The 57262-nt window shown below is 46.2% G+C and carries 61 protein-coding genes (2 of these 61 only partly in view); 11 read left to right on the top strand and 50 right to left on the bottom strand.

What is annotated here, in order from left to right; genetic code table 11:
- On the top strand, positions 1-916 hold the 3' portion of the coding sequence (gene ftsW / locus CRO25_RS00660; protein ID WP_063565585.1) for a putative lipid II flippase FtsW. 371 nt of this gene lie to the left of the window's left edge; 916 of the gene's 1287 nt are visible here — the last part of the coding sequence; the start codon falls outside the window, past its left edge; its stop codon occupies positions 914-916.
- 159 nt (positions 917-1075) lie between these two features.
- Here the strand turns inward: ftsW and CRO25_RS00655 are convergent, their stop codons facing one another.
- Positions 1076-1438, bottom strand: coding sequence for an Asp23/Gls24 family envelope stress response protein (locus CRO25_RS00655; protein ID WP_024631137.1), 363 nt, complete (start codon positions 1436-1438; stop codon positions 1076-1078).
- A gap of 183 nt (positions 1439-1621) precedes the next feature.
- On the opposite strand from CRO25_RS00655, the gene cax reads away from it, so the two are divergent.
- Positions 1622-2692, top strand: a complete 1071-nt coding sequence (cax, locus tag CRO25_RS00650; RefSeq protein ID WP_063565584.1) for a calcium/proton exchanger — start codon at positions 1622-1624, stop codon at positions 2690-2692.
- 191 nt (positions 2693-2883) lie between these two features.
- Here cax and CRO25_RS00645 read toward each other — a convergent pair whose 3' ends face one another.
- The 5 genes from CRO25_RS00645 to CRO25_RS00625 form a co-directional block, all read right to left on the bottom strand.
- Positions 2884-3177: a YlaN family protein gene (locus tag CRO25_RS00645; protein ID WP_024631139.1), complete on the bottom strand. Its 294-nt coding sequence runs from the start codon at positions 3175-3177 to the stop codon at positions 2884-2886.
- A 225-nt stretch (positions 3178-3402) separates the two neighbouring features.
- On the bottom strand, positions 3403-3648 hold the full coding sequence (locus CRO25_RS00640; RefSeq protein ID WP_024631140.1) for an HPr family phosphocarrier protein: 246 nt from the start codon (positions 3646-3648) through the stop codon (positions 3403-3405).
- A 96-nt stretch (positions 3649-3744) separates the two neighbouring features.
- Positions 3745-4860 (bottom strand): aminopeptidase, encoded by a 1116-nt coding sequence (locus CRO25_RS00635; RefSeq protein ID WP_063565583.1) that lies wholly within the window; start codon positions 4858-4860, stop codon positions 3745-3747.
- A 110-nt stretch (positions 4861-4970) separates the two neighbouring features.
- Positions 4971-5837, bottom strand: a complete 867-nt coding sequence (locus CRO25_RS00630) for a hypothetical protein (RefSeq protein WP_079694167.1) — start codon at positions 5835-5837, stop codon at positions 4971-4973.
- A gap of 132 nt (positions 5838-5969) precedes the next feature.
- Positions 5970-7949 carry a GGDEF domain-containing protein gene (locus tag CRO25_RS00625; RefSeq protein ID WP_079694168.1) on the bottom strand — a complete coding sequence of 660 codons (1980 nt, stop codon included), beginning with the start codon at positions 7947-7949 and terminating at the stop codon, positions 5970-5972.
- A 463-nt stretch (positions 7950-8412) separates the two neighbouring features.
- Here CRO25_RS00625 and rpsD point away from each other — a divergent pair, with 463 nt between their 5' ends.
- Both rpsD and CRO25_RS00615 read left to right on the top strand, forming a co-directional pair.
- Positions 8413-9012, top strand: coding sequence for a 30S ribosomal protein S4 (gene rpsD, locus CRO25_RS00620; protein ID WP_063565580.1), 600 nt, complete (start codon positions 8413-8415; stop codon positions 9010-9012).
- A gap of 358 nt (positions 9013-9370) precedes the next feature.
- A complete protein-coding gene (locus CRO25_RS00615) occupies positions 9371-12493 on the top strand; it encodes a transglycosylase domain-containing protein (RefSeq protein ID WP_079694169.1) in 3123 nt (1040 codons plus the stop codon).
- Between the two features lie 169 nt (positions 12494-12662).
- On the opposite strand, the gene acsA is transcribed toward CRO25_RS00615, so the two are convergent.
- Positions 12663-14387, bottom strand: a complete 1725-nt coding sequence (gene acsA, locus CRO25_RS00610) for an acetate--CoA ligase (RefSeq protein ID WP_079694170.1) — start codon at positions 14385-14387, stop codon at positions 12663-12665.
- A gap of 271 nt (positions 14388-14658) precedes the next feature.
- Between acsA and CRO25_RS00605 the strand changes: the two genes are divergently transcribed.
- Positions 14659-15291 carry a GNAT family N-acetyltransferase gene (locus tag CRO25_RS00605; protein WP_079694171.1) on the top strand — a complete coding sequence of 211 codons (633 nt, stop codon included), beginning with the start codon at positions 14659-14661 and terminating at the stop codon, positions 15289-15291.
- Between the two features lie 144 nt (positions 15292-15435).
- On the opposite strand, the gene CRO25_RS00600 is transcribed toward CRO25_RS00605, so the two are convergent.
- The 4 genes from CRO25_RS00600 to CRO25_RS00585 form a co-directional block, all read right to left on the bottom strand.
- Positions 15436-16131 carry a 5'-methylthioadenosine/adenosylhomocysteine nucleosidase gene (locus CRO25_RS00600; RefSeq protein WP_063565576.1) on the bottom strand — a complete coding sequence of 232 codons (696 nt, stop codon included), beginning with the start codon at positions 16129-16131 and terminating at the stop codon, positions 15436-15438.
- Between the two features lie 209 nt (positions 16132-16340).
- Entirely contained in the window at positions 16341-17354 is a 1014-nt protein-coding gene (gene ccpA, locus CRO25_RS00595) for a catabolite control protein A (protein WP_024631149.1), read from the bottom strand.
- Positions 17355-17446: 92 nt separating this feature from the next.
- Positions 17447-17794 carry a bacillithiol system redox-active protein YtxJ gene (gene ytxJ, locus CRO25_RS00590; protein WP_064636572.1) on the bottom strand — a complete coding sequence of 116 codons (348 nt, stop codon included), beginning with the start codon at positions 17792-17794 and terminating at the stop codon, positions 17447-17449.
- A 122-nt stretch (positions 17795-17916) separates the two neighbouring features.
- On the bottom strand, positions 17917-18366 hold the full coding sequence (locus CRO25_RS00585; RefSeq protein ID WP_161490602.1) for a hypothetical protein: 450 nt from the start codon (positions 18364-18366) through the stop codon (positions 17917-17919).
- Between the two features lie 235 nt (positions 18367-18601).
- Between CRO25_RS00585 and CRO25_RS00580 the strand changes: the two genes are divergently transcribed.
- The gene (locus CRO25_RS00580; RefSeq protein ID WP_079694172.1) at positions 18602-19129 is read left to right on the top strand and encodes a type 1 glutamine amidotransferase domain-containing protein; all 528 of its coding nucleotides are present in this window, start codon (positions 18602-18604) and stop codon (positions 19127-19129) included.
- A 112-nt stretch (positions 19130-19241) separates the two neighbouring features.
- On the opposite strand, the gene ptsP is transcribed toward CRO25_RS00580, so the two are convergent.
- The 4 genes from ptsP to aroA form a co-directional block, all read right to left on the bottom strand.
- Entirely contained in the window at positions 19242-21002 is a 1761-nt protein-coding gene (gene ptsP, locus CRO25_RS00575) for a phosphoenolpyruvate--protein phosphotransferase (protein WP_063565572.1), read from the bottom strand.
- Positions 20999-22879, bottom strand: coding sequence for a glucose PTS transporter subunit IIA (locus CRO25_RS00570; RefSeq protein WP_063565571.1), 1881 nt, complete (start codon positions 22877-22879; stop codon positions 20999-21001). Before CRO25_RS00570 ends, ptsP begins: the two co-directional genes overlap by 4 nt.
- Before the next feature lie 273 nt (positions 22880-23152).
- Positions 23153-23587, bottom strand: coding sequence for a CoA-binding protein (locus CRO25_RS00565; protein ID WP_064636566.1), 435 nt, complete (start codon positions 23585-23587; stop codon positions 23153-23155).
- A gap of 220 nt (positions 23588-23807) precedes the next feature.
- Complete coding sequence (aroA, locus tag CRO25_RS00560) at positions 23808-25103, bottom strand: 3-phosphoshikimate 1-carboxyvinyltransferase (protein WP_079694173.1); 1296 nt, start codon at positions 25101-25103, stop codon at positions 23808-23810.
- Between the two features lie 164 nt (positions 25104-25267).
- On the opposite strand from aroA, the gene CRO25_RS00555 reads away from it, so the two are divergent.
- Entirely contained in the window at positions 25268-25573 is a 306-nt protein-coding gene (locus tag CRO25_RS00555; RefSeq protein ID WP_063565569.1) for a rhodanese-like domain-containing protein, read from the top strand.
- A gap of 273 nt (positions 25574-25846) precedes the next feature.
- Here the strand turns inward: CRO25_RS00555 and CRO25_RS00550 are convergent, their stop codons facing one another.
- The 4 genes from CRO25_RS00550 to CRO25_RS00535 all read right to left on the bottom strand — a co-directional run bounded on the left by CRO25_RS00550 (position 25847) and on the right by CRO25_RS00535 (position 30890).
- The gene (locus CRO25_RS00550; RefSeq protein WP_231952443.1) at positions 25847-26356 is read right to left on the bottom strand and encodes a shikimate kinase; all 510 of its coding nucleotides are present in this window, start codon (positions 26354-26356) and stop codon (positions 25847-25849) included.
- Positions 26357-26876: 520 nt separating this feature from the next.
- A complete protein-coding gene (gndA, locus tag CRO25_RS00545) occupies positions 26877-28286 on the bottom strand; it encodes an NADP-dependent phosphogluconate dehydrogenase (protein WP_064636561.1) in 1410 nt (469 codons plus the stop codon).
- Between the two features lie 171 nt (positions 28287-28457).
- Positions 28458-29057 carry a hypothetical protein gene (locus CRO25_RS00540; RefSeq protein WP_063565568.1) on the bottom strand — a complete coding sequence of 200 codons (600 nt, stop codon included), beginning with the start codon at positions 29055-29057 and terminating at the stop codon, positions 28458-28460.
- A 540-nt stretch (positions 29058-29597) separates the two neighbouring features.
- Entirely contained in the window at positions 29598-30890 is a 1293-nt protein-coding gene (locus CRO25_RS00535; protein ID WP_079694174.1) for an MFS transporter, read from the bottom strand.
- 293 nt (positions 30891-31183) lie between these two features.
- Between CRO25_RS00535 and CRO25_RS00530 the strand changes: the two genes are divergently transcribed.
- Positions 31184-32659: an aminotransferase class I/II-fold pyridoxal phosphate-dependent enzyme gene (locus tag CRO25_RS00530; protein ID WP_063565751.1), complete on the top strand. Its 1476-nt coding sequence runs from the start codon at positions 31184-31186 to the stop codon at positions 32657-32659.
- Between the two features lie 240 nt (positions 32660-32899).
- Here CRO25_RS00530 and CRO25_RS00525 read toward each other — a convergent pair whose 3' ends face one another.
- The 7 genes from CRO25_RS00525 to CRO25_RS00495 all read right to left on the bottom strand — a co-directional run bounded on the left by CRO25_RS00525 (position 32900) and on the right by CRO25_RS00495 (position 36782).
- The gene (locus CRO25_RS00525) at positions 32900-33217 is read right to left on the bottom strand and encodes a DUF1292 domain-containing protein (protein WP_063565566.1); all 318 of its coding nucleotides are present in this window, start codon (positions 33215-33217) and stop codon (positions 32900-32902) included.
- Between the two features lie 97 nt (positions 33218-33314).
- Positions 33315-33869 (bottom strand): hypothetical protein, encoded by a 555-nt coding sequence (locus CRO25_RS00520; protein ID WP_063565565.1) that lies wholly within the window; start codon positions 33867-33869, stop codon positions 33315-33317.
- Positions 33870-34097: 228 nt separating this feature from the next.
- Positions 34098-34295: a hypothetical protein gene (locus CRO25_RS00515; protein ID WP_072735367.1), complete on the bottom strand. Its 198-nt coding sequence runs from the start codon at positions 34293-34295 to the stop codon at positions 34098-34100.
- 101 nt (positions 34296-34396) lie between these two features.
- Positions 34397-35137 carry an SDR family oxidoreductase gene (locus CRO25_RS00510; protein WP_063565564.1) on the bottom strand — a complete coding sequence of 247 codons (741 nt, stop codon included), beginning with the start codon at positions 35135-35137 and terminating at the stop codon, positions 34397-34399.
- Between the two features lie 6 nt (positions 35138-35143).
- Positions 35144-35758: a TetR/AcrR family transcriptional regulator gene (locus tag CRO25_RS00505; protein WP_079694175.1), complete on the bottom strand. Its 615-nt coding sequence runs from the start codon at positions 35756-35758 to the stop codon at positions 35144-35146.
- Between the two features lie 188 nt (positions 35759-35946).
- Positions 35947-36123, bottom strand: coding sequence for a hypothetical protein (locus tag CRO25_RS33155; RefSeq protein WP_170867937.1), 177 nt, complete (start codon positions 36121-36123; stop codon positions 35947-35949).
- A gap of 71 nt (positions 36124-36194) precedes the next feature.
- Positions 36195-36782 carry a TetR/AcrR family transcriptional regulator gene (locus CRO25_RS00495; protein WP_063565561.1) on the bottom strand — a complete coding sequence of 196 codons (588 nt, stop codon included), beginning with the start codon at positions 36780-36782 and terminating at the stop codon, positions 36195-36197.
- Between the two features lie 196 nt (positions 36783-36978).
- Between CRO25_RS00495 and CRO25_RS00490 the strand changes: the two genes are divergently transcribed.
- Complete coding sequence (locus CRO25_RS00490; protein WP_079694176.1) at positions 36979-37659, top strand: SDR family oxidoreductase; 681 nt, start codon at positions 36979-36981, stop codon at positions 37657-37659.
- 165 nt (positions 37660-37824) lie between these two features.
- Here the strand turns inward: CRO25_RS00490 and CRO25_RS00485 are convergent, their stop codons facing one another.
- From CRO25_RS00485 to CRO25_RS00475, 3 genes are all read right to left on the bottom strand, one after another.
- On the bottom strand, positions 37825-38385 hold the full coding sequence (locus tag CRO25_RS00485; protein WP_079694177.1) for a YdhK family protein: 561 nt from the start codon (positions 38383-38385) through the stop codon (positions 37825-37827).
- Between the two features lie 237 nt (positions 38386-38622).
- Positions 38623-39042, bottom strand: coding sequence for an organic hydroperoxide resistance protein (locus tag CRO25_RS00480; protein ID WP_064636540.1), 420 nt, complete (start codon positions 39040-39042; stop codon positions 38623-38625).
- 221 nt (positions 39043-39263) lie between these two features.
- Positions 39264-40460 carry an NADH-dependent flavin oxidoreductase gene (locus tag CRO25_RS00475; RefSeq protein WP_079694178.1) on the bottom strand — a complete coding sequence of 399 codons (1197 nt, stop codon included), beginning with the start codon at positions 40458-40460 and terminating at the stop codon, positions 39264-39266.
- 127 nt (positions 40461-40587) lie between these two features.
- Here CRO25_RS00475 and CRO25_RS00470 point away from each other — a divergent pair, with 127 nt between their 5' ends.
- Positions 40588-40923 carry a helix-turn-helix domain-containing protein gene (locus CRO25_RS00470; protein WP_063565556.1) on the top strand — a complete coding sequence of 112 codons (336 nt, stop codon included), beginning with the start codon at positions 40588-40590 and terminating at the stop codon, positions 40921-40923.
- 142 nt (positions 40924-41065) lie between these two features.
- Here CRO25_RS00470 and CRO25_RS00465 read toward each other — a convergent pair whose 3' ends face one another.
- Positions 41066-41329 (bottom strand): hypothetical protein, encoded by a 264-nt coding sequence (locus CRO25_RS00465; RefSeq protein WP_079694179.1) that lies wholly within the window; start codon positions 41327-41329, stop codon positions 41066-41068.
- Between the two features lie 964 nt (positions 41330-42293).
- Positions 42294-42548, bottom strand: coding sequence for a hypothetical protein (locus tag CRO25_RS00460; RefSeq protein ID WP_079694180.1), 255 nt, complete (start codon positions 42546-42548; stop codon positions 42294-42296).
- A gap of 654 nt (positions 42549-43202) precedes the next feature.
- Between CRO25_RS00460 and CRO25_RS00450 the strand changes: the two genes are divergently transcribed.
- Positions 43203-43466, top strand: coding sequence for a hypothetical protein (locus CRO25_RS00450; protein WP_079694182.1), 264 nt, complete (start codon positions 43203-43205; stop codon positions 43464-43466).
- A gap of 18 nt (positions 43467-43484) precedes the next feature.
- Here CRO25_RS00450 and CRO25_RS00445 read toward each other — a convergent pair whose 3' ends face one another.
- From CRO25_RS00445 to CRO25_RS00365, 19 genes are all read right to left on the bottom strand, one after another.
- Positions 43485-43712, bottom strand: a complete 228-nt coding sequence (locus CRO25_RS00445) for a helix-turn-helix domain-containing protein (RefSeq protein ID WP_079694183.1) — start codon at positions 43710-43712, stop codon at positions 43485-43487.
- Positions 43713-44279: 567 nt separating this feature from the next.
- Complete coding sequence (locus tag CRO25_RS00440; RefSeq protein ID WP_079694184.1) at positions 44280-45212, bottom strand: glycoside hydrolase family 25 protein; 933 nt, start codon at positions 45210-45212, stop codon at positions 44280-44282.
- Positions 45199-45477, bottom strand: coding sequence for a phage holin family protein (locus tag CRO25_RS00435; RefSeq protein ID WP_079694185.1), 279 nt, complete (start codon positions 45475-45477; stop codon positions 45199-45201). The genes CRO25_RS00440 and CRO25_RS00435 overlap by 14 nt, the downstream gene beginning before the upstream one ends.
- Before the next feature lies 1 nt (position 45478).
- Positions 45479-45874 carry a hypothetical protein gene (locus CRO25_RS00430; RefSeq protein ID WP_079694186.1) on the bottom strand — a complete coding sequence of 132 codons (396 nt, stop codon included), beginning with the start codon at positions 45872-45874 and terminating at the stop codon, positions 45479-45481.
- A gap of 89 nt (positions 45875-45963) precedes the next feature.
- On the bottom strand, positions 45964-46104 hold the full coding sequence (locus tag CRO25_RS33150) for a hypothetical protein (RefSeq protein WP_179132089.1): 141 nt from the start codon (positions 46102-46104) through the stop codon (positions 45964-45966).
- 2 nt (positions 46105-46106) lie between these two features.
- Positions 46107-46433 (bottom strand): hypothetical protein, encoded by a 327-nt coding sequence (locus CRO25_RS00425; protein WP_143806508.1) that lies wholly within the window; start codon positions 46431-46433, stop codon positions 46107-46109.
- Between the two features lie 5 nt (positions 46434-46438).
- On the bottom strand, positions 46439-48769 hold the full coding sequence (locus CRO25_RS00420) for a tail fiber protein (protein WP_079694188.1): 2331 nt from the start codon (positions 48767-48769) through the stop codon (positions 46439-46441).
- Positions 48723-48941 (bottom strand): hypothetical protein, encoded by a 219-nt coding sequence (locus tag CRO25_RS32970; RefSeq protein ID WP_143813173.1) that lies wholly within the window; start codon positions 48939-48941, stop codon positions 48723-48725. Before CRO25_RS32970 ends, CRO25_RS00420 begins: the two co-directional genes overlap by 47 nt.
- On the bottom strand, positions 48931-49131 hold the full coding sequence (locus CRO25_RS00415) for a hypothetical protein (protein WP_079694189.1): 201 nt from the start codon (positions 49129-49131) through the stop codon (positions 48931-48933). Before CRO25_RS00415 ends, CRO25_RS32970 begins: the two co-directional genes overlap by 11 nt.
- Positions 49132-49157: 26 nt before the next feature.
- Positions 49158-49730 carry a stalk domain-containing protein gene (locus CRO25_RS00410; RefSeq protein WP_179132090.1) on the bottom strand — a complete coding sequence of 191 codons (573 nt, stop codon included), beginning with the start codon at positions 49728-49730 and terminating at the stop codon, positions 49158-49160.
- Positions 49731-49771: 41 nt separating this feature from the next.
- A complete protein-coding gene (locus tag CRO25_RS00405; RefSeq protein ID WP_079694191.1) occupies positions 49772-51814 on the bottom strand; it encodes a hypothetical protein in 2043 nt (680 codons plus the stop codon).
- Between the two features lie 4 nt (positions 51815-51818).
- The gene (locus CRO25_RS00400; protein ID WP_079694192.1) at positions 51819-52178 is read right to left on the bottom strand and encodes a DUF6711 family protein; all 360 of its coding nucleotides are present in this window, start codon (positions 52176-52178) and stop codon (positions 51819-51821) included.
- Positions 52179-52190: 12 nt separating this feature from the next.
- Positions 52191-55208 carry a hypothetical protein gene (locus tag CRO25_RS00395; RefSeq protein WP_079694193.1) on the bottom strand — a complete coding sequence of 1006 codons (3018 nt, stop codon included), beginning with the start codon at positions 55206-55208 and terminating at the stop codon, positions 52191-52193.
- Positions 55209-55574, bottom strand: a complete 366-nt coding sequence (locus CRO25_RS00390) for a Gp15 family bacteriophage protein (RefSeq protein ID WP_256863575.1) — start codon at positions 55572-55574, stop codon at positions 55209-55211.
- Positions 55543-55854, bottom strand: coding sequence for a hypothetical protein (locus CRO25_RS00385; protein ID WP_079694195.1), 312 nt, complete (start codon positions 55852-55854; stop codon positions 55543-55545). Before CRO25_RS00385 ends, CRO25_RS00390 begins: the two co-directional genes overlap by 32 nt.
- A gap of 25 nt (positions 55855-55879) precedes the next feature.
- On the bottom strand, positions 55880-56332 hold the full coding sequence (locus tag CRO25_RS00380; RefSeq protein WP_079694196.1) for a phage tail tube protein: 453 nt from the start codon (positions 56330-56332) through the stop codon (positions 55880-55882).
- 9 nt (positions 56333-56341) lie between these two features.
- Complete coding sequence (locus tag CRO25_RS00375; protein ID WP_079694197.1) at positions 56342-56731, bottom strand: minor capsid protein; 390 nt, start codon at positions 56729-56731, stop codon at positions 56342-56344.
- Positions 56728-57114: a hypothetical protein gene (locus tag CRO25_RS00370; RefSeq protein WP_079694198.1), complete on the bottom strand. Its 387-nt coding sequence runs from the start codon at positions 57112-57114 to the stop codon at positions 56728-56730. The genes CRO25_RS00375 and CRO25_RS00370 overlap by 4 nt, the downstream gene beginning before the upstream one ends.
- 1 nt (position 57115) lies before the next feature.
- Positions 57116-57262, bottom strand: partial view of a hypothetical protein gene (locus CRO25_RS00365; protein ID WP_079694199.1) — the final stretch only. 180 nt of this gene lie beyond the right edge of the window; only the last 147 of its 327 coding nucleotides appear in the window; the start codon falls outside the window, past its right edge; its stop codon occupies positions 57116-57118.

The following is a 57262-nucleotide window of genomic DNA, read 5'->3' as shown; positions in this document are numbered from 1 at the left end:
ATTTGCCAAAATTGCCATTGTTTTGTACCTCGCTGCACTGATTACCAAAAAAGGGGAACGGTTCAGGGATCTTAGGACAGGATATATTCCCGTGCTGGTCATTGTCGGATTCATTGCAGGACTGATTATGTTGCAACCGGATTTTGGTACCTGCTTTATTCTGGTTACGACGTGCGGACTGGTCATTTATGCGGGTGGAGCAAGTATGAAACACATTATGGGTTCTATTTTGCTGGTAGTGTTGGGAGCAGCATTGGCGCTTGGAGCGAATGCCTTGTTTTCTTCCATGTCTTCTTCAGATACTGCAGATAGCACCACAACTACGGAAGCTACGCAGAACTATAAAATCGGCCGCATTCAGGCATTCCTTGATCCTTTATCCGACAAAACAGGCGGAAGCCTTAACCTCTATCGCTCCCTTGTCGCCATCGGGGATGGAGGCATTACTGGCTCCGGGATCGGACAAGGCACGATGAAGCTGCATTATTTGCCCAATGCCTATAACGACTTTATTTTCTCCGTAATTGGAGAAGAGCTCGGCTTTGTTGGAACTGCTCTGTTTCTGTTGGTCTACCTCTACTTCATCTGGCGAGGCATTATTGTCTCCCTTCGCTGTCCCGATCCATTTGGGACGCTGGTAGGTATCGGTATTATGGGATTAATTGCGATCCAGGCCTTTATCAACATTGGGGGCGTAACCCAGACCATTCCGGTGACAGGGGTTACCCTTCCGTTCATCAGTTATGGCGGTACCTCACTCTTTGTGATGATGGTGGCTATGGGTATACTGCTCAGCATCTCGCGTACCAATAATTTGGACGTCATCAAGGAAGAGAAAACGAAGTCGGTGACGGTTCAGACATCCCGTACCTCTCCCGCACTTCGTTCACGTGAATCCATTCGCCGAATTCGGTAATGCGAAGGAAACGTCATACGAATGGTTTCGGAACAAAATGTATTGAAAACAGAAAAAGACTTCGCATCGAATTTTGATGCGAAGTCTTTTTGGTGTTGTTTATCTAGATGAAGAACCAGGTCAATATACTGCTGTTCTTCCATCACGGATTGCTCAAGTTTACAGATCGTCGCCTCTGAAAGATACGCCTTCTACCTTTACATTGACTTCAACAACACGTAACCCGGTCATGGTCTCTACCGCTTCTCTTACATTCTGCTGGAGCATGCGGGAAACTTCATGAATAGGTGTCTCGTACAGGACGATGATGCGCAGATCAATGGCTGCTTCCAGCTGGCCGACCTCCACGCCCACGCCTTTCTGTACGTTTTTACCGCTCAGGCGCTTGGCCCAGCCCTCTGACAATCCTCCAGACATTGCGGCAATTCCGGGTGTCTCCATCGCAGCCATTCCGGCAATTTTCGCCACTACGTCATCGGCAATCCGGATGTTTCCGCCCTCTAGTTGAAGTTGTTCTGCCATGCCACATCCTCCTTCACTTCGTTACTCGTATTTTAAATCCTTTCGACCCCAAAAAGCAAATTAAACTCAAAAAGATGCGTTTACAACCTACCATGATTTGGTTATATTGAAATATGAAAATAATCTCATAAGTATTTAGTCATATCGTTTAAAACAAAATAATATGTTACCGAGGTGTTTGTTGTGAGAAACCGAATTTCATCCATTTTGCTGATTGCCACCTTTGCACTCAGCGCCGTCGCCCACTACTTGAAATGGGATTCGATTCTGCAATTCGTCATTTCAGCCATTTCGGTTATTTTTGTGGCCGGTTTTTTAGGCAAAGCCACCGAAAATGTAGCCCACTATGCCGGACAGCGGTTAGGCGGATTTTTGAATGCTACATTCGGCAATGCCGCCGAATTGATTATCGCCATTTTCCTCGTCAAAGAAGGATTGTTCGACATGGTTAAGGCCAGTTTGACAGGCTCCATTATCGGTAACCTGCTGCTGGTGCTTGGTCTAAGTATCTTTGCCGGAGGACTCAAGTTCAAAATTCAGAATTATAACGTATCCCTTGCCGGTCTAAACGGCTCCCTGATGATTGTAGCCATCATTGCTCTGTTTATTCCAGCCGTCTTCCTGAATACCCATTCCATCACACAGAAGGATACGAACACACTCAGTCTCATTGTCGCAGGCCTGCTGATCCTTGCCTACATAGCGTGGTTAGTGTTCTCCATGGTCACACACAAGAACTATCTCGCAGATGTCACTGTGGATGAAGATGAAGAATTGCCGCATGAACATGCGCCCGAGTGGTCTAAGAAAAAATCAATTCTCTATCTTGTTCTTGCAACCGTCATGGTTGCCTTCGTCAGTGAATGGCTCGTTGGCACCCTTGAGGTGTTTACTGAACAATTTGGACTCAGCGAACTGTTCGTCGGTGCGTTTCTCGTTGCCATTATCGGTAACGCCGCGGAACATAGTGCAGCCATCATGCTTGCCATGAAAAACAAAATCGGTGCCGCCGTTGAGATCGCAGTCGGCAGCAGTTTACAAATCGCACTCTTTGTAGCTCCTGTGCTCGTTTTTGTCAGCTACTTCACAGGCAGAACGATGGACATTGTGTTTACAACGATTGAGCTGGTCGCCATTGGCGTAGCCGTATTTATTGCCAAGTCCATCACCCAGGACGGTTCAACGAACTGGTACGAAGGTCTACTCCTAATGGTTGTATATGTTATTTTGGGTGTATCGTTCTTCCTGGTATAACAGTACTCCCATCATCCTAAATAATAGACAAAAAATTAGCGCATAAAAGGCAGCCTGGAAATCGCATTTCCAGGCTGTTTTTTCTTTTCTCCCTCGCCTAAACCACATCAGACGAGCTGTTTCAATTCAGGCGCACAAAAAAAGCATGCAAACACCTGCATGCCTTCTATTCTGACCCACGCTATTGCAGGCTATTGCTCATTCTTCTTGTTCAAAGCTTCATATAGAATCGCCAGATTCCGCTCAAGCGCGCTTACCAGCTGCTTACCAGCACCTTCTGGAAGAAGCCCTGCACGAACAGCAAAATCGACTTCCTTGGAGAACCCATACATCTGTGTATCCAATACTTCCTCATAGAGAGGGCAGTAGCGGGTAGCCAGATTCTCCATCTGTACTTCAATAAGCTTCTGTATTTTATCTGCATCTTCTTGAAGAAGACTGATCGCTTTCAAGTGCAACTGGTCCTGCAGATCAGATGAAGTCATGCATTTTTCCCCCCTATGTCCCAAAAATCGCGTAAAGACGTTCTACCTCTAATATTAGACGAAATCAGGAGCTAATACAAGAACCTGACCAAAATAACCATAGATTATGGAGAGCTTTATTCCTGCCTAATCCCCCTATTTTACGGAGGTCTTGCCGTACACCTGAAATATCTCATGCAAAAAAAGCACCTCTGCCATAATAGGCAGAGATGCTTCTTAGTGCCATTACTCGGATGCGATACTTACATTCAGTCCATGTTTGGCAAATACTTCTGACATAGCTGCTTTGGCTTCAGCTGCATCCGGGCCATGAACGTGCAGTTCATAGCTGTGCGTGCTGATCAGCGTTGTAAACAGTCCGAGAATACTTTTCACATCGATATACTTGTTCTCTGAATGAAGCACGATTGAAGAAGTAAACTTGCTCGCTGTTTGAGCAATTTCCACTACCGCTGCGTTATTACTCGACATAGGAATCCCTCCGTCTTTTCACTTTTGGTATCATCTATTAATTACCACTACATGATACCGTGAATCCGCTTTCCTAGCAACAGCAAAATACTGTTCCTATTTCAGACGATCCGGATTGAGGCATTCCAGCTCAGGAATAACGAAAATCCCGTCTTTACGGATCAATACATCATCAAAATAAATTTCGCCACCACCGTAGTCTGGACGCTGGATCAACACCAGATCCCAGTGAATGGAGGAACGGTTTCCGTTATCTGTTTCTTCATATGCCTGGCCTGGCGTAAAGTGCAAGCTGCCTGCAATTTTTTCATCAAACAGAATGTCCTTCATTGGGTGCAGGATATGTGGATTAAATCCAATTGCGAATTCTCCGATATGACGAGCGCCATCATCTGAATTCAGAATTTCATTGATGCGGTCTGTATCGTTGCTCGTTGCTTCAACGATTTTACCGTCTTTGAAGGTGAATTTAATATTTTCAAAAGTAATGCCGTTATACAGCGTTGGCGCGTTATAACTAATCGTTCCGTTCACTGAATTACGTACAGGGGCACTGTACACTTCGCCATCCGGAATATTTTTTTGGCCAGAACATTTCTCTGCACCGATATCTTTAATGGAGAAGCTCAGGTCTGTTCCCGGTCCAGTGATACGCACTTTGTCCGTGCGTTTCATCAAATTAGCCAATGAATCCTGTGCTTTGTCCATTTTAGCGTAATCCAGGTTACATACGTCGAAGTAGAAATCTTCAAACGCTTCTGTGCTTGTATTCGCCAGCTGTGCCATACTTGCATTCGGGTAACGAAGCACAACCCATTTTGTATGTTTTACCCGTTGCTCGCTATGTACCGGATGGGAATACAGTGAATTGTACATTTTCATTTTCTCTTCCGGTACATCGGACAGATCGTTCACATTCTCCCCTGCACGGATACCAATGTAACAATCCATTTGTTTCATCCGGTTCAGATCGATCTCTGCCCAGGTTTTCATCATTTCTTCTGTCGCATTTTTGAGCATGGCACGCTGTACTGTTTTGTCAGTCAGCTGTACAAAGACGTTACCGCCTTTTTTGCCTACTTCTTCAATAATTGCATTAATCAGATCACGTTCCGTGCCGATCATCTCAACCAGCACATTCTCGCCGGGCTGTACATCTACAGAGTAGCCCACCAGATTGGCTGCGAGCTTCTGAATTCTTGGGTCCTTCATCGTGTAAACTCCTCCTGTCATCCGCCATTCCCTGAATTGAACAACGGTAAATTACGATACTATTGTAGCACGCTACAACGATCTCGTCAGCAGGCAGCCCCACAACTTATCTATTCATAAGCCCTGAAGTTTACATCTGTGACAAGAGCTTCTTTATTCCTTTTGCTGTTCATGTCCTTATAGCTCACCTGGCTTTCCGAAGAAAGTCGCAAGGGCAAGCTAGTTTTCCGATCTACGGTTAGATGATACACCGTCTGTACCTCGGCCTGCTTCATCATCTCTTGCATCGATGTTTCCCCTTGTTCCCACACTTTGTTCAAATCCTTCTCAAGCTTCTCCTGACTGCCTCCCTTAACCGCAGTTGCCTTGTGCATATACTCTGCCCGAATCGCATTCATCTCGTCGTTAAGCTGCGCGAGTGCCCACGTTTTGGCGTCTTTTGGTGCGAGTTCAATTCGCAGTATTTTCGTTCGACGACCTGAACCGTACTCGGACTTTATCGTTTTGTTCAACCGATCGATACTTTCCATTTGAGCGATGGGATTAAAACGGGACAGCGATCCGCGCAGGGGCTCATGTTGGGCAGTTAAAGCCATCCACTGTCCTTGTTTGCGTTCAAAAGATGCACTGAATCCACTCGGTTGTCCGTTATTGTTAACAGCGGCGGCATTTACTCCTTTTACTCCTGTTCCGGCAGCAGTCACAGCTCCAGGCAGCCTCGTTTGCAAGGTCAAGCGGTCATGATCCTCCAGCTTGCCCTCAAATTTAAACTGATTTTCGAACAGCCCGTTGCTTTCGCGTCGCAATCCTGCTTCCCCATCAAAACTCAGCTTTTCTTTACCTGCTATTCCGGATAAAGCCAGTGAAAATAACTCCTCAGGAGTTCGATCTCGCTCTAACAATCCACAACCAGGAGCACACAACACAACAATGCTCAGAATCAACAATAGCCCACGTATATACCGACGGTTCAACATGTTCTATTCCACCTTTCCATCAAACTTTCTCCATAGCCTGCCCCTCCCTTATTTGCTTATACTTCCTTCCTTTGGCATCGCCTCTTCAAAAAAATAAAGAGAGGACGACTCCGCAATCGGAATAGTCCTCTCTTAACGTGTAACTTCCTGTTCTTCCATGACGATCCGATTTCGACCACCATGCTTCGCATCGTACAATGCCATATCAGCTCGGTAAAATAACGATTCCACACTAACCTTCTCATCCATCCAGTTCCATTCGGCAATACCGCTGGATACGGTCACGGAAGGCCTTGTTTCTTCAGCAACCCTGGTGCGAATGATTTCCGCATATTCCAGTGCCTGACGAGCACCAATCTGAGGCATATAGATGGCCAGCTCTTCCCCGCCCCATCTGGCGCAGATGTCCTCAGGCCGGACGGAACTTGTTACAATGTCGCTTACCTGTTTCAATACCTGATCACCTGTTTGGTGCCCAAACGTGTCATTCACCTGCTTAAACTGGTCAATATCCACAACAACCAGTGAACCACAGAATTCATGAGCCTGACGTTCATGGATCACACTATCCAGGTAATGCCTCACATACAGTCCTGTCAGCATATCCAGGTTAGCCAAACGTCGTACCTCGGCGTGAAGCGTTGCGTTGGAGAGAGCAAGTCCAATATGAATGGACAACATCTGCAGCAGGCGGTAATTGTCGTACGAAAAATACTGCTTTTTGGGATGTCCCAGCAAAATGGCACCCTTCACTTCACCATTCACCCGAACGGGTGAAGCAATCAATGACATTGAGCCGGTAAGATCCATGAAGACCGATGACACTCTATCGTATTTCGCATAATTGGATAGGATGAGCGGTTCTTCGGTTTGATACAGCAAACCAGCGATTCCATAATCCATTGGAAACGATTTGCGACCTAACTCACTCACATTGGATGACATTACTTCGAAGTGATCCGTACTGTCATTCAGTTGAAGAATACAACATGATTCAGCCTGAAAAATGTCCTTCAACTCCTGTTCAGAGAATTGATAGATCTCCATGAGCTGCAGGCTTTTGTTCAAACGTTGTGTCAGATCGTTGATTAGACGAAGTTCCTGGATCAACATATTCGATTGCTCGTGCAGTTTGGCATTTTCAAAGGCAGTTCCTGCTGTATCCGCCATCATCGTAATGAGTTGGAGATCGGAATCTTCCATTAACTCCTCATTCATCTCAATATGAAATACACCATAGATCCCTTGTTTACCTTTTAGAGGAAGACCAACCTCCAGTATGCGATGTTCACCTTGATCCGATCGAACAACAATGAGCTTGCCTTCCATAAACGATTGTACACAGATGTCTTCTCCACGTTCATGAACAAGCAACGGTTTGATACGTGGGTTGAGGCTGCTCTGATCCTGAGACATATACAATGTCATACGGGTCGTTGGATATAAGTAGTCAATGCTGTCAAAGACTTCATCCAATATGGCATCCACATCCATTTTGTCATGCATCCGTTGAACGATTTGGAACAGAATTGACCTGCGGTGCTCTTCACGAGCCGTTTGTTCATGAGCATGTAATAGATCCGTCATAAATATGTATTCAAATCTTCGGTAAAAGCAGGTACGATAATGCAATGCCTCCGATCGAACAACGGCTTCAGACGTGTCATCTCGATTTTGCTCGTAGGTTACAGCAGTGAAGACAGCAAACATATCCTTATTTGTTCTGGAGAAAAGAGGTTCAGCCATTAGATGGTACTCTCCATTTTCAGTGGTTCCACGTAACGACTGGGCCTGTCCCGTTTCAAGGCATTGCATCACAGTCGAATGTACATCGAGCAATGGAGCCCCTTCATTTCCTTGCCCCATACAGATCCCTTCTGTATTCCATACGTTGTATATTATCGATGATCTGTCGGAGTGCGGCCGCCGTTGGATATGCCAGTCGGTGTATGCTTGTTGCAGCAGGCTTCCCAAATATGAAAAATCAAAAGGTGTGATGTCCATTTTTTGCATCCAGAATACATGCGCTTCGTGAGGAGCGGCAGAAGATGCGGAATCGCCCGAACTTCGCGAATTCAAGCTGGCTGGTTTACTTCTTAGATGTTCTAACATGTCAGGCGCTCCTTTGCACCGTTTTTGCATCCACTCGGATGCATTAATCTGCAGACGTTATCGCAAACCTGCAAATTCTATGCGATAACCTTAATGTACAAGATCATTTAAAGTTAAGATACAATCTATTTTACTCTCTTTAAAGCATTTTTGCATCCATATTTCAGAAAATTGTCCCATTATTTTGGGCCTAAGGACCTATCGACAAATTTAGACGTTTTTTTGCTTTTATCACAGGCTTGACTTTGGTTCTAGTAAACTGTAAAATAAATTGTTGATGAAGACTACTAATGGGTCTTTAAATTTGGGCATTACCGGTTGTGTCACCCTCATTCTTTTTGTTGCTTTCAGGACAGCGGCTGAACTTTCCTGATCGTTCTATGCGTGGCTTAGCCCGCATCAACAAATTGGAGCGCAAACAGAGCCCTATATGAACTTTAACTAAAAAGGAGCTACTTTAAACATGGCACGTTACACTGGTCCTAAATTTAAATTGAGCCGTCGCCTCGGCATTTCCCTGAGCGGAACAGGCAAAGAATTGAAACGTCCTTTCCCTCCAGGTCAGCACGGAGCTAACCAACGGAGAAAAATCAGCAACTACGGTATGCAATTGCAAGAAAAACAAAAATTGCGTCACATGTACGGTTTGGGCGAGAAGCAATTCCGCACTCTCTTTGCTAAAGCGCAAAAAATGCAAGGTATCGCAGGTGAAAACTTCATGTTCTTGCTTGAGAGCCGCCTTGATAACCTCGTATACCGCCTTGGATTCGCTAACTCCCGCGCTGGTTCGCGTCAGTTGGTATCCCACGGTCACGTAACTGTAAACGGCAAAAAAGTTGACATCGCTTCTTACCAAGTAAGCACTGGCGACGTTATCAGCCTGCGTGAAAGAAGCCGCGGTCTTTCTTCCGTTAAGGAAGCTTTGGAAAACCGTTCGCATCTTCCGGCATACGTAGAATTCAACGATACTGCTCTGGAAGGTAAATTTATCCGTTTGCCTGAGCGTTCGGAATTGTCCCAAGACATCGACGAAAAACAAATCGTCGAGTTCTACAACCGTTAATCGTTGGAATTTCATTAAGCTTCACACCAAACAGCTGTCCGAGATTTTCTCGGCAGCTGTTTTTTTTATTTCGAGAGAAACAAAGAGCAAAAAAAAGAGGTCGTACCTGCACCTAATACAAGGATATGGCCTCTTTCCTATACATAGTCGTCTATTTTCATCCACACTCGGACGCTCAATACTTCCACGTTTTATTGAAATTCTCCATGACTTCTCATGATATGTAATTCAATTCCGCATGATATATATCATAATCCAAGAAAGAATGGCAATTTTCGACCATTGCTTGTATTTCTCAGGCATGCAAACCAGCCTTTTTATGCTATAATAAGTGCTGTTAAAAGGAGGAAGACACTGAATGGTTGATGTTAATAAGAAAAAGCCCGATGAACAGCCTGCCCGCAAGCGCAGTTTTGCCCGCAGACTGGGTAGTTTCGTCAAATGGATGGTTGTCCTTGGATTCATGGGGGTACTATTTGTAGGCGGTGCTCTAATGGGATACGTCAGTTCCATTGTGAAAGACGAACCCGTCCGTTCAAGGGCGCTGATTGAACAAAAAGTCAGCGAAAACTCCATCACAGGCTTTGCTTACTTTGCCGACGGCAGCCCGATCGGTCAATTACGAACAGAAGAAGACAGGCGTCCGGTCACCTTTGACCAGATCCCACAGAACGTTATTGATGCAGTCATTTCGATTGAAGACAATCATTTTTACGAACATAAAGGTGTAGACATGAGCGGAACGCTCCGTGCCGTGAAACAGAAAGTGCTGAAAGAATCTGTTCAAACAGGCGGTAGCACACTGACTCAACAATTGGCCCGGCGTGTATTCCTCAATCTGGATCGAACCGAAGACCGGAAAGTGAAAGAAATATTACTTTCGCTTCGACTCGAACGTTTCCTGACCAAAGACGAAATTATGACAGCGTATCTGAACAAGGTTCCTTTTGGTAACGGCTCCAGTGGATATAATGTATATGGAGTCAAGGCAGCTGCCAAAGGACTGTTCAATATTAATGATTTGAGCAAAATAAACACAGCTCAGGCTGCTTATCTTGCCGGATTGCCTCAGCTCCCCTCCTCTTACTCTGCCTTTAATGGAAAAGGCGACTTTGTTGAGGACAATTTTGAGCGTGCAATCAATCGTCAGCATCTGGTCTTGCGCCGTATGCTGGAACTGGGCAAAATTAATCAGTCCGAGTATGACGAAGCTCTTGCTTTTGACATCAAGAGTTCACTCGCACCCAAAACCATCAAAGCTTACAATACTTATCCATACCTTATGATGGAAACAGAGCGACAAGCTGCACAGATTTTAATGAAGAAACTGAATTCGGATAAGGCTGAAGGCACTGATGCCAATGCGGATACAGCCAAGGATACGGATACCGATACACCGCAAAAAGAAAGCAGTGCTCTGCTGGAAGAAGCTCAGCAGCAATTGCGTACAGGCGGATATCGTATCTACACGACGATCAACAAAAGTATCTACAAAACAATGCGTACCATTGCCGAAGATGACAGTAATTTCGCTGCTGACGATCCCGTGAAGGGAAAAGAACAGACTGCTGCCATGTTGATCAATCACAAAACAGGAGCCATTCTCGGCATGATTGAAGGCCGTAATTTCCAGGATGAGCAGATGAACTATGCAACTCAAATGGTGCGTCAGCCAGGTTCAACTATGAAACCTATTGCCGCTTATCTGCCTGCACTGGATGAAGGGCTTGTTCAACCGGCTTCCATTATTGACGATTCACCGATAATTCTGAAAGACGGCCAGACCGGATTCCATATTCCGAAAAATGCCAACAATCGCTACCAGGGACTTGTGACTGCCCGTAGAGCACTCAACTACTCGCTAAATGTGCCTGCGCTTAAGCTATTCAACGAAGAAGTTGGTATCGACAAATCATGGGCTTTTGCCAAGAAGCTGGGGATTACCACCATCCAGCCGGCAGATTACCAAGCTCAGACCGGTGTTCTTGGAGGACTTCAGTACGGTGTTACCGTTGAAGAGCTTACCAATGCCTATGGAGCCATTGCTAACAATGGTGTGTACAATGATTCCTATATGATTAGCAAAATCGTAGACTCAAAAGGGAATATCGTATATAAACACGATGCAGAGCCTGTTCAAGCTTTCTCAGAACAGACGGCATACCTGATGACAGATATGCTACGTACCGTTATTACAGAAGGTACAGCCGATAAAGTTCGTGAAAATTACAAGTACTCCAAGAGTGTGCCTATCGTAGGCAAAACGGGTTCAACCCAAAACTATGCGGATGTCTGGTTTGAAGGCTATACGCCGGATGTCACATTGGGTGTATGGGTTGGATACAAACAGCCGATAAACACGCTCGAGACCAAATCACAGAAGAAACGTGCACAGCAGCTGTGGACGCAAATCATGAATCAAGTCATCGCTACAGACAAAGAGATGTTCGTTACCGATTCGTTCAAGAAACCATCCGGGATCGAGACACGAACTGTATCGGCTTATAGCGGCAAATTGCCAACATCTCTGACTGACCGATTTGTCACTGATATTTTCAATAGCAAATTTGTGCCGAAGGACAGCGATGATGGTGTCGCAAAAGCCAAATATATCACTTACAATGGTGTCAACTACATTCCGCGTGATGAAACACCTGGAGATATGACGAAAGAGAAAACCGTCGTCAAACGCAAGAAACCGATCTCTGATCTCATCAAGGAACTGCAAAGTGCATTCTCACGCATGAGTCGTCACGAATCACTTGCATATTACCTGCCGGAAGATGCCGATGCAGACATGCCGACACAGATCGATCCAAGAACGGATAACGGCAAAGCACCAGATGCACCAGGCAATGTGAGAATTTCCGTTGCCAACGGGAACGCTGTGATTACGTTTAACGCAACACCGGAAAGTGACGTCGTTGGTTATCGCCTGTATCGCTCAGTAAATGGCGCCGGATTCCAGAATCAGGGGCAGGTTGTCCTGACAGGTGAGTCCAGATCATTCACCGCATATGCACAAGGTGGAAACTTTGCGTTCTACGTGACAGCAGTGGATGTAGCTGGTCGTGAGTCTGCTCCTAGCGCAGCAGTTAGCAGTGCGGGAATGGTAGAGCCTCCTGCAGATGAAGAAATAAATGAACCGATTAATGTTCCGGGAACAGTCGTTACACCGGAAGACTCTCAGAATGAGAACGCCGCTACTACGGCTCCGGCTACACCGGGCCAAGTGAGCGTGTCGGCGCTCTCCCAAGGACTGCGCATTCAGTGGGCCTCCAATCCGGAATCAGATGGTGTTCAAAGTTATGCTGTATATTTTAGTGAGACAGGGTCAGCCCCTTACACCAAAATTGGCACAACTTCAGGGACCTCCATGGACTACGGAGTACCTGCATCCACCAGTGGATGGTTCAAGGTATCCGCCAGCAACAGCATAGGCGAATCCGAGCCGTCCGGAGCCGTGCATTTCCAACCGTAATACAGAGTTATCATAACTCCCCTCTCAACCCCATTCTCGCATCATGAGGATGGGGTTTTGTTATTCATTGATATCCAAAAGTAAAAGCCTGATCCGCAATGAGACACGGATCAGGCTTTGTATGGGAATCATGGGACAAGCAGACACGTTGTATCCGCTGGTTTATGCTTTAGTCTTCAATGGTCGATAGATCGCCTGTGGGCAGATCCAACTCCCAAGCTTTCAACACACGGCGCATAATCTTGCCGGAGCGGGTCTTGGGCAGTTTATCCTTGAACTCAATCTCACGTGGAGCAGCGTGAGCAGACAAGCCCTCTTTTACAAATCGATAGATCTCTTCCTTCAGCTCCGGTGTCGGCTCATAGCCCTCACGCAGTGCCACAAAGGCCTTGATGATCTCTCCGCGAGTTACATCTGGTTTACCGATAACGCCTGCCTCTGCTACCGCAGGGTGCTCCACGAGCTTGCTCTCCACCTCAAAGGGGCCAATGCGTTCGCCTGAAGAGTTAATAACATCATCAATCCTACCCTGGAACCAAAAGTAGCCATCTTCGTCCATATAAGCAGAATCACCGGAAACATACCAGCCAGAAAGTCGGAAGTACTCCTCGTATTTGGCCGGGTTATTCCAGATCTTCGCCATCATGGACGGCCAGGATGTACGAATAGCCAGATTCCCCATACTATAGGGCGGCAGTTCCTGTCCTTGATCATCAATAATGGCTGCTTCAATTCCCGGTAATGGACGACCCATGGAACCTGGTTTGATTGGCATGCCCGGGTAGTTACAGATTAATTGTCCACCCGTCTCCGTCATCCACCAGGTATCATGAATTCGCTGTCCATAGGCTTTCCAGCCCCAACGGACAACTTCGGGATTAAGTGGCTCACCTACAGACATTACGTGACGGAGACTGCTCAAATCATGCTGGGCAATGGTCTCTTCGCCCGCTCCCATCAACATGCGGAAAGCCGTCGGCGCACTGTACCATACGCTGACTTTGTTTTTCTCAATGGTGCTGTACCAGTCTTTCGGACTGAAACGTCCCCCACGAATAACGTTGGTCACACCATTCAACCATGGTGCAAAAATTCCATAGGAGGTACCTGTTACCCAACCCGGATCGGCTGTGCACCAGTATACGTCATCCTCGCGCAAATCGAGTACAACCTTGCCGGTGTAATAATGCTGAATCATCGCATTCTGCACATGATATACACCTTTCGGTTTGCCTGTAGAGCCGGAAGTATAGTGAATCAGCAGTCCGTCTTCGCGAGTCAGCCACTCCACTTCCATATCATCCGAAGCTGCCGACATCTCTGCATCAAAGTCGATGAGTCCTTCTTCCGTCTGCGGACCGCCACCCACAACAAAAATATGCTTCAGTTCAGGCAATTCGGAACGTTTGATTCGCCCCAGCAATTGAGGGGTTGTCACCAGGGCTACAGCTCCGCTATCCTCCAGTCGGTCCTTCACCGCAGTTTCCATAAAGGCCTCAAATAGAGGACCTGCAACAGCCCCAACCTTCAATATGCCCAACAGGCTGAAATAGAGCTCAGGACTGCGAGGCATAAAAATAAATACCCGATCACTCTTAGCAATACCATATTTGCGGAGAACGTTACCGAAGCGACTCGATTGCTCACTCAAGTCAGCAAACGTGTATGCCTCTTCACGCGTAGCATCACTGTATAATAGCGCCGTTCTCCCGCCTCTTCCTTCCAGCACATGACGATCAATCGCTTCATGTGCCATGTTGACTTTCCCGCTGGCGTGCCACGTAAAGTGCCTTTCGACCGATTCCCAATCAAACCGGCTTCGGGCCTCCGTGTAATCGCCCAGATTAGATTCAGACACAACCGTTTGCAGCATCTCACCATGTGCTTGACTCATGCTTGCCAGCCTCCTTCAACTCGACATTTCGATTCCCAATATGGGTCACTTCTGATTGCCTTTGTGTTGACTGAACTTCCAGTTAGCGCTTACATTAGTAGAGAGAACTTCTCATCATGTACTTGCCAGGCCAAACCGATGAACCCAAACTGCAGTTGATTTGTGAACATTTTTTGTCTACGCAATTATAGCAAATCTTTTCAATCATCGTCTATGGCTTTTCAAATTTTTGGTTTTTTGCTATAAGTAGGGGGAGAGAGGAGCATGAACTATGGAGCATATTAAGGAGCATCATATGCGTTCCATCTTCAAGTCCGGCCACCGAATCACCATTGAGGGACCAGTTCAGGCCGAGACGATTACGCAGCTTGAATTTCATTCCGATCTGGATGCCTTCCGGCGCCCTTCGGAACAACAGGAGGCATTGGCCGAAATTGCCGCATTGCCCGAAGGTCGAATCATCATTGCGCGGGAAAATGAGACCATTGTCGGTTATGTAACTTTCCATTATGCAGATGATTGCGAGCGTTGGTCGGAGGGCAATATGACCGATCTAATTGAGCTGGGCGCCATTGAGGTTGCGGATTCCTATCGCTCTCTCGGGATTGGGCGCGAAATGCTGCTCACCGCGTTTGAAAATGGACAGATGGAGAAATATATCATATTCACAACGGAATATTACTGGCATTGGGATTTGAAGGGCAGCGCCCTTTCCGTATGGGATTACCGCAAGATGATGGAAAAATTGATGCAAACCGTAGACATGACCTGGTACGCCACCGATGATCCCGAGATTTGTTCACATCCGGCAAACTGCCTCATGGTCCGCATTGGCAGCCAAGTACCCCTGGAATCGGAAGAACAGTTCGACCGCGTGCGATTCCGCCATCGGTTTATGTACTAATTACGAATGCACATGGATAATACGTATACATAGAAAAACCGCCTCTTCGCGAACAGGTTCATCATGGATGATCTGCTACGAATAAGCGGTTTTTTGTTGCTTTTTAAGCCTTTATCATGCTCAACATGCGTATAGCTTATGGGGTTACATATGTTCCAGCATATGTTCAACAATACGGTGAGAGCGCTGGGAAGACTCCACAGTAAACTCGGCAAAGTTCACATGTGCTGATCCATCTGCTTTGTCAGACATTGCGCGAAGTATAACGAACGGAACACGGTTCATGAAGCTCACTTGCGCTACGGCAGCTCCCTCCATCTCCGCACATGCCCCATTCATTTCGGTATACAGCATTTTCACCGTATCCTTGCTTGCAATGAATTGATCTCCTGACAGCACTTTGCCGATCAGATAGTTCGCTCCCTGCGCTTTGCAGGCTTCTTCAGCTAATGCGATAAGGGATGCTTCCGCTGGGAAGGCGGACGTCTCCTGGTAAGGAATAACCCCGCGCTCAAATCCAAGTGGGGTCACATCCATATCATGCTGTACACATTCGGAAGAGATGACCATATCTCCAATGTTCAACTCCGGATTAACTGCACCCGCAACACCCGTAAAAATAATACGGTTAACCTGAAAACGATCAATTAAAATCTGTGTTGTCACAGCTGCATTTACTTTCCCTACGCCTGATTTGCAGACTACAATCTGCTTACCCAGCCATTCGCCTGCAACATAGGTAATACCGGTTTGTTTTACAGTCTCTAGTTGCTTCATACCAGCCAAGAGAAGTTCTACTTCCTCATCCATTGCACCAATGATACCGATCGTTTCACGCATGTTATGACCTCCTATATAGCATTCTGCATGTAAACCTGGAGTCGTTTCCCTCCAAGTATGTTTCTCCGTCAACGTCCAAAGCCCCATTCAGCACAAAAGCTCCGTTTCCGGAGCTTTCGTCATTCCACTATGTAGAGAGAATGCCTTCTCCCTTTCTTAAATCATTTCCATTTCAATCAGAAATGACGATGAACCATCAAAGCCTGTATTTAAACTACGTCTGCATGGCTTACAGACAGACGAAGAATCGTTTCATGCGGCAAAATAACCCGTGGGTTCTCCACATTTTCTTTCTTCATCAGCTTGGTCAGCAAACGCATCGCTACAGCGCCCAGGTCATACATCGGTTGAGCTACAGTAGTCAACTGAGGACGGACCATAGAAGCCATACGAATGTTATCCACACTGATGATGGAGAAGTCATCCGGTACTTTCAGACCTTCATCCTGAATGCTGTGAATAGCACCAATCGCCATCTCATCTGTTGCAGCGAAGATTGCCGATGGTTTTTTCTTCAATCCGAGGAAATACTTCATCGCTTCTACACCGGACTCATAACGATAGTTACCAATACGTACGAGATCCTCCTGATATTCCATACCTGCTGCTTCAAGCGCTTTCTTGTACCCTTGGAAACGAGCATAACCGTTGGCAGGATCTTGCAGTGTACCACTGATCATTGCGATTTCCTTGTGTCCATGACGGATTAACGTATTTACAGCATCAAATGCCGCTGCTTCATGGTCAATATCTACAGAAGGGTACGTGCCCTTCTCGTCACTTGTTGCACAGAGAACAATCGGCACAGCCGCTGATTGGAACGCCTGAATATGCTCGTCCGTCACAGTTCCACCCATGAAGAGCAGACCGTCCACTTGTTTCTCGAGCAACGTGTTAATTACACGAATTTCTTTTTCTTTCTTTTTATCCGCGTTACACAAAATAATGTTGTAGTGATACATATTCGCAATATCTTCAATCCCGCGGGCAATCTCTGCAAAGGTTGAGTTCGAAATGTCCGGAATAACGACCCCGACCGTGGTTGTCTTCTTGCTCGCCAAGCCTCTGGCTACCGCATTCGGACGATATCCCAACCGATCGATGGCTTCATATACTTTTTTGCGTGTCTGTGGCTTAACATTAGGGTTATTATTAACAACCCGTGATACCGTTGCCATAGAGACACCGGCCTCACGTGCCACATCATAAATGGTTACCGTCACAGTACTTCTCTCCATTACCAGTAAATTTTCATACCATTTTCATTAAGATTTATATTACGACAAATTTATGCATTAATCAATTAAAATAGGCTTTAGGACTCACGCAGTGCTTTCGTGATTGTGGTTGAAGTAATATTCGAGTGGGAAGTATGCCATACAGGAATTCCCTTTTTGACTAGAATTGCCTGCGGAGATTCATGCTTAACACCCAGCTTGTCCGCTGCTTCATTGGACACAGGGCGATCTTCCACTACATAAATGATACCGTATTTCACTTGTTCACTTGGACTATTTTGCAAATAATCATTCATCTCCTGATAGGCGTTCGCGCTGATCGGGCAGCGTGTACTATGCTTAAACAGAAGCAAGGGTTGATCCTCGGTAGCCTCCACTGCGGAGTTTAGCTGTTCAATACTTGTCATTTTAGTCATGTCAGCCATTTGATATACATCCCCCTTTACCAGGATTACCGCTATGTTGAGCGTTTTCACTCTACGATATCTTAACAAAAAGCGGGCGAAAAAGCCAATTTTCATGAAAACAAGCATTTTGCACGTCAAAATTAGACAGCATTCGAGAAGTGCGCCTGCCATACAAAACCGGATAATTGACCTAATCTGCGCTGTGTTGTCTCGATCCATTCTTCATCATTAGACTTTTGGGCGTAACCCATAATATCCAGCAGCAGGTTAATTCTCTCCTCCACAGCACGTTGCATCCGATGCTCCATCTCACGATCCGAAGCGTCTGGCCAAGCCAGCAGTTGTTCATGGAAGAGATCCGCAAGTTCATTTCGCTCTCCAAACGATACATCCTGTTTCGCTGGCTGTTCACCGAGTGTACTGATGCACTCTTTCAAATCCGGCTTGACCGGCTGAAGCACTTCATAGGAAACACAGTCTGTACAAGCAAATACAGGTACGTTACGAATCTCCACCTTTTTGGCATATACCACCGTTCTTAATTCCAGTTCCATTACATGTCCGCATCTGCACGTCTTACGCACAGTCATCACCTCATTCGTTCTATACTCTTATACAGATACCATTCGACCTATTTCCGCTCAAATCCTGCTATAAACCAGAGGTTGCACAAATTACCACTGTCTCCAGATGAAGGTTGTCGAATGTAGGCGTTCATTGAGATGTAATCGCTTCCCCAATGGCGAGATTGCATGACGATGAAGTCAACATGAGAATCTGTTACAATAAAGACGCTATGTGCTAATTACCGCAAAAGGAGAGATGATGATGAGATTAACAGGCAAAAAAGTCATCGCCCTGGTCGATGAAGAATTCGAAGATCTGGAACTGTGGTATCCGGTACATCGTGTTCGTGAAGAAGGCGCTGAGGTGCATCTCGCCGGAGAGAAAAAAGGCAAAACCTACATTGGTAAATATGGTGTTCCCGCGCAGGCGGAATACAGTTTTGATGAATTGGATAGTTCAAACTATGATGGTATCCTTGTACCCGGGGGCTGGGCACCGGACAAGCTTCGTCGCTATTCCAAAGTACTTGAGCTCGTTAAGGAAATGCATGCGGATCGTAAGCCGATTGGACAGATCTGTCACGCAGGTTGGGTACTGATATCCGCCAAAATACTGGACGGGGTTACGGTAACTTCTACACCGGGTATCCGGGATGACATGGAAAATGCCGGAGCCATCTGGAAAGATGAAGCCGTTGTTGTGGATGGACACATCATTTCAGCTCGCCGTCCACCTGATCTTCCGCCGTATGGCAAAGCATTTTGCGATGCACTTGCTGAAAAATAAAACAAAGCCCCACGCCTTGGCGTGGGGCTTTATCGTTAAAATAAGACTATTTTCCAAAATTGTACAAAAGTTAATATTTTCACTTAAAGGTATTTATTTGAAAATAACCCATTCAAGATGCATTCGATCCACTCTGTTCATCCGGACTGCCCATCGAATCATTGAAGACCTGTAGACGCTCTTCGATGTCTGCACTTGTCCGCAGGCTGAAGCAATCATGGGCAGCCTCTTTGGCAGCAGCAGCCGTCGTATTCAATACTCTGTGCTTCACACGCAGCAAGGATTGTGGAGACATGCTCAGATTGCTGATCCCGAGCTCCAGCCATAGGGGAATCGAACGTTCGTCTCCTGCCATCTCCCCGCATACACTGACATCAATGCCTGCCGTATGAGCTGCATCGACTGTTGCGCGAAGCATGCGTAATACAGCCGGGTGATACGGATGATACATATGTGCAATCTGCTCATTCATTCGGTCTACAGCCAGTACATATTGCACGAGATCATTCGTACCGATACTGAAGAAATCAGCTTCTTCGGCAAGCAAATCGGCTATCATCACCGCTGCCGGAACCTCAATCATGATGCCCACCTGTATATGTGGATCGTACGGCAATTCGCGCTCGTCCAGATCAGACATCGCTTCACGCAGGATTTCATTGGCCTCCTGAAGTTCTTCTACCGAAGAGATCATCGGGTACATAATTTTGACATTGCCCGCAGCACTGGCCCGCAGAATGGCTGTGAGCTGTGTTTTGAACAGATCTTTACGGTCCAGACTGATCCGAATCGCACGATATCCGAGAAATGGATTATCTTCTTCTGGCAGTTCAAAGTAGTCTAGCTGCTTGTCACCACCAATGTCGAGCGTACGAATAACGACAGACTGTCCTGCAGTTTTCTCAGCGACAAGACGATAAACCTCATACTGTTCCTGCTCACCCGGGAACGTAGCACGGTCCATGTATAGGAACTCTGTCCGGAACAACCCCACGCCCTTCGCCCCATGTTTCAGTGCCATATCCAGTTCCTTGACGGAACTGATGTTAGAAGCCAGATGCAGAACGGAACCGTCTTTGGTTACGGCATCCACTGTTGCAAGTACCTGCAGCTGCTCTTTTTTCTTCAATTGTTTGCTGCGAATCATCGTGTAACGTTCAATCGTCTTGCGATCCGGCTCCGTAAATACGAGGCCATTATCTCCATCGACAACCAACATATCTCCGGTCTCCACCGGCATGCCAAGACTCGCTTCCAGACCGGAAACGAGAGGAATACCAAGGGCACGAGCCATAATTGCCGAATGTGACGTTTTGCCTCCAATAAGTGTCACAATACCCAGCACGTGGCTTGGATTCAAATGCGCTAATTGAGAGGGAGACAGCTCTTTGGCCACGAGTATATAAGGCTGGGTATCCGATGGAAGCGTAATTTCCGGTGCGCCCAGCAGATGCTTTAACAGACGGTTCCCCACGTCCTTGATGTCGATGGCTCGCTCCTTCATATACTCGTCTTCGAGCAGATCAAACATGGTGACAAAATGATCAATGGCCTCTTTGACGGCTACTTCTGCTGCTTTGTACTGCCGTTCAATAATGCCACGAATTTCGTTCATGAACACCGGATCTTCCAGAATGGCCAGATGCGCATCAAAGATGCTGGACTCTTCAGGACCGACGACTTCCTTGAACTCGTTCTTGATATATTCAATCTCATCCTTCGATGTCCGTATGCCCTCGTACAGCCGTTCGAACTCTTGGGCGAGATCCACCGAATCCATCTTCTGATCCGGCAGATCCCATTCCCAACTGGGCAGGACAAATGCTTTGCCGATGGCTATGCCTGCAGCGCCGTTGATGCCTTGTATCTTCATTCTACCCCTCCAACGTTCCTGTCATAGAGCACCACGGACATAACGGATGCCTGACCTTTCTTAACTTGCTTAAATGGAGCAAAGCTCCATGATTTGACACGATCGGGATTCGTGATGACCATCGGTGTCGTCAGCGATGCCGCCTCGGCTCGCAACACAGCCAAGTCAAACTTGATTAACAACTGACCGGGCTCCACCGTATCCCCTTCCTGAACAAAGGCTTCAAAGTGGCCTTTCAGTTGGGATGTGTCGATACCGATATGCAACAGGACCTCAAGCCCTTCCCGAGTAGAGATGCCCAAGGCATGCATCGTTGGATACATGTGCATAATCGTTCCGTACACGGGTGAGACCAGCTCTCCCTTTTCCGGGACAAAGGCTACACCATCACCCACAAGCTTGGCTGCAAATATCTGATCCGGTACCTCTTCAATCGGCAGCATTTTGCCTTGCACAGGAGCACAGAACAGAACTTGTTGCAGATCACGTTCGAGCAGCTTCGCAATCTCTTCCCGGATTAATTCCGAATAGGTGCCAAATACCACTTGTACGTTACCACCACCCAGCTTGATAAGCCCTGCGGACCCCATACTCTTCATTGCACCTGTATCGATTAATCGATCATTATGCACGGTGAGACGAAGTCGTGTAATACAAGCCTCTACCTGCACAATGTTTTCTTTCCCGCCCAATGCTTCCAAAATAAGAGGAGCTTGATAAGGAATGTTACCTACCCAATCTTCCAGCATGGACCCCTCTTCGCGTCCTGGAGTTGGAATCTTGAACGTGCGAATCGCCCACCTAAACAGGAAATAATAGACTAGCCCGTATAGTATGCCAATCGGAATGAGCTTCCAAGCATTCTCCGATAGATGGAAATTGAGTATGTAGTCGATAATGCCAGCCGAATAGGAGAAACCATGGCGTATATCAAGCCAGTAACTGATCCACATCGCAAGTCCTGACATGACTGCATGCACGATGAACAGATAAGGTGCCGCAAACAAAAAGGCAAACTCAATCTGCTCCGATACCCCTGTCAGAAAACAAACGAGTGCGGAAGTGAGAAATGTTTTTTTGATTTTCGGCTTCAGATCTTCCCTTGCCTCCTGAATAATGGCAAAGGCAATCGCTGGAATCGCAAACATCATGATCGGGAATAACCCGGCCATAAAATACCCTGCTGTTGGATCACCCGCAAAAAATCGCGGCAAATCCCCTTGCACAATATTGCCGTCTGCTGTTTCATACGTCCCCAGTTGGAACCAGAACACATTGTTAAGCAGATGATGCAGTCCGAAGGCAACAAGCACCCTGTACAGGACCCCATATATAAACAGCCCAAAACCGCCGAGACTGTATTCCCAGGTGGCGATGGCGTTCAATGCATGTTGCAAAATGGGTGCGATCCATAACATAAAGAAGGAGAACAGTGCCGAGCACAGTCCAACTATGAGCAAAACAAACCTGGAACCACCGAAAAACTGTAAGATTTCAGGCAGTTTAATACTTTTGAAGCGATTATGCGTCACCCCGGCAAGTGCGCCGAGAATAATTCCGATTAAGGAAGCAGGTTGAACGGTGCCATCCCCGAAATTGCGAGTCACCTGATCATATATCACAATACCAGCCAGAGCAGCCAGTCCCGCTTGTCCGGCCTGGTTGGAGAGTCCCAGCGCTACACCGACAGCGAACAAATACGGCAAAAAATAAAAAATACCGTGTCCGGCCACGGTAGACACTTCACCAACAACTTTCAATCCCCAGGCGTCCCAGGGCAAACTGCCAACACTCAGCAAAATTGCGGCGGCGGGCAGGACCATTGTAGGCAGCATTACCGCTCGTCCGAGCTGCTGCAAGGATCCGAGCCAATTCATGGCGACCTCTCCTTTCTATCCTAGATGGTAAGCTTTACGCAACGTTTTGTCAAAGCAAAACAGTAACCTGTTGGTAATTTGTATTTCTCTCCCGCCAGGCATGACAAAAAGGAGCGTATTTCCTTGTTCCCCCAATAATTAAATGGAGCGGAATACCACTTGGATTTAACTTCATGCGGTCTTCTAAGCTGCAAAGTATATTTTATATTCCAATTATATAACAGAAAAAATCCCGTCAACTCGAGGTTAACGGGATTTTTTAGGAATCGAGATTTAACCGCGTCCAGCACCGCGCAGAACGATGGAATCCTCTACCTTGATACAACGATTCGTTACCGCTGTCATGTCGTTCTCAGCTGCAATCTGAACGGCTTCATCGCTGTGGATACCAAGCTGAAGCCACAATACATTTGCTTTGATCGCAGCAGCTTCACGAGCGACATCCGCGCAATATTCATCGCGGCGGAATACGTTCACGATATCTACCGGCTCAGGGATATCCGCGAGGGTTGCATATACCGTCTCACCAAGAATCTCACCTTGTACCTGTGGATTTACCGGGATAATGCGATAACCTCTGCTTTGCATGGCCTCCGCTACCATATAGGAAGTGCGATCTGATTTGTCCGATAAGCCGACGACTGCGATGTTGCCTGCCTTGCGCAAAAGTTGTCCAATTTCTTCACGAGTAGGATTGTTAAATTCCATGTTCAAGCACCATCCTTTTCTGCTTAAAGTGCGTGTTCAAAAAGACCGGTTTTCAGTACCGAGAAGATGGGATGAAGCTAGAAATGGAGTAGCGGAGCGTAGGGAAAACTACGTGAGCAACGGACATTTCGGCTGAATTCCATATTCGATGCTGATGATGCCTCCAGGCATCCTTCGTAATCAAAAGCGGTTTTTTGAACAACCTCTTAAACGTGTTATTTTACTCTTTTACCCATTGAACCGAGGCGCCAAGCGCCTGCAAATGATCGAAATATTGCGGATAAGACTTGGCTACATGGTGTGCATCCCGAATACGAAGCGGTTCTTTGGAACGCAGACCGACAACGGTCAGTGCCATAATTACGCGATGATCGTAGTGAGCGTTAATCTCAACGCCGCCTTCGACGCCTTCCGGACGACCATGTACGATAATCTCGGCCTGACGTTCTTCTACGTTGGCTCCTGCCTTCCGCAGTTCGTTCAAATAATCTGTAATTCGGTCACATTCCTTGTAACGTAAGTTCTCTACATTATAGAACCGTGAGGTGCCTTCCGCAAACACTGCTGCCGCTACCATGGCCAAAACCGCGTCTGTCGCGGCATCTCCATCGAATTCCACAGCTTTCAAAGTACCGTTACCTTTCACGTGAACCACATCGTTCTCATGCGTCAACGGCACTTCCATCATGCGCAGAACGTCAACAATAGCACGCTCACCTTGTTTGCTGTGTTCCATCAATCGCAAAATCTTAACATCTGATTGGGTGACCGCCGCGGCCGCGAGGACAGCTGCTGAACCCGGATAGTCTCCTTGAACCGTATATGTTTGCGGTTTATAGGCTTGGCCGCCAGGTACGCGGAAGGACATGTAATCATCACTCGCATGAATGACGATGCCCGCTTGTTCCAGTACTTCCAGCGTCTGACCAATAACCACTTTGGATTTCAAGTCATTCAATACTTCAATTGTGCTGTCTTCGGCCAGAAGCGGAGTTACAAACAGCAACGCGCTCAAATACTGGGAGCTGACAGAACCGGATACACGGATATGTCCACCCTTGGCCTGACCACCTTTGATCGTGATTGGCAAGCGTCCTTGTTCGTGCTGTACCTCAACACCGAGCTGACCAAGCGCATCGATCAGGTCATCATGTGGGCGTTTGCCCAGAGAATCCGGGTACGTATTTACAAACGTAACATCAGGACAAAGTGCCGTTACCCCCATCAGGAAACGCAGCACTGCACCCGCATTGCCTACATTTAATTCACGCACATCACGTGGATGGCTGCCGAAGCCCTGAATAACGATTTTGCTATCATCTTCTTCGAGCACCGCTCCAAGATCACTAATACATCTGCGCATAGCGTCACTATCTTCACTGTGAGCAGGGTAATGGATCGTACTTGTGCCTTCTGCCAGCGCAGCAGCTAGCAAGTAGCGTGTGGTGTAGTTTTTGGAAGACAAAGCTCCAATTTCCCCGTTCAGGGATGGGGTTGGTTTAACGATAACGTCCATGGATGAAATTCTCCTTCATTGATTATAATGTGCTTCGTTAGATGATCCTGTTTCGTATTTGGTTCAGGGTACATGCGGTGATGCTGTAATGCCAAATTGACATTCCATACATCGCTTGGGTATCATTATAGGCGTTAAGTCCATACAGAAAAGAGGACCTGAATATGACACAAATTGCTGAAATTGAAACTTCTGAGCTACGCCGCCGTTTGCAGGCGGGAGAGAAGCTGCAGATGATAGACGTCCGTGAGGACGATGAAGTCGCACAAGGCATGATTGAAGGAGCGAAACACATCCCGCTTGGACAGATTCCGGACAGACTGTCCGAAATTCAAAAGTCCGGTGAGATTGTTCTGATCTGCCGCAGTGGATACCGTAGTGAGCGTGCCTGTGAGTACTTACAGCAGCTCGGATATGATGGCTGTACCAATATGGTTGGCGGCATGCTGCAATGGCAAGAGGAAGACTAAACAACATCAGGATCGAGGTTAATGGTTAGGATATCTGCAATAAGCAGTTCTCGGTAACCAATGTGCATCCTGATCCTTACAGGAAGTCAAACGGGCCAATCGGCCCGTTTTTCACATCGTTCCACGATCACATGGCTCCATTCACCACTTTAAACCCTTCGGCATATCTTCTTCCACATGCGAAATGTATCCCTCTCTCCATGCATCGACCCTGCACTCATGTGTACAGTCTATCCATACACTCACTGAAGAGAAAACGAAATAATTACAAGCTTAGACGCGGTAATGCGCTAAAATTAAACGAGTCACTTCAGAAGCGGATAACTCGGTCGTATCCACCGTGTAATGCGCAAACCGGTATGCGTCCTTCCGTTCCTGCATAATGGTCTGAATGCGTTCCTCCGCATTGCCTGCCAAGAGCGGACGGTTCTCACAGCCGCTGACACGTTCTACTATCACTGCCGGATCAGCAGTCAGGGCAACCACCCAGCCGTTCTTCGACATAACATCACAGTTGTCCGAACGCAGAACCACACCGCCTCCGGTTGCAATCACCTGCGCCTTTTTCTCTAACACCGAGCACAACATGCGACTCTCGGCGTCGCGGAAATATGTCTCTCCCTTGCCTGTGAACAATTCAGGAATCGTACAGCCTTCCTCTTTCTCCACCGCGGCGTCCACATCAATCAGTCGGTAACCCAGCTCGCGTGCGAGCATGTCAGCAACGGTTGATTTGCCAGTTCCCATCATGCCGATGAGAATAATATTGTTAGACTTGCTCAAGGTGTACACTCCTTTAATTCAAGCAATTCATGAGCACTTTTGTCCTATCATAACACAGCCCTGCGGACGGGGGAAGGCCATAGTGTGGCCCACTTCCCTCCAAGTATCCGCAAGCACTTCCAGATCATATCGAAGCATGTCCATGTACTCCAAACGATTTTAACGAACTCAGATCAGCTTATTTCCGAATTATAAGCGATTTTAGAATTCTAATGAATCTCAGGAAACTCATTTCACAAAAACACCTTCAAAACAGCGCAATTTCGCTCCAAATGTTGTAAGTAGGACCTTCTGAGTTCGTTAGAGAATAGAAAAGGCTCATATCCACGAAATAGAGCATCTCAGGCTCGTAAAATGTAGAAGCATCTTAACATACGGTAAAAAAAAGAGACCTGGAGTTCATCGGTATGAACCGACTCTCCAAGTCCCCTATCTAAGCTTCTGTCCAAGCCCTTCTTCCAGCCAAGGCCCCTGATTCAGGACACTTTAGCCAAATCTCACGGACTTGCGATATATGCTACTATTCCATCCAGTTGTGATGGAAGCTGCCTTCTTTGTCCAGACGTTTGAACGTATGAGCACCGAAGTAGTCACGTTGTGCTTGCAACAGGTTCGCAGGCAAACGCTCTGTACGGTAGCTATCGTAGTAGGACAACGCACTGGAGAACCCAGGAACCGGAACGCCTTGAGTTACCGCAGCAGCTACAACTTCACGCCATGCACCTTGGTAGGATTCTACAATGTTTTGGAAGTATGGATCCAGAAGCAGGTTTTTCAGTGCTGCATCTTTGTCATACGCTTCTTTAATGTTTTGCAGGAACTGCGAACGGATGATGCAACCACCACGGAAGATCATGGCGATGTTGCCGTATTTCAGATCCCAACCGTACTCATCGGAAGCTGCACGCATTTGGGCAAAACCTTGTGCGTAGGATACGATTTTACTTGCAAACAGCGCTTTGCGAACATTCTCGATGAACGCTTTTTTGTCACCGGAGAATGCTTCAACCGCAGGTCCGTTCAGGATTTTGCTCGCTGCCACCCGCTCGTCTTTCATCGCAGACAGGAAGCGGGAGAATACGGATTCTGTAATCATGGACAATGGTACGCCGAGATCCAGCGCGCTTTGGCTCGTCCATTTGCCTGTTCCTTTTTGTCCAGCTGCATCCAGAATGACATCAACCATTGGTTTGCCCGTTTCCGGATCGTATTTGGAGAAGATATCTGCTGTGATTTCGATCAGGTAACTATCCAGCTCTCCCTGATTCCATTCTGTAAAGATGGCGTGAAGCTCCTCAACGGACACATTCAACACGGATTTGAGTAGGTGGTAAGCTTCACCAATCAACTGCATATCTCCGTATTCGATACCGTTATGCACCATTTTCACATAGTGTCCAGCACCATCTGGTCCGATATATGTACAACAAGGATCGTCACCGACTTTGGCCGAAATGGCTGTCAGGATCGGTTCAACCAGCTTGTACGCACTCTCTTGTCCACCTGGCATAATTGCAGGGCCTTTCAACGCGCCTTCTTCCCCACCGGATACACCTGTACCGATGAAGCGAATGCCTTTGTCTTCCAACTCTTTGCTGCGACGTTGGGTGTCAGGGAAGTATGCGTTACCGCCATCAATGATGATGTCGCCCTCATCCAAATGAGGAAGCAGTTGTTCAATGGTAGCGTCGGTTGCATAACCAGCTTGTACCATGATCAGGATTTTGCGCGGGGATTCCAGGGATGCCACAAACTCTTCAATAGAGAATGTGCCTGTCAGGTTTTTACCTTCGGCTTCTTTCAGAAGATCGTTGGTTTTCTCCGGGGAACGGTTAAATACCGATACCGTGAAACCTCTGCTTTCAATGTTAAGGGCCAAATTTTTGCCCATTACTGCAAGTCCAATGACACCGATCTGTTGTTTCGCCATCTGGTCCTCCATCCTTTGCTCCAATTAATTTTATTGAAATGAATTCTCAACAATACCCCCATTTTAACGGTTTTACGCATAGAAGTGAACCCCGGACCATGGTCGCACAGCGAGAAAACACCCCAATTACCTGAGGTGTTCATCGTATTTTCATAAATACAGCTTTATATTTTAGCCTTCCAGCATCAACATGTGCCCTGACAACTGCTTTAAGACTTTACGACAGACATTTGCTTTTTCGATATTATCCATCTGAATGGCGGCATACAGACGCTCCAATTCATCATCCACTTCCATACGCAGCAGCATGAGACGCTCCTCGCCTTCGCGCGAGAGGAACATTTCTTCCATCTCTTCCGCCGTCGGCGCAGGTTCCTTTTGAAAAATAACACGCTGTTTGAATCCGGATACTTCAACGAGACGAATGACTTCACCAAACAAAATATTCTCCACGGTCATCTGCTGATCCTTAAACCGTTTCACAACGGCATGCCCGCGTGTATCCCCAATCAGCTTCTCCAACCATTCCGCAAGCTTTGCGTCCTTGATAATATAATCTCCGGTCATCTTGTAATTCCCACTGCGCGTCTGTTGAAAACGGAGCTTTACCAGCTTGCGTCCGGTGCGGACTGACAGAATAAAAAAGGATTCGTCCTCGCTCCAATATAGTGAATACCCCTCACGAATAAGGTCTTTGATCAAATTTTGGATATGCCGACGGTTGAACCGCAGCTCCAGATTGCAATATTCAACTTCATAACTCTTATTCACGGCACTCCCTCCATCTGTACCGGAGATGCTCCGGCCATCTTCTTCAATCGCTTCTACTCAATCGGCTTACCCTATTTTATACTTCATTTTATGTAAGGGTACTTGGTTATTTGACTATTTTTCACCGATTGATCCGAAGGATCGCAGCTTTCCGCAGATGCACAGGGGCAAGCCCCCGTTTTTCATGATATAATGGACGCGAAATAAAGGTATGCAGAGGTTATGTGCGGACTGCGAATTGATGGGATGATGCCCTTGCTGCGGATGGGGAAAAGTTCCTGCAGATGGGTCAAGTTCTTGGAAACGGTTCGTTCAACGTTCAAAAAGCTGCTGCCGCTCTACAAGATGTCTTTGTCTTAAGTAGGCATGGAGTACGTTGAACGATTAGTTCCCAGAGTTGATCACTCCGGCGGGAAGAATAATCTTCCCGTCGTTAGCTGAATGGTTGCACCATGCTACATAAAAAGGGAGTTCCACAACCTGTATGGTTGTTGGAACTCCCTTTTCTTATTGGATCCACCTTATCAGACTTCAATCGCATCATTTGGCAGGAGCTGTACGATACGGTTTACGGGATAACACATAGTGCACAACGGCAAGTCCAGCCATAACGACAGCACTTCCGATAAATGGAGCTGGATGACTAATGTGATCCCACAGCAGTCCGGATACAATCGGCCCTACGACCATGCCTGATCCCTGAAGGGTCAGGAAGAAACCCCAGATCGCTCCGCGTTCTCCTTTGGGAATCAATGTGGCTACAAACGCATTCCAAGCCGGGAGAATCATCGCATAGCTGACGCCAACCAACATGACGATACCGAACACAACTGGAATAGACGTAATAGAAGAAAAAGCAAACAGACTCACTGCTGCCATTAAAAAACCGATGTTCAGGAACGGTGCCGTTCCAAACCGGTCTACCATTTTCCCTACAGGCAGCAATGCAATGACCGTAATGCCTCCACCCGCTATCAGCAACAAGCTGTATAGGTTGGGCGAGATGTGCAGGTCTGTGCGAGTGTATAGCGTAATCACGGGACTGAGCAGACCAATAACAAAAGACTGCATGAATAGTGCAGGATATACGAGCGGATTAACATTAAGGGTGCTGCGTACCCGTTGCAATGTACCCTGGACACTGTTTTTGAGTCGGATGAACGGCGTGAAAATATTCGGTTTAGCCGGATATTTCATATCTGACCGCTTCGTCTCACTTTCCGCATGCTCTCCCTCAACAATGACACGTCCGGGTAAAATCAAAGCGACCAGAATGACCAGAATTGCAACACCCATCAACACCAAGAAAATGGTGCGATAATCGTGATGCGTCCGCTCCAATAGCCAGTTCATTCCGATCGGCCCTAGACCAGTCCCCCCAAGTGCCGCCATCTCCAGCGCACCCATGGCTGTACCGTTCTTGTTCTGTGGCCCCGACATCGCAGTCACGCCTGTCATAGCGCAAGGCCAAAGGGGTGACGTGCCAACTCCAAGAATGAGACAAGCCATGGCAAGGCCAAATGCACTTTTGAAGAATATAATCATGATTACAGCAACTAATGTACAAATTAGCGCCGTCACCATTGTCGCGCGGAACCCGATCCGTTCTGCTGCCCAGCCAGAGGGAGCCCGGAACAGATTATCTCCCAAATATTGAAGGGCAAAGGCCACACCAATCACGCCAGCGGACAAACCCAGAATATTGTCCATATACACGGGCAAAATAGCGACCAGCAGGGCACCTTTAATAATTTCAACTAGAAAAAGCGTTAGCCACATGGCGATAAAGAAAGGTGATCGCAGGATTTTGGCTGGTTTTGTATTGGTTTGCATTCTTTTTCCCCTTTCGATGCTTGCTTGCCCATCTCCTATCCTTACTGTAACCCTCGGGGATGTGTCCAAATCTCAGCAATTCGAAAAATTGTCAAGCAATATTGCTTGCATTCGGTTCTTAATTTGCTATACTCAAATTTGTTTGAGATTACAAAATGATAAGTTATCAGCGAAGCTGAACTAAATCCGTGATCGCAAGAAAACATCCGCTACAAGCGGTCTGTCTTCATAGAATTTACGTCGAAAGACGTTTTTCTTACAAATTATAATTAGGAAAGGTTGTGACAGCACTGATGGATCACCGCCGTACGCCGCTGTTTACCGCTTTAAAAAATCACGCGGCACTCAATCCGGTGCAATTTCATATTCCGGGACATAAAAAAGGATTGGGAACGGATACCGAATTTCGTGAATTTATCGGCGATAATGCCCTCTCCATAGATTTGATTAACATCGCACCGCTAGATGATTTGCATCAGCCAACCGGTGTCATTGAGGAAGCGCAGATTCTGGCAGCCGATGCCTTCGGAGCCGATTATACCTATTTTAGTGTACAAGGCACAAGCAGTGCCATCATGACCATGATTCTGTCGGTATGTGAACCGGGTGACAAGATTATTGTGCCCCGTAATGTGCATAAATCGGTCATGTCTGCCATCATTTTCTCAGGAGCGAAACCCGTATTCGTCTCTCCTGCGCAGGATGCCAATCTAGGGATTGATCACGGTGTCACTACAGGCGCGATCCGACGTGCTCTTGAGCGTCATCCCGATGCCAAGGCTTTGCTCGTCATTAACCCAACGTACTTCGGCGTATGTACCGATCTAAAAGAAATTGTTGAACTGGCGCATAGCTATCAGGTTCCAGTACTTGTGGATGAAGCGCATGGCGTACTCATTCATTTCCATGAAGATCTGCCACTCTCAGCCATGGCCGCCGGGGCTGATATGGCTGCAACGAGTGTACACAAGCTGGGTGGTTCGATGACCCAGAGTTCTGTACTCAATCTGAACACGAAGAATGGATATGTGAATCCGCAACGTGTACAAACCATTCTGAGTATGTTGACTTCAACGTCGACTTCTTACATCCTGCTGGCTTCGCTCGACACGTCGAGACGTAATCTGGCTCTGAATGGCCATCAGATGGCACAGAAAGCCATTGATTTGGCTGAGTTTGCAAGACGCTCCATTAATGATATGGACGGACTATATTGCTTCGGCAGAGAGCTGCTGGGCACAGAGGCTACCTTTAATTACGACCCAACCAAAGTAACCATTCATGTTCGCCACCTTGGAATTACAGGCTACGAAACAGAGAACTGGCTACGTGAGCATTACAAAATCGAGGTGGAGCTCAGTGATATGTATAATATTCTGTGCCTCATCACGCCGGGAGATACGGATGACTCCGTAGAAATCTTGCTGAACGCCCTGCAGGATCTATCCCGTACGTATTATCAAGTGAATCCAGCCCATGAGCTGGTGGTCAAGGTTCCAGATGTACCACAGCTGATGCTGACTCCACGTGATGCGTTCTATGGTGATACCGAAGTCATTCCTTTCAAGGAATCCGCAGGTCGGATTATTTCGGAATTCATCTACGTATATCCACCAGGAATCCCGATTCTGCTGCCAGGTGAGGTTATCACTCAGGAAAACATCGACTACATCATTGATCATGTTGAAGTTGGACTGCCTGTAAAAGGACCTGAAGATCGTAGCGTAACCAACGTGAAAGTCATCGTGGAAGCAGATGCAATATTCTAGAACAGCCACCTCTGCATGAGGTTGATCGATCTCTAAGGACCAAGCGGGATGCTTGGTCTTTTTTATTTTTTCTCCACACAGACTTGTCCTGCCTTGGGCTTATGATCGCTGTATCGTTTGCATTTTTCCACCTATTCCACTGTCCTTATCGCAAGAAAAAACAGCATATACACCTAATAAAAAGCAAACAAAAGGCCCCCTATAATTAAGGAGCCTTCTTGCTTTATTCCAAAAGGATGACTATTCTTGGCTTGCAACGAGTTCGTTGTACGCCGCTTCAACACGGGTCCACTCTTCTTCGTCTTCAATATTGTAGAGCACCATTTCCTCGTCTTCTTCTTCCATACGCAGAATGATGCCGTCAGCTTCAGGATTGTTACGTTCCAGCAGGAGCGCATAAACATGCTTCTCCACGTCAAACGTCTCCACCAAAACCATCTCCACGTCATTTCCGTTCTCGTCTGTCAGTGTCAGAAGAACTTCTTCATGCTCGTGGTCGTGGTCGTGGTCTTGACCGCATCCGCAGGCATCGCCGTGTTCATGTGTGTGATCGCTCATTGATATACCTCGCTTTATAAATAGAAATTGTGTAACCTTGCATATCGTAACATGTTCAATGGTCCAGGTCAATTTAACCGACAAGGTTATTTTTGCTTCAATCGTTCAGCGCGGTAATGATTTTCTCGGCTGCCAGCACATAATTACTGTTTGCATTTTCTTTAATATAAAAACCGACTTGATACTTGCCAGCCCGGCTGAAATCATACGTAAAATCGTACGTTCGGAACCAGAAGTTATCCTTCTGTGTCTTAAGCTCCTGAGACTGAATATCCTTAACCTCACCACTTGGATTGGTAATCGTCACCTTCACGGCAGCTATATCTGTTGTCAAACTGTCGACTTGTGAGAACACATTAAATTTCAACTTACCCACGTTCACGTTGCCAAACACGGTATCTCCCTTGAAGAGAAAAATATGTACATTCGGTTTGATAACCGTTACTCTCTTGTTTGTGGTATCCCATCTGGCGATTCCGCCCGCTTCCCTTACAGGTACATAGGTCGTTCCGTCAATCAGATAACCACCGTCAGCTGCTTCCTTGCCGTTAATGAGAACCCGAATCTTCTCGTTCACTGAATCTGCAAACAATAAAGACCCGCCGAGCAAGGAGAATACCGTGACACACAGCAAAATTCTTTTCCATTTCATTCCGTCAATATTCCCTCCCCTGCTGCTAGCTGTTGTACATTTATACTGCAGGTTCATCCACAAAGTTGCGCTGTTTTTCATCATTTTTCATTTTTTATCCAGAATATTTTCCACCCCTTGGAACGATCAAAAAGAGGCGTTCCCTGTTAAAGGACGCCCCTATAGTATAGTTGTTGGCAATACGTAATTATACGAACTTCTTGTAGGTCAAACTTATTATGAAGCGGACTACGAAGTATGACGAGTCAATATACAAGGTACGCCCTTGCCTACAGCTCCATCGGTTCGCATCCGTGCTGCATAATCCATTCCTCGTGTACAGGGGGTCTTGCAACGCTCACATACATCCGAAGTAACCAATTTCATGGATACACGAAGTTTGTCACTCTTTAACGCGGGAGCCTTTTTTCCCTTTGCCTTTGCCATCCCGGATTCCCCATTTCCCCAATTGCTTGCTGATGTAATGCATCATATGGGGATTCGCCCGGTTGTGTGTCAAAAGCAATAAACTTCGTGCATGATATCGTTTAAATGAAACCGCCGTTTGCACGCAGCGTCTGTCCTGTAACCCATTGCGACTCTTCACTGACAAGGAAAGAGATTACATTTGCAATGTCCTCCGGTTCACCTAGACGACCAAATGCATTCATTTTACGTAGCCCTTCGAGCTGTTGCTCCGTCTTCCCTACAGAAAACAACTCGGTATTCACCGGGCCTGGTGCAACAGCATTAATAGTGATTTGTCTGGAGCCAAATTCTTTTGCAAGCTGACGAGTAATCTGTTCAACTGCTCCTTTGGTACCTGCGTACACGCTGTATCCCGGAAACATCTGTCCGGTTACAGAAGTGGAGAAGTTAACAATTCGGCCCTGCTCCTCCATGTGTTTCAATGCTTGCTGACAAGCAAAAAATGTACCTTTCACATTGATGGCAAACTGCTGATCGAATTCTTCCTCCGTCACATCTGCCAAAGGCGTTGTCTTCATGATGCCTGCATTGTTGATCAGAATATCGACTTTTCCAAGCTGGCTAATCGTTTCGGAAAATAAACGCTCCACATCTTCCTTTCGGGCAAGGTCAGCCTGAACGGTAATGGCACGGACTCCTTTTTGGCGAGCAATATCTGCCACCTGCTCTGCTTTGTCTGGGCTGCTCGCGTAGTTAATGACGACATCCGCGCCCAATTCAGCGAGTTGCTCTGCTATAGCACGTCCGATCCCCCGGGATGAGCCAGTTACAATGGCTACTTTACCTGCTAGCTTTTTCATTTACGATTACTCCCTCTCTTGTTCAAAATGTAATAATCCCTTTTCGATCAACAACCACACCTGTGCAAATTCCGCATCAATTGTAGGGCTCTGCCATTCATAGGCGTGTGCCGGATGATGAAAACGGGCTGTAGCTTGAAGGATCGCCGTTGCAACCACGTCTGGGTTGTTAAATTGGAAATGGTTCTCCTGCTGGATAATCTCACTCAAATGACGTACAAGATGTTGCACATGTTTATTGATAATATCTGCGGATTCCTGAGTTACCCGTGCGTACATCTCAAACAACTCTGCATCGGATTCGGCATAATGACGTTTAAGAGCGATTAATGCTTCTATATATACTTTCAGATGACGTGTTCCCTCTCCGTTATAACTCTGATCCTTAGCTATTGCCGTCAAAGGCGCAATAATCTCATCTTCGAGCCATTGTGCGGTCACGCCTTCAAGTAATTCTTTCTTGCTTTTATAGTGCCTGTAAATCGTACCGTGACTAACACCAAGCAATTTAGCGACATCCGTAACTGATGTTTTGGCAACACCGAAGCGCCGAAGAGTTTCCTGCGTTGCTCCAATAATTTGTTCCTTGGTTAAAAATTCAGAAGTTTTGTCCTTTTCCATAATGATTAAGATGGTTACACCATCCTCAAGTCACCTCCGTTGAAATTAGATTAACACAGCGAATAACAAATGACAAATATTTATTTTTGTCATTTGTTATTCGCTTGATGATTTATATGTAAGAGCGTAAAGAAAAAAAGAGCCCATTTAATATGGCCCTTATCCAAAGTTTTAATGTTTCTCTTTTTCTAGAAAACGAACTTAAACAATACGAAGATTACCGCAAGAATCCCAGCGAGAATTAGCCAGTTGCTAATTTCCCACCAAATGCTTTTCCCTCCGGCTAAAAGCTGTTGTTCATTTTCTTCATGGCGCTGTTTGTGTGTATGTGATTCTGAGGCATGGGGCGGCTTGCTAAAGTCCATCATATACATTCCCCTTTCCAGCAGCTTTAATCTTATGGTTCCATTATAACCCATAAATGAGCAGAAATTTATTAATTCTCAAAAAAGATGCTATTTCCATACAACAGTAGAGGAAGCGTGTCATTAATCCATTGTTCCATAGGCACGTTCCGACCCTGCAGGTTCCATTGATAAGCCGTGCCATACATCCCCCAGCTTAACAGAACTGCTGCTGTCTCTTTACGAGAGTTCTGCCCCGGTGTGGAGGTTTTCTGACGATTCAACAGTTGCAAAATAATAATCTGGATTTTTTCTCTAATTTGAAGTTCCAGTACGGTTCCCAGTGACCTGTAACTTCGTTCGCAGCGAGTACTGACTTCAGCATGAAATTCACACAGGGCTGTTAATATTTTTCTCAAAACTTCTTCATTAAATGTATCACCCTGATCCATTCGATCATTCAATTTCTCCATGAATGAATACGTAACGGTCGAATCCAGAATGGCAAATTTATCGGTGAAGTGTGCATAAAATGTGGCTCGATTCACCGTAGCTTTTTCGGTAATATCCCCCACGGTCAGAGAATCAAAGTCCTGATGCTGCAGTAGGGATAGGAACGCATCCTGCAGGAGCTGACGTGTCCGTATGACACGAGGATCCTGGTTATTTTTGATCGTCATTCGAATGTCTCCTCGCCTTTTGCATAATGTTCGCAACAAAAATATAGGAACTGTTGTCTACGCAACGATTCTGCATTTTTGCTGATTGTAAGCCTGATTGGATTAGTATAGCATGCTTAACAACAAGCGTTGTTTACATTACTTTAGTTGTCTAGTCTACTATTTACAATATAAGAATGAAAAGGAGAAACATGATATGAAAACCATCGTCATTGTTGGCGCAGGCCTCGGACTCGGGATGGCTATAGGACAGAAATTTGGACAAAAAGGATTTCAGGTCGCTTTGGTATCACGAAACCAAGACAAACTCGATAACCTGGCAGCCCAGTTAAAATCAGAAGGTATTGAAGCATCCGGCTTCGCAGCCGATCTATATAACCCGGAACAATTGACACAAGCTTTTGACCAAATCAAAGAGAAGTACGGTTTTATTGATGTGCTCGAATTCAGTCCAACCGTTGGACAGTTCCCTCCGACACCTGCCATGAATGTTACTGCGGATAATGCATTGGATCAGTTCCAGGGTCTGGTACTTGGTGCAATTCATAGTGTGCAACAGGTATTACCAGCTATGCTGGAACGTCAGACTGGAGCGATTCTGTTCACCACTGGGCTTTCCGCTATATATCCAATTCCGATGATGGGTAACGTGGGGATTGCTTTGGGCGGATTACGAAACTATGCCAACAATCTGCATACGGACCTCGCTCCGAAAGGCATTTATGTGGGTCACCTCTCCTTGGGTGTATTCATCAAGCCGGATACACCAACAGACCCTAAATACATTGCTGACGCTTGGTATGATATGTATGTGGAGAAAGATAAAGCTGAAGAAACATTCCCGGTTGGTGTTACTCCAGAAACGATTGTCTGGTAACTGGAGATTTTCAAAAGATAGTTTTGCGTTGTTATATATAAAACCACCCTTTTCACTTAAAAAGTGAGGAGGGTGGTTTTGGTAATCACATAATGACTAACACAAGTTATACGCATGGATGTGAGGCTTAACAACTATTACTTCAGGCACTTACTTCAAGCTCTCTCATTTAGCAGACAATTCTTCTTCCGTGACCCATTTATGATTCTTCACCGGATCTCCGCCTGTGGTCGGGGTATAATCAACCATATATACCGTCGTTTGCTCAGCGGAGTCAATCGTTGCCTTAGCACCTTTCATTCCTGGCATGTGGTCAGCGTTCAGCACAACCTCTGCTCCTGCTGCATACGGTTGATCCGTATGGTCCTGAATTTCCTCTTGAATGACCCATTTATGATTTTTCACAGTGTCTCCCCCTGTAGTTGGTGTATACGAGACTGTATACGCTGTTGTCTCATAGGCTCCCACAATTGTTGCTACTGCACCCTTCATTCCGGCCATATGGTCCGTACTCAACACGACATGGCTGCCCACTGGATATGTAGGATTTTTCTTTTCCTGAAGTCCTTCCGGTAATTCTCCCGAATCCGAGTGGTGCATCTCTCCTGTGCTCGCTGCATGACTGTCACTACTGCTATTATCCTGCTCAGCATTCTTGCCACATCCACTTAACATCAGACTGCCCGTGATCACCGTAGTCAGCAATATCATTGCATACTTTTTCATGAGTTGCACTCCTTTGAACTTTCGATTTCTACTCTCATAATATACCCCATATGGGTATATTTCAATCGTAATTGATTTCTTTATCTATTATTGGTTATCGCTGCAGAATTAAAGAGCATATCAAAAAAACCTCCGATTTCTCGGAGGCCTTCAGTTTTTAGAAATTATTTTAGATACATGCTTCAGACTTCAACATGAAGTCTGAAACGAAACCGTTCGATCGACTCAGCTCAATAATTAGGCTAGTCCCACGGTAACATTGACGTTCCCTTTGATTCCTTTGGAATATGGGCAGTAGTCATGCGCAAGTTTTACAAATTTCTGTGCTGTCTCCTCATCCAAACCCTCAATTTTAACTTCAAGTTCCACTTCCAGTTTCACACCATTATCCGTAGGGTCCGTCACAAGCATAACCGTAGCCGATACTGTGCTTCTCTCAATTTCGACTTTGTGTTTCTTTAATTGAAATTCCAGCGCTGAATTAAAGCAAGCACTGTAGCCTGCTGCAAACAATTGCTCTGGATTCGTAGCTGTCGTCACTTTACCTCCCAGTTCAGGTGGGGCAGCGACATCAAGCATAAATACGTTATCTGGCGATTGCACAATCCCTTGACGTCCACCTGTATTGATAACTGTAGTTTCATATAATGTTTTCATGAGTATTGGCTCCTCTGTAATTTAGATTTTATTTTGTAAAGATGATGTCTCTTTTGTTTTGCTAACAATTAGATTGTACACAATTTAATTGTGTTTGTAAATCATTATTATAAAATTAAAAACAACCATTCCCTCTTGTAATAGCAGGAAATGGTTGCTCCGTAATTGATAAATATCTATCACTGATCCAAAAGTTGAATCTACCTAATATAGTTTAGCTTTTACATTTTCTTCTCAAAGCCCTCCATCGGTGCAAGTGAATTCTGGTAGTCAGTCCCTTCCTGACTGTCGGTAGTAAAGTGCATGACCTCCCGAAACGAACCTTCCAGATAAGTCTGCATCGCCAATGGAATGCGCAACTCATCCATATCCGACGGGGATATTTGGTAACGAATGCTGCCAAGGTCACCTGCTTTCACCTTCTGTACCCATTTTGGCTCACGAATCAATTCCCGTCCGAGTGCAGCCAAAGTTGCCCCGGCGTTGATGACCTCTTCCGCGTCTTCCGGCCGCTCAATCGATCCGATGCCAATCAGAGGTTTTTTGTGATCCAAAACCCGGACGAATTTAGTTAAGATTGGCTCTTTGTCATCGGGGTGGTTTAAAGATGTTCGTTTGTAACTTCCCATCGACAGATGAATGTAATCAACCCGAGTGTCTGTCAGCGCCTGGGCAAAAGCCAAGGAGTCTTCGAGCTGGATGCCCGGCATATGAATTTCTTCCGGTGAAATCCGGTAACCGAGGATAAAGGGTTTATCCGCATGGGCATCAATAACTGATGCAACCTCCTGAATGACTGCCAGCGGAAATCGCATACGATTTTCAAAACTGCCACCCCACTGATCGGACCGTTGATTGGAATTGACGGAGAAAAATTGCTGCAATAGATATGTGTTGGCCCCGTGAAGCTCTACCCCGTCAAAACCAGCTTGAATGGCTCGTAAGGTTGCACTGCCGAAGTCCTTAATAATGTTTTCGATTTCCTCAGGAGTCAATTCACGCGGCTTCTCCGAGCCGATTGGATGAGCGGCAGCGATTGCACTCGCACTGGTGGGTTGTACACCTCTTAGCGTTTTGGAGTTCGTTTTGCGCCCTGCATGAAAGATTTGCACAATGGCTTTCGTTCCGTCTTTCTGAATGGCTCTTGCAATTTTGGACAGTCCTTTGATTGTAGAATCACTTGCGATGGAGAGCTCACCTTCGAAGCCTTTTCCCCCATCGGTTACGTACGCAACACCTGTAATGATCATTCCAGGGCCTCCAGCCCGTTCGGCATAATAATCGACTTCATCATTGGTGATGGAACCATCGAAGAAACTGGACATTGTTGTCATTGGCGCCATGACCACTCTATTTTTCAACGTAAAACCATTCGCAAATGTATAAGGCTGCAAGAAATTACGATTACTATTTTCCATATATATTCTCTCCTTTTATTAGGCGTGTCCACCCTTGTCTCTGTTTCATGAGTTATTGTATAGTAGGGTGAAAAAAGAGTATAGTATGCACTTAAAAGGTAGATACTAACTAAAAGGAGAGTGGAATATGGAAATTGCTGAGGAAGTAAACGTTAAACCATTTTCACATGCCATGTCGTTGATCGGTGGAAAATGGAAAATGCATATCTTATTTTGGTTATGGAAAAAAGAAACATTGCGATATGGAGAACTGAAAAGAGCTTTGGATGGAATTACGCATAAAATGCTAAGCTCTCAACTGAAGGAACTAGAAGCCGACCAATTAATTATCCGTACAGAGTACCCACAATTACCGCCAAAAGTAGAATACTCTTTGTCTCGTGAAGGATTAACGCTGATGCCTGTGCTGGAAATTCTCTGCGATTGGGGTAGACAGAATCTTGCTGATTTGCAGAAGAATTAGTCAAACTGCTGCAAGCTTTATGTATATTCTCAGTAGAATACTACAAGTGGAGCAGTACGTGAACTGAATTTACTTGTTGGAATTTTAAAGTGCTCGCAATCATTATGGAGAGCATCTTTTGGGGGAGTAGTGTAGTTTAGTTTTAATCTTCTGAACTCTCAAGTGAAAATTTTCCGATAATATTCTCTTTGCTATCGTACAAGTTTATATACTTATCGACTTTTAGTTCATTCATACTCTGAATTGCTTCTTCGGGAGTTTGTGGCAAATCTTGATTCATATCTGAAGTCTTGATGTAACCTTCCGTTCCGTTTACACCTATAGCCTTAACTAAATCTATTTCTTTTCCATCATGATAAACAAATGAACCATATGTTTCACCTTTATCATTGATTTTTACTTCCATTTAATCTTCAGAGGGACTAGTATTAGCAGATGCAGCTCCCCATCCATAGACACCTATTCCAATCCCTAAAGCAAAAATCACACCAACTGTAATAAATTTTAGTGATTTTGTTCTCATAAGAATATCCTCCTATAGTTGAATGATTAGTGTTGTTTTATTCAAGTTATTTTTGGTCTGCTTGAAAATGCACCCTGATCTTTACTTGTGAAAGTACTCAAAACTTTGTTTGTAATTTTAATTTCCCTATATATAAATGAACACTTACAATCAGGGAATGTTACACAGTGAGAAAACTTTTTATATATAATCAGAACGCCGGTAGTTCTGCAATTGTTCATTTTAATTCTGCCGGTGCTGGATCGCTGCATCATAAGCAGTTATTTTCTCATTATGGAGGCTTTTGACGGCAAATAGTCGATTTATAATTATTTCTGCCAAGTGATTAAATACTTTTGGCTGCTGTTGGAACATTCCAATAATTAAATTTCACGGAATCCGACATACGCATGCAAAAGAAACAGCTGAAAAGTTAAACACTGTTCTTTTCGGTTAACGTAAAAAATACCAACTCACAGTTAATGTGACGTTGGCATTTTTTTAACGATAATCAATAACAGAACTTGTAGAAAGCAATTTAATTAACGAGATACTTAGCAAAATAACATGATCTTGACCAAAAATTAACCATTTCTCTTTAATGAACACAAAATTATAGTGTAGTTTCTTCTATAAGGAAAAGAAGCCTTGCTCTGCAAGGCTTCTCGCGTATGATCTGTAGTGGGCTCGAACCACTGACCCCTACCCTGTCAAAGTCGGTTTAGCCACTATCTAATGCTATCTAATGTTACACAAACCATTGATACATAAGGGCTTTTCTAATTCACTTTAATCTAGTTTTATCTGTATTTATCTGGTTCTCCCCCAATTCCTCCCCCATTTCTCCCCCAACTCACCTATTTGATTTTCATCTTATATTTTTTCCTATTTCTATTCCATCAACAAGCGTTTTATAGAAAATTGCAGCGACGTCTTCTCTCGTCTTTTTTATGAACAAGTTTTCAATTTTATCAGTAACTAAAATTAACTCAGGGTGACTCCGCTTTATTTCCTCTAAATTTTTTATCAATTCTTTATAGGTTGTATCAGTTGCTTCTTCACAGATATCCACCATTTCTTCTTGCTTAATATCAGCAGCAATTTTAATCCACTCTTCTATCATGCGACCCTCTCCCTTGATGTAAAATTTCTTCCCCGGTCTTTGTTTTCTCATCTAAACTTAACGTGATATAATTGTCTCGAAAAGTAACAAGTTACAAGGAGTTGTCTAAGTGGAAATCTCCCGAGGGAGATGTAGGCTTCTTGAACTCATAACCGCTAGGGGTTGGACCCAGACTGAATATGCTAATCGGTCTGGTCGATCCCAGCGAATGATTTCCCATTATTGTAATGACACCCGTGTGATGCTGCCTGAAGATATGTACACTGCCGTGATGATATTAGGGTGTAAATGGGAAGATTTATATGAGTTTGATGTGAAGCTTACATGAGGCGGTATTACCGCACTCCCCCGGATTATTTAGAACATTTTGTTCTAAACTATAAGAAAATAATACCTTTTTCCTATGACATGTTGTGTCGCAATGTGTCGAACGTCCCGAAGGTAAAACTTTACATCTTAATACTTCACAAAACCGCGAATTGACTTTGTGTCAAAGATATACCTAACATTATACACGGAACGTACGTTCCTGTTAATAGATATTATATTGTCGAATATAAACTTCATATTATCGCTTATTTGTTTAAATGAAGTAGTTTTTTCGTTTGTTTTTGGTATGATTTATGGAAACATCTCAACGAGAGGGTATACATAATGAATCTATACAGAATGGAAGTTATGGCAAACGGCTTTTCGCTTCACGTTTTCTATAGTGAAACTGAGGAAAGAGGACTTAGACAATGTAAGGAATACGCTTCTGAATTTCAGCGGAAGGTTAACAATATGGAACTTAAGGTTGTTATTGAGAAGAGGGAAAAACAAGAAAATAGGTGGTACTACAAAGGCGTGCCTTTTGAGTATTATAAGACTCTTACAAAGAAACCATTGAAGCCAAAAGAGAAAAACCCACCGGAATAAGCTGGTGGGCTCAAATATTCATTCATATGGTCTATACTTCTCACGCAACTGTTCCGCCTCTCGCTTACGGTCCTCAACATCCGATTTGAGAAAGAGACGAACTGACCCGGACTCTTTTATTGGAAGCAGCTTCTTACGCTTCACCAATGAAGAAAGGTTCTGCTTAGATCCACCAAGTATCTCCACCGCTTCTGTTGCTGTTATTACATTCTCTTGTATGATGCGGATCAGATCGTCCCGTTCCATCAAATCACCTCGTAATCAATATTACCATTGTAGCGACACTTAGACCCAACGAAAGCAAGCTAATGATCAAAGTCACTTTAGTTATTTTTGACATACTCATGATTATACATGCTCCCTTCTTGTCATGCTATACTAAGGGAAGAGAAGGATTAAGGAACTCACACGGTCGGCCTTTGGGATTAACCGACCGTGCTACCCTCAAGTCCCGCCTAACGGCGAAGGACTATGATGAGGTTGACTACTGCGGTAAGCAAGCTGACAATGGCCGTGAGAAGCGTAACCAGCTTGTCCACCGGGAGTTCCTTTTTCTTTCTCCTTTTTTTCTTCATCCTTGTTCTCACCTCCCATAAATAATATACCATATCTGTTTACTCTGGTCAATAGGTTATTCTACATGTCTATGCTTTATTGAACGCAAAAAAGGCCCCGCCAGATTAACTGGTAGGGCCTTTGATATTTCCAAGCGATTGGGATTTACGGTTGCAAAATTCTCGATATTTTAGTGAGACAGTTGCGGAGAAGACTTGTCAATTCCAATGTAAATTATTCCGTTAAATATTCCTGAAATTATTCCTGACTTGCTTCAATCTTCTTCAATCTCAGGTCCATGGCTTTGACATCCCCATTGGTTCCTGCAATCAAGGCAAGGAAATTTTTCCTGAGCCGATTAATGACTACCGCCGATTCCTCGCGTGTGATCTGCGCCCCCGGACGTGTCCCGTCAAAATACCCGTTGGCTGTCACCTCTGCCCACGCTGCCTCAGCCCACTTGCTGGGCACATTAATATCCCTTGTTGTCACTGGTTGTGTCACTGGCTTGTCCTCCTTAATAGGTGAGTACTTTGCTCTCATCTCCGCAATCGTGCCGTCAAATTCGTTTAAATCTACGGCTCCACTGATCCCGTCCACCTTCCGGTTCCCCCGTGGCAAATATCCCCCTGCTGATCCGTCTGAGTATTGCCAGAAGTCCCAACGTGTCCAGCCGGAAACATCAGCAGGCGTTTGTGTGCTGTACCTGGCAATCCACAACGGATATGAAGATAAGCCCGTAAAATTGCCAATGAACGCTGGGTATGTATACACCAGCGGTTTAACTCTGGTCAGCTTGTGGATCTCCGCAAGGAAAGTCGTGGCTACGGCTGTAATCGTTGCTTTGCTATAGCTGTTTTTATTTGACTCATAGTCCATTACAGGTGGTAAATCAAATGTGCCAATCCCGCCAGCATCCTGGATAGCTTTATAGAAGTTGGCTGCCTCAGCCTTGGCCGTTTCCACGCTCCCAGCAGAGTCATCCACGTAATGATATGCACCGATCAGCAGGCCAGCCGCTTTGGCATCCTTAACGGACTGTAGAAACTTGGGTGACCGGAAGGACTTTCCTTGTGTCGCCTTGATAAACACAAAGGAAATCCCGTCAGCAGCTACCTTTTTGAAATCGATATTACCGTTGTGATGGGATACATCAATCCCCTGAGCATTACCTGTTTTACGCGCTTGCATCTGTATCAACACCCTTCTTGGTTTGCTTCACCAGTTGGTTACCATAGACCGCCACAGCGCCCACTAGAACGCCTTGTACCACGCTCTCCACGCTCAGGCCAAGCATCAGGACAGAAAATACAATAGCTACACCGGAAACGATATAAATGATAGTCCAATCCTGCACCTTCGGCGTCTTCTTCAATACATTTCCGATCACCCAACAAGCTGCCAGAACAATCAGCAGCCTGCCATCAATCAACCCTTGAATAATGTCCCATTCCACATTACATACCTCCCAACTTAATTCCGGCCCATACAGCCGCTACAATCAGTCCTGTTATGCCAGTTAATGCTGCGCCGTACACCGTACGTTTCAGCCATATTTGATCCGCGTCATGCTTATCTAATCGTGACAATGCATCCGCTGCATTGCGCTTGGCGTCATGAGCAACATCCGCGACCTTCTTCAACTCCGCTTCGACCTCAACAATACGAATGGCCATCTGCTGTGCCGTCTGTAATGCTTCTTTGGAAATTTCTCTGACTTCTGCCAATCCTGGAGCCAAAGCAGCCAAAGGTTTCAATGCTTCCTCAATCCGGGCCAGTTGGACCTTCAAATCCACAATCGTATTAACATCCTGCACCTGCATGTCATTCACACCTCCTGGTATGGCTTCCATACGCCAATCCCCCGTCTCTATCTGAATATAGAAAAGCCCCCTGACCACTCCAGAGGGCATAAAAATAGCGCACCACTTGGGTACGCTGGTTAAGCTGCTGTTCCGTTAACGACTTCTGTCACAACAGTTTTCAGATTAAACAAGACTGGTACTTCCTTAAGCTCGTAAGATCCAGTCATCACAAGACTGACCCACACTTTTACCAGACCGCTGTCCTTCGTAAATGTCATCGTTACTCACCTCCTCCCATGACGGCTGCCAGAACCAAACTCAGCTCAGATACTGCTTGTCTTAGTTCAGCGTTCTCCTGAGCAAGTTGAGTTTGGGCTGCCGTAAGCCGTTGATCCAGCTCAACGTAATCGGCCGGACGACTGGCATTATCTGCTTCATCCTTGAGGGCCTGATCCAATACCGGCACACCATCCTGTAAACGGTAATAGCCTGCATTGATGCCAGCAGGCAAGTGCATTGTGCCTAATTCAACTTCTGTGTATCCATCGTATGGATATGTGATCACATCACGAATGATATCGCCGTCTAATTGAAAATAGAATTTCATCCTTGTTACCTCCATATCGTCATAATCTCCTTTGATTCTCCTCGGTTCCCGCTTTCCAGCGCATATCCTATGCCAGTCATATAGTTCGCCAAGCCAGCAACTGAATTTGTGCTTTTCCTGACGTAGTCGTAGTTACCGCTATACACGGTCAGGTACGGCACTCCCGGGTGCCCTACAGCTAATAACTCTCCGTTACGAGTAGCAGACAAGCCGTTGCCAGACCCAGGCAAGCCAATAATATCAGATTGTTTTACGAGTTCCTTGTTTACAAGTCGATACAGCATAACGTAAGGAGCAATAGCAATTCCCGCAGCCAAATAAACGGTGTCATCGATGTATATAAACTCTACACAATAAACTGTTGTACTCGGTAATGTGTAGGTCAAGTCAGCTTTAGTGAATACATCACCATTTCGACTATATAAAATCAAATTATTCGGAGCGGTACTACTGCTTCCTAAAGCTAAAGTATTTCCATCTTTAGTAAATTTCGCTGAATTACCTATGCTGTTTGGCAAAGTGGTGGGATTAGCTAATTTAGTTAAGGTATCGCCTGTTCGCTTATAAATAGATAAGTAAGGTGATGAGAAATGAGTAACTGCCAAGTATGTTCCATCTGGGCTGAAATCTACTGACCGACCTGACGACGTCGCTAATGACGTAGGATTGGCTAATTTCGTAAAGAGGTCACCCGATCTCTTGTACACAGTAACGTAGGGTGATTCGTTATGGGCAACCGCCATATATATTCCGTCTAGGCTGAAATCTGCTGCTTGAGATTGCCCGGTAGGTAATATCGCAGGATTAGCTAATTTGGTAAAAACGTCACCCGATCTCTTATATATAGTAATGAACGGCGACGCAGTATGAGCAACCACCAGATAATTTCCGTCTGGACTGAAACTTGCGCTATTTGCACTCCCGTTTGGCATAACATCTGGATCGGACAACTTGATTAAGGACTTACCTACACGTTTGTATATATATAGATAGGGAGCTGTTTGGAAAGGACAAGCAAGATATTGACCATCATGACTCCAAGACAGTTTATATACAGCATTCACAGGTCGCTCCGATATAGTTACATCTGGCTCAAACGTTGTCGACACATACACCGGATCATTAGCCACTATCGTCTCGGCAAAAGTCCGGGTAATCTTTTGCTGTCCGTTAATCACCGTTGACGTTTCAATGGATTCGATATGTTGGACAAAAGTGTCCTTGCTGTCTGATGCAGATGTTGGAACACCTTTGGCAGTGATCGCATCTGCAATATCACCCTTAAACTCACTGCCAGATTGAAAAACCTCGTTGAGCGCATCAACCAGGTTGTCCTTGTCCGTTGTCTGTAGTTCGGATAGATTACCAATCTTCGTGTCGGCCTGCTTTCGGACAGTGTTCACGGCTTTAGGTGTAGCCGCTTCGCCTTCCTCATCGGATTCGGTTGCGCTGGAGAGCTGCGTAATCCCTTTCTGGGTCAAGGATGCATCATCAATAACGATTTCCCCAACCTTCTGATCCGTGTACTCGTTGGCTGCCTGTTTGGCTGCGTCTGCCTTGGCCTGCGCTCCCGTCTTGCTCTCTCCATCCTGCCGGACAAACTTGGCATCGGCTCCACTCATCAGGCCACTGGAGCCACCAACCACAGCGTCAGGAATTACGTCCGTGCCGCCAGTGATATGGGATGATGCATGAGCGCCTGGCGTTGCTTCCCCTGTTGCCGTCAGGACAATCCGCTTGCCCTCGGGATCGGTTGTGACTGTAATCCCTGTACCACCAACGAAAACAACTGTATCAGACTTGCTGGAAGCTTCCACATCATTCACCTTGGCAAAAGCATTTTGGTTAACCTCAGCTCCTGCAGCAATCCCGTTCAGTTTGGTATGGTCTGCTGCGGTAACGTGTACATTTGCATTGCCTGCATGGTTGTCCAGGTTGGCTTGTATGGCGTCAGTCTCCGCTTTCCGGGCAATGTCATTCGCTGCGGCTGGAGCGGCTACCTTGGCCCGTCCCTCTGCGTCACGTTGCATGAGCGTGTCAGGTGTTGCGGCGCTGGTGCGAGCATCAACTAAGAGCTTGTCAGCAGCAGACATAAAACCAGCCGCATTGCCTTTGGCTGCCGGATGCTCATCGGCTCCCCGCGCCTTATGGGCTGCCAGGGCTTCCGCTGCTGTAGCAATAGCTGCCGCCTTGGCTGCATCGGCTTTAGCCTGGGCATCTGCTGGTGTACCTTTGGTATCTATTTCAGCCTGTACACGGTCAAAGCCGATGTTAATATTTTGAAAATCCTCATTTATCTTTTTGCTGCCCTCCAGATTCGCGAACCGGTTCGCCATTCGAAACAACTCCCTTCAATAAAGTTTCAACGTCTTGGTGAATAACCCGAAGGAACGCAACTTGAGAATCCAACGTGGGCAATGTATCCACCATGGCGCGGATCACCAATGGACACTCACGGAAAATGTCGCTCACATCCACGGACAGTTCAAGCACTTTCTTAATTCTCACCTGGTGCACCCCACTTCATATTCTTGATGACCTCAAGCATAGTTGCTTTCATCTGATCATTGACGCGGATCGTGATGACCTCAGCTTTGGTCCGTTCGTCATGGGCAATCAATTCCTCACGGATAATCTCGCGTAAACGCTGTTCCTCCATGCTGTTCACACCTTTCTGGGCAACAAAAAAAGAGCCCATGAAATGGACTCTCTGTAATGTTGATATTATTTAATTGCTGCGAGCGCTTCGTTGACCATTTTCAGGTCTGCTTCATATTTGGAAATTTCCGCATCATATTCAGCGAGTTTATTTTCCGCTAATTTAATAATTGCAGCGTCCCCAGTCTTTTTAGCTTCTTCAAGCCCTTGCAGCGCTTGTTCTCTTCCCGCTCTAGTTGGTGTCAAAATTCTATCTTCAATAACTTTTTTCTGTTCTTCTAGACTTGATTTAGATTGACCAATATATTTATTTGTCTCGGTAGATGGCGTAGAAGGTGTACTATCTACGATCGTGTTTTCATCCGATGTTGATGTAATACTAATTGTTTTCCCGCTCACAGATACATCAGCTCCTAACGCTTCTGACAAGGCACGGGCAGGGACGTTTGCCCGCGAATCAATTACCGCCCCTTTGTCAGACAACTTCTTTCCATCTACAACAATTGTGTATTCACCAGTAACCTTTTTGCCAACCATGCTTTTAACGGTATCAGCAAAAGCCCCTGCTGATGTCGAAAAAACTACACCGATAATGATACCTCCAGCAATATATGCAACTTTGTGTGCAAACTTCTTCATACTATACCTCCGTATTGGTGCTATTTTCCTATTATGATACATTACGGAGTTGAAGTTGTGAAGGTTCCGCCCCAATTTGCGGCATTAGCAAGCCCGTGGTTGTGCGTAGGCAAAGTAACAGAGTGAGTATGGTTATTAGACGCCTTACCGTTTAGCGCTGCCCATATTGCATTAATCTCAGACTGTAACCCAACTATGTCGGAGATATTAATACCAAAGATCGAACCGGATCGCAAATAGGTTGCCCCGGCAAAGGTGACTGCCCCTTGCATCCGTATAGGGTTAGAAGTGTTGTTCGAACCAATTATGATGCTATTTCCGTACATTGTAAGGACACCACTATTAGAATAGGAATTAATCTCCCCTACAGATGTTCCGTTTGCATCCCTAAAGATCAGTGCAGCGGCCAAAGAATCATCTGTAGTTGCCATCTGTATCCTGTTGCGTCCACTTGAATCGTAGGACCGGAACCCAGCCGTATCAATCTCAATGCGCCTGCCGCTGTTGGCTGTTTTCAGGACCGAACCAATGATGGTTGAACCGTTGATGGTACCACCATTAATTTGGCCCCCTGTGATGACCGCCGCTGTGATCGTGCCGCTAAACTCCCCGCCAACCGCAACCATATGGCCGGACTCGTTTACAGAGAATGAATTGCCTATCTGGACACTGCCACCCACAATACGTCCACCGGATACCGTCCCGCTGAACACACCATCCGAAGCTTCCAGCGTGCCTATGAATTTGTATTTGCCTGCAACCGGATCGAAGTACAATTTGTCCTGACCATCGGCTTGGAATGAAAGCTTATCACTGTTCAGAATGACCTTGCTCTTATGATCCTCCCGCTCAATGATTAACCCCTCAGTACGGGTGATCGTGGTCCCATAATAGGACTTACCTTCCTTGAGCGCATCCTTATTCAGCTTGTTCACTTGTTGGGTTAGGCTGCCTTCAACGATAAACTCACTCCGCTGTTCGGACACTGACGGTGCTTCCAGGCTCATCTTCAAGCCGCCTGCAAAGGTGAACACCTGGTGTAAGATGATTGACTTGTACTCTACAAGCCCGTTCCATGGAATCTGGGTATCATCCCATGTTGACACGGTATCCAACCAGGTACTGCCCTCCTGCTGGACAAACCCGATGACATCCCCCTGTTCCAACTGAGGATACCCCCGGGCTTCCATCGTCAAAGGCAAATAAGCAAATCCATTCAGTGCTGCGTGAAGGTTGTTTACTTGCGATTGGGTCATGAACGGGTTTTCCAAGTAGAGGGTATGATTCTCATCCCCGGTACCCGCTTCATATTGCAGTTCATCTTCGGTGTTGTACGTCACCACTACACGGCTATACGACTTAACAGGGTTGGTCATTTTGGCAACCACATAATCAGCGGTGGTCATTTCAAATACAGGTTCTTCAGCAGCCGTAAACCGCTTGAATTTCAATGTGCCAGCCTTATCGATAAAAATACTTGCACTATTCGCAGAAGCGATATATTCAAGCACCTGACGCATCGTATAGCCTGCTGGCCCTGCCTGCACCTGATAAGACGGATTAATCACTACGCTGCTGTCGTACGTCCAGCCAAGCCGGTTGCAAATCTCGTTGAAGACCGCTCTTTGTGTGGTCGGATACGTCAATGATGATATGTACGCCACATTAGCCATAACCAGCTTGTCGTAACAGGTATACGTCCAGACATCATTGATCTTCTCCCGATCATCGACAAAGAACTCTCCCAGCGGCAACCAGTCCGTCCCTGAGCCAGTCCAAGTGATGTTCATGTCTTGCCATGGGTACTGTGCTTCTAGCCACGTCATGCCAGCCAGTGACAGGGAGAGGTACGGCACGATACGTGCATTCGCCGGGATAATCTCATTTGTTCGTAACTTAATTGTGAGCTTGGAAGGGATGGCCGTCCCGATCTGGAAACCATCGGTCAGACTCAAGCTGTTTTCAATACTGAAATCCACAATTCTACTGCTATCGTATTCCTCACTGCCCACCAGAGCCTTGACGATAAATTCCCGGTCTGGCCGTCTTAAGTAATCCGTGTAGAGCGGCGATATTGGATACATCTCATCACCTCTCTGTCAGCGTCAATTTGAGTCCATTCCAGTACATGACGCCGCCACTCATGACGCTAAACGGTGCAGGCCGATTACCGACATACATCCGTTTGGTTTCGTGTTTGCCTGTCATCGGATCTGGGAACGTGCAATCAAAAAACACATTGGACATGGATTGGAGAATGGAGGACATTTCTGCCCAAGTCAGCATCCCCCAAGTCATGTCTATCTGCCGTTTGACTGCTATCCGGTCCCGGTTCAAGGTACCATCTGCAGTACGCACGGATGAATTCGCGTCATCCAAGTCAAGTACCGTCACCTGATACGTGGAGGGATAGGCGGCAATCTCTTGACCATTAATTTTGATTTCCAATCTGCATCCCTCCTATGTCGTTAATGGCGAACGGCCTTGTCGCCTTGTAATGTCGTTTATGGCAGCAACAGTAGCACGCCCCAGCTCCGTACCATTAAGCTGGATAACGGTCTGCTTGTCTCCGTTTCGGATTGCGTCCAGAATTAGGAGCAAGATTTCCACCATCGGCTGATTATTCCCGCTGATCATGTCTTGTAGCTTGGACAGCGGCGATACAACTTCTGGGTCAACGGATGCTCCCCGGTTATCCCCGACCATGGCAAGTGTCGGCCCGTAGGCCAAACCACCCTTCGCCAGTTTCGGTATCTTCGGTATCTGCGGTACGCCAATGGAGCCCCCGCCCACCTTCTGCCCAAATACCTCGAATTCCGGAATGCTTACGCTCAGGCTGTTAAACCCTTCAATGACCTTGTTAATACCGTCTATGATCAGGTTCAACGGAGCTTTAACCAAGCTGTACAAGGAATCGAATATCCCGCCAAAAATGTCTTTAACGCCTGTCCATGCCTTTTTCCAGTCTCCGGTGAATGCACCTGCGATAAAGTCAATTAAACCACCCAGAGTTTTCAGCAGCCCCTTGATGATGCCGCCTACGCTCTCGATGACCGTTGTCACGATATTCAGGATAATGTTAAATCCCTTCGTGAAGCCTGGGGCCAGTTTATCTATGACATAACTGATCAATGGCACGATGAACTTGTTGTAGATGTCCAGCGCAGCATTAACCAGTTTCATGACCACTTCCCCGACTTGTTTGATAATGTCTTTGAGCGTGCCATCCCAAATTTCATTAAGCTTTTTCAGGAATGGTTCAATGATCGGTTTCAGGATATCGTCCCAAAGTTTCTGGAACAGGTTGCGGGTGTTCGTCATGAACTCCGTTAACTTTGCAAGCAGCTCCGCACCGTATTTGTTCCAAAGCCCCTTAATCGTCTCCAGCGTATCCAAGACAATTTTCTTGATCAGATCGAACACAGGCTTGAGTACCGTATTGTAAATGTCATTGATCATCTTGACAGCCCATTCAAACGTGTTGGCTGCTTCCTTAAAAGCCCAGACCAACGTGTCCGTGAACACAGGTACCAGTGTATCAACAACCTTCGCTGCAATAGGGATGATGAAGTCATTCAAGGCATAATCCACAAAGGGCTTTATCGTACCATTCAGCAAGTCAGAAAAAGATTTCCCAATCTGCGGAATGATGTCCAAGAACAAATCTCTGAACTGCTCAAGCGCTGGATTAAGTGTGCTGTCCCATAGATCGTTGATATGGTTGACTGCATTCGTGAACGTCTTGGTAAACGTATCAATGGCCCAGACCAGTGTATCCGTGAAGATGGGTACCAGCGTCTCAGCCAGAACCGTAGATACCGGGATTGCAAAGTCATTCACCATGAAGTCTGTAAAAGGATTGAGCGTTCCATCCAGCAGGCTTTGCAGGGCCGCCGCAATTAACGGCATGTTGGTGACAAAGGCGTTCTTTACCTTCTCCAGACTTGGCAGCCATACGTTTTCCCAAAGCTTAATGGACTGATCCGTGGAATTCCGGAATGTCCGGTCCAAGAAATCAAATGTCCATACGATCTGCTTGGCTATGACAGGAGCGAATGATTTCACGAATCCAGTCACGATTTTAGGAATGAAGTCACCCAAAATGTACTTCGCTACCGGAATGAGAACTTTGTCTTTCAGGTCCAAGAACGTCTTGCCCATATTGGACACCGATTGCCGGATGGGCACCATCATATCAATGAACGGTTGCAATGCTGGCCGCATCTCACCCCAACCGGAAGAGATATACGCCCAGGCTTTAGAGAACCGCGATTTGACATCTTCGAGGAACGCCGCAACCTGTTGTTTGATTGGATCGACATCAATCGAAGGCGTGCCCAAGTCCAGGTCACCGAACCCAGCCATTGCACCCAGACCACCAATTCCTTTGCCAGCTCCTGCGGCTTTTGACCCTGCATCATCCAGAGCAGAAGCTGCCGATTGTGCCAGCGTATTGAGCTGGTCGAATCCGGCCAAACTGCCCTTCATGTCTTTTCCGGCTTTCTTCGCCTTCTTGCCTGCCTTCTCGGCAGCTTTACCTGTATCTTCTACCGCAGGAGCTGCCGCCGCCGCTGCATCACCCATGCCGCCCATCGCATCCGTAGCCACAGTTATTCCGGCACCGCCTGCATTTACAGCGTCACCGAATACTAATTCCGTGAATGCTTTAAAATAGGCTGCTGCAACCTGTAATTTGGCTATGATCCAATTGAGCCCTTTCAGGATCGGCGTCAAGATGTTAATGAACCCCGCACCCATGGTGCCCTTGAAGATGTTCCACTGTTCCGACATCATACGGACTTGGTTGGCCCATGACTGGCCGTTACGGGCAAAGTCACCCTGAGCATCAGCCGTAACCTGTAACAAGTAGCCGTACCGGAGCATGGCCTGTTCTGATTGCGTCATGGCTAACCAGGACTTTGTAATGCCCTGTGACATCGCGTAGGCTTCCATGTTGACCACGGACATGTTCACACCCAATTGCTTGAGCGGTTCTGTCTCACCGACCATACCGGAGAACACTTTGTAATACGCTTCGTCATTCGTGATGTTATAAAAAGAAGCCATGTCAGCAGATAATTCCGTCAACCTAACGGACATCTGTTTCATGGCTTCACCGGAAATACCGGATGATTTCAGCATGGCACCCATGGTGGATGCATATCGTTTACCGGACAGCTCGGACAGACCGAACGACTCGATCAGGTTCGATGACCAATTGTTAATCTGGTTTGTCATTGATCCGAACGTGACGTTAACCACGTTCTGGACCTCTGCCAAGTCGGATGCCAGATTTATGGCTTCCTTACCAAACTCTTTTAAGCTATTGACAGCAAAGGCTGCGGCAACAATCCCGCCCAGCTTCTTAAACGCTCCACCCACCATATTCGTGGCGGTACTGGATATACCGTTTAGCTGTTGTTGAAAGGCTCCGTAGTTTAAGCCCAAGTCTAAATCTACGCGGCCTGCGCTTGACATCTACTCACCCCCAAACGCCCGGGCCATTATGGCCTCCAGACTCTTCATGTCCTGCGCGTACTTCTGAGGGTTTTCCAATTGTTTATCTGACTGCCGTTTACGCCAATCGTTATAGATGCGGCGCTGATCTGCGTTGAACCCTTTAATGGTCTTGGGGTCTTGCTCCGCCCGGATCGACACAATGCTTCCCAGCGGTGTATCTGGCATAAGGCCCCCGACCAGAGTACAGAACTCTTCCCACGGCATATCCCCGTGTTGGCGTATGCGGATACCATATTGCTTGGCAAGACTGGCTTCAATCAGTCCCCAATCTTCGTACAGGTCATACCATCCATCAGGACTGGACTTCCCGCTGAAATCGCGCATTCGCTTCCTCATAAGTGATGTTCATCATTGCCGCAAGAACTGCCGATGCCAGAACCATGATATTTACCATGCTCATCCCCTCGACATCCATTTCCTTATATGCCTTCTTGCCAAACGCGCCTTCCAAGGCTTTAAGGATGCCAGCAATCCCACCCGTTGCCGCTTCTTCAAACGACAACATGGCTGAAATACCGTTATTGACCGGATACAGCTTGTCCCCAATCTGAATGGATGGCAGCTCTTTAGAAAATTTATCTGTGATATTAATAACGTTTGACATGGATGAATCCCCCTTGGTTTATGAATTATGGTGTAGTTGGTGCTTTCACAAATTCCGGCTTGCCGTCAGACAACAATTCAAATTCCAGACCATCAATGTTCGTCGCATCGCCACCCGCAGGCGTGGTCAAGTTAATGACACAATCCATGGTCAGCTTCGCACCGGATGGCATGGTCCATTCGAAAATCGTTTCTACCTCTTGCCCCGTACCAAGCAGCAATCCCGCAACGTAATCATTACCGGGGTCTCCATAGTTACGTTTACCTGAAAAGCTGAAAGACAAGGATTTGCCTGTTACCGCACGTCTTGTCCAGCCCCCTTGGTCCATCGCGCTCCACTCTTCGGTGTTGCCATCAATGGCTGGAGCGAAGTTCTCCAAATCCTTGATCGTTTTCATGTCCGTATCTGTAGACTCACGGCCCTTGATACCAACTTTGAAAATATTGTTATGAACCGGAAATACGCCTGTTGTCGCCATTCCATTCCCCTACCTCTCGTAATAAATCGTTGTCTCAATCACATATTCATAAATGCCTGCATCGTCAGTACCCACATCAATCGGCCATGGCGTGCGCATTTCAAAAGCAATAACGCGGTGCCCTGATATATCACCATCAGAACGACCAAATAGCGCAGCATAGACCTCATGGGCCTTACGCTCCGCTGTATCTGCATTCTTGGACCAGTGAACCAGGATAGATATGGACTTGCTGGCATAGCTGGTGTTCTCCAGCCCTCCGATGGCAATGTAAGGTTGTCCGGTGTTCAGGTTGTAAATCCCAACGGACTGTTCCTTTTTCCCATCGATCTTGCCAATGTACCAATTGGGGGAATCGATCTGCGTTTTCAGCCAATCCCGAATCTCGGACAGCATCATTTGATAAAGCCACCTCCGAACTTCTTGATCAGCTTTTCAAACGTCTTACGAATCCAGCCCTTCTGTTCCTTCTGCCAAGCTTCCAGCCACAACCCTTGGGCGTTTGAGTTCTTATCTCGCCTGAAATTGTATTCTGGGTGCCAGTAAAGTCGGCGTGCATACGGCGTGTCATAGACAATCTTCACTTGGCCCTTTTTCAGCCCGGTTTTGTCTACCCAGGCGCTTCGTTCCAACTCACCCGTTTGCTTCGGCACAACACCCGCATTGGCAATCTCGGTCAAGATGCTTTGTTCCTTCCCGTTTACTACAACCTCAAGCGCTTCAATGGGGGCTTTGGACAACTTTTGCATAGCCCTGGGATCCATCGTCACTTTCACTTTCATATCAACTCAGCTCCAATTCCGTAGAAAAGACGCTGCCGTCAGGATGCTGCGGCCGTGATGCACTGAATATGATCCGATCAGCACCACCGACCCGGACAAAGCCCTCAATCAATTTTCCTGGCAGGATATCCCCGCGAAGAATCACTTT

Origin of the sequence: Paenibacillus sp. RU5M, from assembly GCF_900221055.1 — a bacterium.
Taxonomy (GTDB): domain Bacteria; phylum Bacillota; class Bacilli; order Paenibacillales; family Paenibacillaceae; genus Paenibacillus; species Paenibacillus marchantiae.
This window is presented reverse-complemented; position numbering and strand designations above follow the sequence as displayed.

What these genes read in the sequence shown, in the direction of transcription:
- CRO25_RS00655 (WP_024631137.1), bottom strand. Translation starts at nt 1,438, where the DNA reads ATGGCAGAACAACTTCAACTAGAGGGCGGAAACATCCGGATTGCCGAT.
- CRO25_RS00645 (WP_024631139.1), bottom strand. Translation starts at nt 3,177, where the DNA reads ATGACTTCATCTGATCTGCAGGACCAGTTGCACTTGAAAGCGATCAGT.
- CRO25_RS00640 (WP_024631140.1), bottom strand. Translation starts at nt 3,648, where the DNA reads ATGTCGAGTAATAACGCAGCGGTAGTGGAAATTGCTCAAACAGCGAGC.
- CRO25_RS00635 (WP_063565583.1), bottom strand. Translation starts at nt 4,860, where the DNA reads ATGAAGGACCCAAGAATTCAGAAGCTCGCAGCCAATCTGGTGGGCTAC.
- CRO25_RS00630 (WP_079694167.1), bottom strand. Translation starts at nt 5,837, where the DNA reads ATGTTGAACCGTCGGTATATACGTGGGCTATTGTTGATTCTGAGCATT.
- CRO25_RS00625 (WP_079694168.1), bottom strand. Translation starts at nt 7,949, where the DNA reads ATGTTAGAACATCTAAGAAGTAAACCAGCCAGCTTGAATTCGCGAAGT.
- rpsD (WP_063565580.1), top strand. Translation starts at nt 8,413, where the DNA reads ATGGCACGTTACACTGGTCCTAAATTTAAATTGAGCCGTCGCCTCGGC.
- CRO25_RS00615 (WP_079694169.1), top strand. Translation starts at nt 9,371, where the DNA reads ATGGTTGATGTTAATAAGAAAAAGCCCGATGAACAGCCTGCCCGCAAG.
- acsA (WP_079694170.1), bottom strand. Translation starts at nt 14,387, where the DNA reads ATGAGTCAAGCACATGGTGAGATGCTGCAAACGGTTGTGTCTGAATCT.
- CRO25_RS00605 (WP_079694171.1), top strand. Translation starts at nt 14,659, where the DNA reads ATGGAGCATATTAAGGAGCATCATATGCGTTCCATCTTCAAGTCCGGC.
- CRO25_RS00600 (WP_063565576.1), bottom strand. Translation starts at nt 16,131, where the DNA reads ATGCGTGAAACGATCGGTATCATTGGTGCAATGGATGAGGAAGTAGAA.
- ytxJ (WP_064636572.1), bottom strand. Translation starts at nt 17,794, where the DNA reads ATGGCTGACATGACTAAAATGACAAGTATTGAACAGCTAAACTCCGCA.
- CRO25_RS00585 (WP_161490602.1), bottom strand. Translation starts at nt 18,366, where the DNA reads ATGACTGTGCGTAAGACGTGCAGATGCGGACATGTAATGGAACTGGAA.
- CRO25_RS00580 (WP_079694172.1), top strand. Translation starts at nt 18,602, where the DNA reads ATGATGAGATTAACAGGCAAAAAAGTCATCGCCCTGGTCGATGAAGAA.
- ptsP (WP_063565572.1), bottom strand. Translation starts at nt 21,002, where the DNA reads ATGAAGATACAAGGCATCAACGGCGCTGCAGGCATAGCCATCGGCAAA.
- CRO25_RS00570 (WP_063565571.1), bottom strand. Translation starts at nt 22,879, where the DNA reads ATGAATTGGCTCGGATCCTTGCAGCAGCTCGGACGAGCGGTAATGCTG.
- CRO25_RS00565 (WP_064636566.1), bottom strand. Translation starts at nt 23,587, where the DNA reads ATGGAATTTAACAATCCTACTCGTGAAGAAATTGGACAACTTTTGCGC.
- aroA (WP_079694173.1), bottom strand. Translation starts at nt 25,103, where the DNA reads ATGGACGTTATCGTTAAACCAACCCCATCCCTGAACGGGGAAATTGGA.
- CRO25_RS00555 (WP_063565569.1), top strand. Translation starts at nt 25,268, where the DNA reads ATGACACAAATTGCTGAAATTGAAACTTCTGAGCTACGCCGCCGTTTG.
- gndA (WP_064636561.1), bottom strand. Translation starts at nt 28,286, where the DNA reads ATGGCGAAACAACAGATCGGTGTCATTGGACTTGCAGTAATGGGCAAA.
- CRO25_RS00535 (WP_079694174.1), bottom strand. Translation starts at nt 30,890, where the DNA reads ATGCAAACCAATACAAAACCAGCCAAAATCCTGCGATCACCTTTCTTT.
- CRO25_RS00530 (WP_063565751.1), top strand. Translation starts at nt 31,184, where the DNA reads ATGGATCACCGCCGTACGCCGCTGTTTACCGCTTTAAAAAATCACGCG.
- CRO25_RS00525 (WP_063565566.1), bottom strand. Translation starts at nt 33,217, where the DNA reads ATGAGCGATCACACACATGAACACGGCGATGCCTGCGGATGCGGTCAA.
- CRO25_RS00520 (WP_063565565.1), bottom strand. Translation starts at nt 33,869, where the DNA reads ATGAAATGGAAAAGAATTTTGCTGTGTGTCACGGTATTCTCCTTGCTC.
- CRO25_RS00515 (WP_072735367.1), bottom strand. Translation starts at nt 34,295, where the DNA reads ATGGCAAAGGCAAAGGGAAAAAAGGCTCCCGCGTTAAAGAGTGACAAA.
- CRO25_RS00510 (WP_063565564.1), bottom strand. Translation starts at nt 35,137, where the DNA reads ATGAAAAAGCTAGCAGGTAAAGTAGCCATTGTAACTGGCTCATCCCGG.
- CRO25_RS00505 (WP_079694175.1), bottom strand. Translation starts at nt 35,758, where the DNA reads ATGGAAAAGGACAAAACTTCTGAATTTTTAACCAAGGAACAAATTATT.
- CRO25_RS33155 (WP_170867937.1), bottom strand. Translation starts at nt 36,123, where the DNA reads ATGGACTTTAGCAAGCCGCCCCATGCCTCAGAATCACATACACACAAA.
- CRO25_RS00495 (WP_063565561.1), bottom strand. Translation starts at nt 36,782, where the DNA reads ATGACGATCAAAAATAACCAGGATCCTCGTGTCATACGGACACGTCAG.
- CRO25_RS00490 (WP_079694176.1), top strand. Translation starts at nt 36,979, where the DNA reads ATGAAAACCATCGTCATTGTTGGCGCAGGCCTCGGACTCGGGATGGCT.
- CRO25_RS00485 (WP_079694177.1), bottom strand. Translation starts at nt 38,385, where the DNA reads ATGAAAAAGTATGCAATGATATTGCTGACTACGGTGATCACGGGCAGT.
- CRO25_RS00480 (WP_064636540.1), bottom strand. Translation starts at nt 39,042, where the DNA reads ATGAAAACATTATATGAAACTACAGTTATCAATACAGGTGGACGTCAA.
- CRO25_RS00475 (WP_079694178.1), bottom strand. Translation starts at nt 40,460, where the DNA reads ATGGAAAATAGTAATCGTAATTTCTTGCAGCCTTATACATTTGCGAAT.
- CRO25_RS00470 (WP_063565556.1), top strand. Translation starts at nt 40,588, where the DNA reads ATGGAAATTGCTGAGGAAGTAAACGTTAAACCATTTTCACATGCCATG.
- CRO25_RS00465 (WP_079694179.1), bottom strand. Translation starts at nt 41,329, where the DNA reads ATGGAAGTAAAAATCAATGATAAAGGTGAAACATATGGTTCATTTGTT.
- CRO25_RS00460 (WP_079694180.1), bottom strand. Translation starts at nt 42,548, where the DNA reads ATGATAGAAGAGTGGATTAAAATTGCTGCTGATATTAAGCAAGAAGAA.
- CRO25_RS00450 (WP_079694182.1), top strand. Translation starts at nt 43,203, where the DNA reads ATGAATCTATACAGAATGGAAGTTATGGCAAACGGCTTTTCGCTTCAC.
- CRO25_RS00445 (WP_079694183.1), bottom strand. Translation starts at nt 43,712, where the DNA reads ATGGAACGGGACGATCTGATCCGCATCATACAAGAGAATGTAATAACA.
- CRO25_RS00440 (WP_079694184.1), bottom strand. Translation starts at nt 45,212, where the DNA reads ATGCAAGCGCGTAAAACAGGTAATGCTCAGGGGATTGATGTATCCCAT.
- CRO25_RS00430 (WP_079694186.1), bottom strand. Translation starts at nt 45,874, where the DNA reads ATGGAAGCCATACCAGGAGGTGTGAATGACATGCAGGTGCAGGATGTT.
- CRO25_RS33150 (WP_179132089.1), bottom strand. Translation starts at nt 46,104, where the DNA reads ATGACATTTACGAAGGACAGCGGTCTGGTAAAAGTGTGGGTCAGTCTT.
- CRO25_RS00425 (WP_143806508.1), bottom strand. Translation starts at nt 46,433, where the DNA reads ATGAAATTCTATTTTCAATTAGACGGCGATATCATTCGTGATGTGATC.
- CRO25_RS00420 (WP_079694188.1), bottom strand. Translation starts at nt 48,769, where the DNA reads ATGGCGAACCGGTTCGCGAATCTGGAGGGCAGCAAAAAGATAAATGAG.
- CRO25_RS00415 (WP_079694189.1), bottom strand. Translation starts at nt 49,131, where the DNA reads ATGGGCTCTTTTTTTGTTGCCCAGAAAGGTGTGAACAGCATGGAGGAA.
- CRO25_RS00410 (WP_179132090.1), bottom strand. Translation starts at nt 49,730, where the DNA reads ATGAAGAAGTTTGCACACAAAGTTGCATATATTGCTGGAGGTATCATT.
- CRO25_RS00405 (WP_079694191.1), bottom strand. Translation starts at nt 51,814, where the DNA reads ATGTATCCAATATCGCCGCTCTACACGGATTACTTAAGACGGCCAGAC.
- CRO25_RS00395 (WP_079694193.1), bottom strand. Translation starts at nt 55,208, where the DNA reads ATGTCAAGCGCAGGCCGCGTAGATTTAGACTTGGGCTTAAACTACGGA.
- CRO25_RS00390 (WP_256863575.1), bottom strand. Translation starts at nt 55,574, where the DNA reads ATGCGCGATTTCAGCGGGAAGTCCAGTCCTGATGGATGGTATGACCTG.
- CRO25_RS00385 (WP_079694195.1), bottom strand. Translation starts at nt 55,854, where the DNA reads ATGTCAAACGTTATTAATATCACAGATAAATTTTCTAAAGAGCTGCCA.
- CRO25_RS00380 (WP_079694196.1), bottom strand. Translation starts at nt 56,332, where the DNA reads ATGGCGACAACAGGCGTATTTCCGGTTCATAACAATATTTTCAAAGTT.
- CRO25_RS00375 (WP_079694197.1), bottom strand. Translation starts at nt 56,731, where the DNA reads ATGATGCTGTCCGAGATTCGGGATTGGCTGAAAACGCAGATCGATTCC.
- CRO25_RS00370 (WP_079694198.1), bottom strand. Translation starts at nt 57,114, where the DNA reads ATGAAAGTGAAAGTGACGATGGATCCCAGGGCTATGCAAAAGTTGTCC.